General features: G+C 39.5%; 55 protein-coding genes (1 of these 55 running past the window's edge). 17 read left to right on the forward strand and 38 right to left on the reverse strand.

Features of this window, described 5'->3' with window-relative positions; all coding sequences use genetic code 11:
* Positions 1-25: 25 nt before the first annotated feature.
* The 17 genes from EP1_RS08830 to EP1_RS08910 form a co-directional block, all read right to left on the reverse strand.
* Positions 26-667 carry an L-fuculose-phosphate aldolase gene (locus EP1_RS08830; protein WP_067626561.1) on the reverse strand — a complete coding sequence of 214 codons (642 nt, stop codon included), beginning with the start codon at positions 665-667 and terminating at the stop codon, positions 26-28.
* A 66-nt stretch (positions 668-733) separates the two neighbouring features.
* Positions 734-1,789 (reverse strand): s-methyl-5-thioribose-1-phosphate isomerase, encoded by a 1,056-nt coding sequence (locus tag EP1_RS08835; RefSeq protein ID WP_067626563.1) that lies wholly within the window; start codon positions 1,787-1,789, stop codon positions 734-736.
* A gap of 65 nt (positions 1,790-1,854) precedes the next feature.
* Positions 1,855-3,075: an S-methyl-5-thioribose kinase gene (mtnK, locus tag EP1_RS08840; protein ID WP_067626565.1), complete on the reverse strand. Its 1,221-nt coding sequence runs from the start codon at positions 3,073-3,075 to the stop codon at positions 1,855-1,857.
* Between the two features lie 101 nt (positions 3,076-3,176).
* On the reverse strand, positions 3,177-3,530 hold the full coding sequence (locus EP1_RS08845; RefSeq protein WP_067626567.1) for a PTS glucitol/sorbitol transporter subunit IIA: 354 nt from the start codon (positions 3,528-3,530) through the stop codon (positions 3,177-3,179).
* 21 nt (positions 3,531-3,551) lie between these two features.
* A complete protein-coding gene (gene srlE / locus EP1_RS08850; protein ID WP_067626568.1) occupies positions 3,552-4,544 on the reverse strand; it encodes a PTS glucitol/sorbitol transporter subunit IIB in 993 nt (330 codons plus the stop codon).
* Between the two features lie 51 nt (positions 4,545-4,595).
* Positions 4,596-5,147, reverse strand: a complete 552-nt coding sequence (gene srlA / locus EP1_RS08855; RefSeq protein ID WP_067626570.1) for a PTS glucitol/sorbitol transporter subunit IIC — start codon at positions 5,145-5,147, stop codon at positions 4,596-4,598.
* A 2-nt stretch (positions 5,148-5,149) separates the two neighbouring features.
* Positions 5,150-5,629, reverse strand: coding sequence for a transcriptional regulator GutM (locus EP1_RS08860; RefSeq protein ID WP_067626572.1), 480 nt, complete (start codon positions 5,627-5,629; stop codon positions 5,150-5,152).
* The gene (locus EP1_RS08865) at positions 5,626-7,476 is read right to left on the reverse strand and encodes a BglG family transcription antiterminator (protein WP_067626573.1); all 1,851 of its coding nucleotides are present in this window, start codon (positions 7,474-7,476) and stop codon (positions 5,626-5,628) included. The genes EP1_RS08860 and EP1_RS08865 overlap by 4 nt, the downstream gene beginning before the upstream one ends.
* Positions 7,477-7,497: 21 nt before the next feature.
* The gene (locus EP1_RS08870; RefSeq protein ID WP_067626575.1) at positions 7,498-8,298 is read right to left on the reverse strand and encodes an SDR family oxidoreductase; all 801 of its coding nucleotides are present in this window, start codon (positions 8,296-8,298) and stop codon (positions 7,498-7,500) included.
* Positions 8,299-8,612: 314 nt separating this feature from the next.
* Complete coding sequence (locus EP1_RS08875; RefSeq protein WP_067626577.1) at positions 8,613-9,671, reverse strand: zinc-binding dehydrogenase; 1,059 nt, start codon at positions 9,669-9,671, stop codon at positions 8,613-8,615.
* 74 nt (positions 9,672-9,745) lie between these two features.
* The gene (locus EP1_RS08880) at positions 9,746-11,014 is read right to left on the reverse strand and encodes a PTS galactitol transporter subunit IIC (protein ID WP_067626578.1); all 1,269 of its coding nucleotides are present in this window, start codon (positions 11,012-11,014) and stop codon (positions 9,746-9,748) included.
* Positions 11,015-11,148: 134 nt separating this feature from the next.
* Positions 11,149-11,439 carry a PTS sugar transporter subunit IIB gene (locus tag EP1_RS08885; protein ID WP_067626580.1) on the reverse strand — a complete coding sequence of 97 codons (291 nt, stop codon included), beginning with the start codon at positions 11,437-11,439 and terminating at the stop codon, positions 11,149-11,151.
* Between the two features lie 16 nt (positions 11,440-11,455).
* On the reverse strand, positions 11,456-11,929 hold the full coding sequence (locus tag EP1_RS08890) for a PTS sugar transporter subunit IIA (protein WP_067626581.1): 474 nt from the start codon (positions 11,927-11,929) through the stop codon (positions 11,456-11,458).
* Positions 11,929-14,004 carry a BglG family transcription antiterminator gene (locus EP1_RS08895; RefSeq protein WP_083507529.1) on the reverse strand — a complete coding sequence of 692 codons (2,076 nt, stop codon included), beginning with the start codon at positions 14,002-14,004 and terminating at the stop codon, positions 11,929-11,931. The genes EP1_RS08890 and EP1_RS08895 overlap by 1 nt, the downstream gene beginning before the upstream one ends.
* A 376-nt stretch (positions 14,005-14,380) precedes the next feature.
* Positions 14,381-14,788, reverse strand: coding sequence for a DUF4809 family protein (locus tag EP1_RS08900; RefSeq protein ID WP_067626584.1), 408 nt, complete (start codon positions 14,786-14,788; stop codon positions 14,381-14,383).
* Positions 14,781-15,458 (reverse strand): HAD family hydrolase, encoded by a 678-nt coding sequence (locus EP1_RS08905; protein ID WP_067626586.1) that lies wholly within the window; start codon positions 15,456-15,458, stop codon positions 14,781-14,783. Before EP1_RS08905 ends, EP1_RS08900 begins: the two co-directional genes overlap by 8 nt.
* A 113-nt stretch (positions 15,459-15,571) precedes the next feature.
* Entirely contained in the window at positions 15,572-16,144 is a 573-nt protein-coding gene (locus tag EP1_RS08910; protein WP_067626588.1) for a TMEM175 family protein, read from the reverse strand.
* 164 nt (positions 16,145-16,308) lie between these two features.
* Here EP1_RS08910 and EP1_RS08915 point away from each other — a divergent pair, with 164 nt between their 5' ends.
* Entirely contained in the window at positions 16,309-16,500 is a 192-nt protein-coding gene (locus EP1_RS08915; protein ID WP_067626590.1) for a hypothetical protein, read from the forward strand.
* A 131-nt stretch (positions 16,501-16,631) separates the two neighbouring features.
* Here EP1_RS08915 and EP1_RS08920 read toward each other — a convergent pair whose 3' ends face one another.
* A complete protein-coding gene (locus EP1_RS08920) occupies positions 16,632-17,450 on the reverse strand; it encodes a ZIP family metal transporter (RefSeq protein ID WP_067626592.1) in 819 nt (272 codons plus the stop codon).
* Positions 17,451-17,669: 219 nt separating this feature from the next.
* On the opposite strand from EP1_RS08920, the gene spxB reads away from it, so the two are divergent.
* Positions 17,670-19,400 (forward strand): pyruvate oxidase, encoded by a 1,731-nt coding sequence (spxB, locus tag EP1_RS08925; RefSeq protein ID WP_067626594.1) that lies wholly within the window; start codon positions 17,670-17,672, stop codon positions 19,398-19,400.
* 77 nt (positions 19,401-19,477) lie between these two features.
* Here the strand turns inward: spxB and EP1_RS08930 are convergent, their stop codons facing one another.
* Positions 19,478-19,855, reverse strand: coding sequence for a PTS sugar transporter subunit IIA (locus EP1_RS08930; protein ID WP_245630601.1), 378 nt, complete (start codon positions 19,853-19,855; stop codon positions 19,478-19,480).
* 139 nt (positions 19,856-19,994) lie between these two features.
* On the opposite strand from EP1_RS08930, the gene EP1_RS08935 reads away from it, so the two are divergent.
* The gene (locus tag EP1_RS08935; protein ID WP_067626597.1) at positions 19,995-21,614 is read left to right on the forward strand and encodes an ABC-F family ATP-binding cassette domain-containing protein; all 1,620 of its coding nucleotides are present in this window, start codon (positions 19,995-19,997) and stop codon (positions 21,612-21,614) included.
* A 107-nt stretch (positions 21,615-21,721) separates the two neighbouring features.
* On the opposite strand, the gene EP1_RS08940 is transcribed toward EP1_RS08935, so the two are convergent.
* From EP1_RS08940 to dnaA, 14 genes are all read right to left on the reverse strand, one after another.
* On the reverse strand, positions 21,722-22,588 hold the full coding sequence (locus tag EP1_RS08940) for a DegV family protein (RefSeq protein ID WP_067626599.1): 867 nt from the start codon (positions 22,586-22,588) through the stop codon (positions 21,722-21,724).
* Positions 22,589-22,662: 74 nt separating this feature from the next.
* Positions 22,663-23,955 carry an adenylosuccinate synthase gene (locus EP1_RS08945; protein WP_067626601.1) on the reverse strand — a complete coding sequence of 431 codons (1,293 nt, stop codon included), beginning with the start codon at positions 23,953-23,955 and terminating at the stop codon, positions 22,663-22,665.
* Positions 23,956-24,190: 235 nt separating this feature from the next.
* Positions 24,191-25,552 carry a replicative DNA helicase gene (gene dnaB / locus EP1_RS08950; RefSeq protein WP_067626604.1) on the reverse strand — a complete coding sequence of 454 codons (1,362 nt, stop codon included), beginning with the start codon at positions 25,550-25,552 and terminating at the stop codon, positions 24,191-24,193.
* A gap of 128 nt (positions 25,553-25,680) precedes the next feature.
* The gene (gene rplI, locus EP1_RS08955) at positions 25,681-26,133 is read right to left on the reverse strand and encodes a 50S ribosomal protein L9 (RefSeq protein ID WP_067626606.1); all 453 of its coding nucleotides are present in this window, start codon (positions 26,131-26,133) and stop codon (positions 25,681-25,683) included.
* Entirely contained in the window at positions 26,130-28,094 is a 1,965-nt protein-coding gene (locus EP1_RS08960; RefSeq protein WP_067626608.1) for a DHH family phosphoesterase, read from the reverse strand. Before EP1_RS08960 ends, rplI begins: the two co-directional genes overlap by 4 nt.
* 219 nt (positions 28,095-28,313) lie before the next feature.
* Positions 28,314-28,547, reverse strand: a complete 234-nt coding sequence (gene rpsR, locus EP1_RS08965; protein WP_010742563.1) for a 30S ribosomal protein S18 — start codon at positions 28,545-28,547, stop codon at positions 28,314-28,316.
* 23 nt (positions 28,548-28,570) lie between these two features.
* Positions 28,571-29,089 (reverse strand): single-stranded DNA-binding protein, encoded by a 519-nt coding sequence (ssb, locus tag EP1_RS08970; RefSeq protein ID WP_067626610.1) that lies wholly within the window; start codon positions 29,087-29,089, stop codon positions 28,571-28,573.
* A 44-nt stretch (positions 29,090-29,133) separates the two neighbouring features.
* Positions 29,134-29,436: a 30S ribosomal protein S6 gene (rpsF, locus tag EP1_RS08975; protein WP_067626613.1), complete on the reverse strand. Its 303-nt coding sequence runs from the start codon at positions 29,434-29,436 to the stop codon at positions 29,134-29,136.
* A gap of 180 nt (positions 29,437-29,616) precedes the next feature.
* Positions 29,617-32,127 (reverse strand): DNA gyrase subunit A, encoded by a 2,511-nt coding sequence (gene gyrA / locus EP1_RS08980; RefSeq protein ID WP_083507530.1) that lies wholly within the window; start codon positions 32,125-32,127, stop codon positions 29,617-29,619.
* 14 nt (positions 32,128-32,141) lie between these two features.
* Entirely contained in the window at positions 32,142-34,091 is a 1,950-nt protein-coding gene (gyrB, locus tag EP1_RS08985) for a DNA topoisomerase (ATP-hydrolyzing) subunit B (RefSeq protein ID WP_067626615.1), read from the reverse strand.
* Entirely contained in the window at positions 34,092-35,210 is a 1,119-nt protein-coding gene (gene recF, locus EP1_RS08990; RefSeq protein ID WP_067626617.1) for a DNA replication/repair protein RecF, read from the reverse strand. It abuts the gene before it with no gap.
* Positions 35,197-35,439, reverse strand: coding sequence for a S4 domain-containing protein YaaA (gene yaaA / locus EP1_RS08995; RefSeq protein ID WP_067626619.1), 243 nt, complete (start codon positions 35,437-35,439; stop codon positions 35,197-35,199). Before yaaA ends, recF begins: the two co-directional genes overlap by 14 nt.
* Positions 35,440-35,674: 235 nt before the next feature.
* Positions 35,675-36,805, reverse strand: a complete 1,131-nt coding sequence (dnaN, locus tag EP1_RS09000) for a DNA polymerase III subunit beta (RefSeq protein ID WP_067626621.1) — start codon at positions 36,803-36,805, stop codon at positions 35,675-35,677.
* A gap of 233 nt (positions 36,806-37,038) precedes the next feature.
* Positions 37,039-38,364, reverse strand: coding sequence for a chromosomal replication initiator protein DnaA (gene dnaA / locus EP1_RS09005; protein WP_067626623.1), 1,326 nt, complete (start codon positions 38,362-38,364; stop codon positions 37,039-37,041).
* Positions 38,365-38,983: 619 nt separating this feature from the next.
* Here dnaA and rpmH point away from each other — a divergent pair.
* From rpmH to mnmG, 6 genes are all read left to right on the forward strand, one after another.
* Entirely contained in the window at positions 38,984-39,118 is a 135-nt protein-coding gene (rpmH, locus tag EP1_RS09010; protein ID WP_006703104.1) for a 50S ribosomal protein L34, read from the forward strand.
* Positions 39,119-39,255: 137 nt separating this feature from the next.
* Positions 39,256-39,591 (forward strand): ribonuclease P protein component, encoded by a 336-nt coding sequence (gene rnpA / locus EP1_RS09015; protein WP_067626628.1) that lies wholly within the window; start codon positions 39,256-39,258, stop codon positions 39,589-39,591.
* Between the two features lie 17 nt (positions 39,592-39,608).
* On the forward strand, positions 39,609-40,430 hold the full coding sequence (locus EP1_RS09020; protein WP_067626630.1) for a YidC/Oxa1 family membrane protein insertase: 822 nt from the start codon (positions 39,609-39,611) through the stop codon (positions 40,428-40,430).
* 66 nt (positions 40,431-40,496) lie between these two features.
* Positions 40,497-41,267 carry an RNA-binding cell elongation regulator Jag/EloR gene (gene jag, locus EP1_RS09025; RefSeq protein ID WP_067626632.1) on the forward strand — a complete coding sequence of 257 codons (771 nt, stop codon included), beginning with the start codon at positions 40,497-40,499 and terminating at the stop codon, positions 41,265-41,267.
* Between the two features lie 216 nt (positions 41,268-41,483).
* Positions 41,484-42,881 (forward strand): tRNA uridine-5-carboxymethylaminomethyl(34) synthesis GTPase MnmE, encoded by a 1,398-nt coding sequence (gene mnmE / locus EP1_RS09030; RefSeq protein WP_067626634.1) that lies wholly within the window; start codon positions 41,484-41,486, stop codon positions 42,879-42,881.
* A gap of 14 nt (positions 42,882-42,895) precedes the next feature.
* Positions 42,896-44,797, forward strand: coding sequence for a tRNA uridine-5-carboxymethylaminomethyl(34) synthesis enzyme MnmG (mnmG, locus tag EP1_RS09035; protein WP_067626636.1), 1,902 nt, complete (start codon positions 42,896-42,898; stop codon positions 44,795-44,797).
* Positions 44,798-45,013: 216 nt separating this feature from the next.
* Here mnmG and aroD read toward each other — a convergent pair whose 3' ends face one another.
* The 5 genes from aroD to EP1_RS09060 all read right to left on the reverse strand — a co-directional run bounded on the left by aroD (position 45,014) and on the right by EP1_RS09060 (position 51,332).
* Positions 45,014-45,772, reverse strand: coding sequence for a type I 3-dehydroquinate dehydratase (aroD, locus tag EP1_RS09040; RefSeq protein ID WP_067626638.1), 759 nt, complete (start codon positions 45,770-45,772; stop codon positions 45,014-45,016).
* Between the two features lie 27 nt (positions 45,773-45,799).
* The gene (locus tag EP1_RS09045; protein ID WP_067626640.1) at positions 45,800-47,038 is read right to left on the reverse strand and encodes an MFS transporter; all 1,239 of its coding nucleotides are present in this window, start codon (positions 47,036-47,038) and stop codon (positions 45,800-45,802) included.
* A 12-nt stretch (positions 47,039-47,050) separates the two neighbouring features.
* Positions 47,051-47,929, reverse strand: coding sequence for a shikimate dehydrogenase (locus EP1_RS09050; RefSeq protein ID WP_067626642.1), 879 nt, complete (start codon positions 47,927-47,929; stop codon positions 47,051-47,053).
* A 46-nt stretch (positions 47,930-47,975) separates the two neighbouring features.
* The gene (locus tag EP1_RS09055; protein WP_067626644.1) at positions 47,976-50,003 is read right to left on the reverse strand and encodes an oxidoreductase; all 2,028 of its coding nucleotides are present in this window, start codon (positions 50,001-50,003) and stop codon (positions 47,976-47,978) included.
* Positions 50,004-50,117: 114 nt separating this feature from the next.
* Complete coding sequence (locus EP1_RS09060; RefSeq protein ID WP_067626646.1) at positions 50,118-51,332, reverse strand: MFS transporter; 1,215 nt, start codon at positions 51,330-51,332, stop codon at positions 50,118-50,120.
* 132 nt (positions 51,333-51,464) lie between these two features.
* Between EP1_RS09060 and EP1_RS09065 the strand changes: the two genes are divergently transcribed.
* The 8 genes from EP1_RS09065 to guaB all read left to right on the forward strand — a co-directional run.
* Positions 51,465-52,358 (forward strand): LysR family transcriptional regulator, encoded by an 894-nt coding sequence (locus EP1_RS09065; protein WP_067626648.1) that lies wholly within the window; start codon positions 51,465-51,467, stop codon positions 52,356-52,358.
* 119 nt (positions 52,359-52,477) lie between these two features.
* The gene (gene rsmG, locus EP1_RS09070) at positions 52,478-53,191 is read left to right on the forward strand and encodes a 16S rRNA (guanine(527)-N(7))-methyltransferase RsmG (protein ID WP_067626671.1); all 714 of its coding nucleotides are present in this window, start codon (positions 52,478-52,480) and stop codon (positions 53,189-53,191) included.
* Between the two features lie 77 nt (positions 53,192-53,268).
* Positions 53,269-54,036, forward strand: a complete 768-nt coding sequence (locus EP1_RS09075) for a ParA family protein (RefSeq protein WP_067626650.1) — start codon at positions 53,269-53,271, stop codon at positions 54,034-54,036.
* The gene (locus EP1_RS09080; protein ID WP_067626653.1) at positions 54,023-54,910 is read left to right on the forward strand and encodes a ParB/RepB/Spo0J family partition protein; all 888 of its coding nucleotides are present in this window, start codon (positions 54,023-54,025) and stop codon (positions 54,908-54,910) included. Before EP1_RS09075 ends, EP1_RS09080 begins: the two co-directional genes overlap by 14 nt.
* 33 nt (positions 54,911-54,943) lie before the next feature.
* Positions 54,944-55,141: a DUF951 domain-containing protein gene (locus tag EP1_RS09085; RefSeq protein WP_067626655.1), complete on the forward strand. Its 198-nt coding sequence runs from the start codon at positions 54,944-54,946 to the stop codon at positions 55,139-55,141.
* A 30-nt stretch (positions 55,142-55,171) separates the two neighbouring features.
* Positions 55,172-56,272, forward strand: a complete 1,101-nt coding sequence (gene ychF / locus EP1_RS09090; RefSeq protein ID WP_067626657.1) for a redox-regulated ATPase YchF — start codon at positions 55,172-55,174, stop codon at positions 56,270-56,272.
* A 15-nt stretch (positions 56,273-56,287) separates the two neighbouring features.
* On the forward strand, positions 56,288-56,992 hold the full coding sequence (locus EP1_RS09095) for a DUF1129 domain-containing protein (protein ID WP_067626659.1): 705 nt from the start codon (positions 56,288-56,290) through the stop codon (positions 56,990-56,992).
* 345 nt (positions 56,993-57,337) lie between these two features.
* A protein-coding gene (gene guaB, locus EP1_RS09100) for an IMP dehydrogenase (protein WP_067626661.1) crosses the window boundary here: on the forward strand, positions 57,338-57,671 show its start. 1,151 nt of this gene lie beyond the right edge of the window; only the first 334 of its 1,485 coding nucleotides appear in the window; its start codon is at positions 57,338-57,340; its stop codon lies beyond the right edge, outside the window.

Genomic DNA, 57,671 nt, shown 5'->3' on the forward strand with positions numbered 1-57,671 from the left:
TAAAAAACAAAATGAAGGTCTTTTTTTATTGTTGTCCATAAGTCTCAAATTTGGCTAAAACTTCGGTCATTTGTTCTTTATTCAATAAGGCTGGCGTTCCGATACAGCGCGCACGATAATCCAACTTTGCTAAGAACTCAATATCTTTCGCAACGCTAAAAGCACTGGCTAAGTCTGAGCCAATCGTCAACACTCCGTGATTGCCTAATAAAATACCATTATCCTCATGAATAAAACTGAAAGCTTCCTCTGCCAACTCACGGGTCCCAAAAGTTTTATATTTGCAGCAACGAACCTTTTCACCCACGGAACCAATAATATAATGCAACGGTTCAATTTCTTGCTGTAGACAAGCAAAAGTCGTCGCATATTCCGAATGGGTATGAACCACCGCTTTGACATCTGAGCGCTTCGCATAAAAAATACTGTGTAGATCATATTCGCTTGATGGCTTTCGCTCACCTTGCAAAATATTGCCTTTAAGATCCATTAAAACAATATCTTCCGGCTGCGTTTCAAAATATGGGATTCCGCTGGGGCTAATTAACATCGCCTCTTCATCGGGTAGATAAATACTGATATTCCCGCCGGTCCCAGTCGTTAATCTTTCAGTAATCAATTTCTTGCCGTATTCAACAATCAATTCACGTTCTATTTGATGTTTCATCTTCTGCTCCTAATTCATATTAATGATTCTATTTTCTGCTGAAAATAGGTTTGACATATCATCCAATCAATAAAAGTTATTTTCCGGCTGTTCCGTTATATAACGTTTCAGATCATAAGGTGAAAAAATCCCTCGGTCGGTCACAATCGCGCCGATCAATTCCGGTGGGGTAATATCAAAGGAAGGATAAAGCGCTTTGACCCCTTTTAAAGTATGCTTGATACCATTTAGCTCCATGACTTGTTCCGGATCGCGCATTTCAATCTTAATCTTTTCATGACTCGTCTTATCCGTATCCGGAATTCCCGTTACAAAATAAGGAATCCCAAAACGTTGCGCTAAAATGGCGATTTGATAGGTTCCAACTTTATTGGCGATATAGCCATCTTGGGCGATCGTATCAGCAGCTGAAGTAAAGAGATCGATTGTTTCATGCTCCATCAGATAAGCAATCATATTGTCCGAAATAACCGTCGTATCAAACCCCATTTCGGTACAACAGCTGGCAGTCAAACGGGCTCCTTGTAAGTAAGGCCGGGTTTCGGCACAAAAGAACCGTAACTTTTTTTGCTGTTCCAACGCTTCTCGTAGCAGCATACCGATGATCGTTTCCCCAAAGCATTGCGTCAAAACCGTCCCGTTATCCGGAATTTTAGCAATCAAATATTTGGCTACTTGAGCCATCGTGTAATACCGGCGATTCAAGGAATCAATCGTGTTTTGTTTAATAGCTTCAGTGGGATCTTCACCTGTTTCTAAAGCTTTTTGAGCGACATCTACACATTTTTCAGTGATTAATGTCATCCGGTTGGCCGTCGTTGGACGAGCATTCGCAATTGTATAGGAAGCCTGTTTTAAATAAGCTATCTGTTCCGTTGGTGTTAAAGCATGACATTCCTTCGCCGCTAAAGCCATCCCCATGCCTGCTGCGGTATAGGGCCCGGCGCTTTGTGTCACCATGTCCGTGATTGCTTGGGCGACCGCTTGATGAGTCTCACACTCAACAAACTCCACGCGTGTCGGATAAATTCGGCGATCTAGAATACGGACTTTGCCCTTTTCATACCACGCGACATTTTCGTATTGTAATAGCGTAGGCATGGTGTAATCTTGTCTTTCCAACTTATTCACCAGCTCCTTCATTTTAATATTTTTTATGTTCAGCTCAACTAGCGCAAAAAACAATCCTAGACTAATTCATCGATTCCTGCTATTAATTGAGCCCCGCTAGTAATGCTCTGTCGTTTGATAATCAACTGAATTCCCGTTTTCAACAATACTCGTTCCGCTGCAACTTTTTCCTCAGTAGAAATCAATGACAACTCCTTGACCTTCGAATCTCCCACAACTCGGCGAATAATCTCTGTACCCGCATAACCCACCGCATCTGTCATGATATTTTGTAACATTGTCTCTTTAAACGCCTGATGACGATACAGCGGAAAAGTCACCGCCTGATCATAATAGACCTCTAGTCTAGCCTGAACCCGGTCGTAGACGGCAGCAATTGTTTGCTTGATCCAACGATGGAAAGTTTGATCCACCGTGGGGTCAAATAAATTTTTTACTAACGGAAAATACAAATGGGCCAAAACATTGCCGATATCGTAGCCAGCCGGCCCATAAAAAGCAAATTCAGGATCAATCACTTTCAACCCTGTTTGATTAATAAAAATCGACCCCGTATGTAAATCTCCATGAACTAACGATTGGGCATTGTTCATAAAGTTATTCCGTAATAACGCCACTTCCACCTGCAACGGTTCATTTTCGTAGAGGTTTTTCCTAACAAAGTCCTCATTTCCCAGAGTAACGATATTCCGCTGCTTGTAATCATTATAAGGTTCAGTAAATACTAGATCCTCACTGATATCGCACATTTCAGGATTGATAAAGTCTTTGACCCGCTGCTTTTTGACCTCTCGATCCAAAACCAAATCACTAGTCAACAGCAAAGTTCGAGCCAGATATTCTGCCATCTCTTCGCTGAATTTTGGGAAAATATGCCTATTGATCAGTTCATAGCGCATATTTTGATAATCCGAGATATCTTCCATCGCCAAAGCATACATCTTTGAATCATAATAATAAACTTCCGGTACAAACTGCGGTGCCAAATCATTCTGTAACCGTAAAATTTCCGCTTCAATCCGATTGCGATCAATCGCTAAAGGCCGGCCAGAAGAACGTAGCAAGACGTCTGCCTGCTTGATAATCAAGCTTGCTTGCGTTGCTCGATTCACTACCCGAAAAACATAATTAATATTGCCATCACCAATTTCTGAGACTTCTAATGGCGCATCACTAGGAAAAGCTTGTAGCTCATCCACGACGTACTTTTTGATTGCTTCCGTATCCAACAAAAAATGTTCTTGATACCGCGCCAGTTCTTTCGGTGTAAGCTCCATGTGACCCCTCATTTCATTTCTTTCATGTAATCCAACAAAAAAACACTCACCTAGAAGTTTACATTTAAACCAGTTAAATGCAACACCTAGGTGAGTAATCCTTAATTGATAGCGATTTTTGTCCCAACTGTGATTGTCGGCATCGCCTTAGCTTCTACATATAATGTTCCTGGAAGCTCAGCTGTCGCTGACCCATCAAACCGGAGCGTAATATGACCTAAATCATCAAGATTTTTCTTTACGACATCCCCTACCGCCGTAATCTTGTAAGCTTGATCATCGAAAGTAAATGTCATTCCCTTGGTGATTTCACCCGTTGATGCTGCCAACTGAATGTTGTAACAGTAGTCAGCTAATGTCGCTGGGGCATCATTGCCAAAAAAGATCAACATTTTTTCTTCTTGGAACATTTCTGCTTCAGGTCCTATATTGGTTACTTGCGTCTCAAAAATCATCTTTCATCTCTCCAAACGTTTTTAACTATACAATCCAAAACTTGCTAACCAAGCGACTACTACCCGAGGAACACCGTTTAAGAAGCGTGAGTACAAGACGGATGGTACTCCGACTTCAACTGTCTCTGCTTCTGCCTCTTCCAATCCTAAACCAACCGGAATGAAGTCACAAGCATTTTGAGTATTTATCGCAAATAATGCTGGTAAAGCTAATTGTGGCGGAATGTTGCCTTTTCCGATTTCTACGCCAATCAAAGTTCCTAAAATTTGACTAATTACTGCTCCCGGCCCTAATAATGGTGATAAAAACGGTAGCGAACAGATAAAACCGATAATGATTAAACCAAAAATATTCCCAGCTAATGGTTTCATCAAGTTAGCAAAAACAGTCCCAATCCCTGAACCTTGAATAATCCCGATTAGCAAAGATACAAAGGCCATAAAAGGAATGACCGTGTTAATCATGGTCTGTACACCTTCACGTGCGGATTGATTGAATGTTGCGACTACTTTACCGGCCCCCATACCAATTTTTGCGATAAAACTTTGTTGTTCAGCTTTTTGTTCTGTAATTTTTTTGTCGGTTGAATATTTGTATTTTTTCTCTGCTGGCACTTCTGTTGGCTGAACATCAGCATTTTCTTCCGTCCTTGTGATTTGATCTAATCCAACAGCTGATACATAGATTGTCTCATTGATGTATTGCGCCAAAGGACCACTTTTTCCCGTAGGAACAATATTGATTGTCGGAATATTTTTCTTCGGGTAGATTCCACAACGTAAGGTCCCACCACAGTCAATAATCGCTAAAGCGATTTCATCATCAGGAATAGATGTCTTAAAGCCATTTACCGACTCCATACCGGTTAATTCAGCAATTTTATCAACAATCGCGGGTTTCTCACCGCCACCAGTAACGTAGATAAATTTATGTTTTTCTTCAGTTGGGGTGATGACTAATGGTCCACCAAAACCACCATTACCTTTTACTACTTTAATACTATTAAAAGCCATTTTTGCTCCTCCTATGAAATTTTTTCTCGTCTCCCTTTGAACAACAATTGACTAATCGACTAATTTTACTTCTTTACTTAATTCAATTCCTTGTTGTTTACAGACAAAAGCAGTAGTAAAATCGGTTACCCAACCACCAATGAAATTCATTATAATCCCAACAAGCATATAGCGAACGGCTAATTCCATTGAGTTTAGCCCCAGTTTGGTAATCCCTTGAGCAATCCCCATCCAAACAAATAACTCACCCGGATTGATATGGGGAAATACCCCGTTACTAGTATGACAAAATTGTGCTTGAGAAGCATAATAACTTGGTTTGTAATATTCTGGTAAAAAGCGTGCCATCGTGAACGACATAGGATTTCCTAACATAAAAGCTGAAATAAATGGCAAAATCAAGTAGCGTGTCACAGGGTTTTTAGAAGAAGCTTTAGCGACTTTTGTTACCCGCTCTTCTCCTAAAAAGGCAATCAATGTATTCATGGCAACCATCAGCATCAAAACAACTGGTACAATTCCCGTCATCCAACTAATAAAGGTTTCTGCCCCTGTTTGGAAAAGACTCATGAATCCTTCTGCAAACTTTGTAATGTAATCCATTTTTATACACGTCCTTTAGTAAATTTTGTTTGAAGCGAATGTTTCATCAAGGACAACTGTGTTCCAATCCCCATCAGTGGTGAAACTGGTTTGGTTTCTTGGTAGTTGCCTTTTTCAACTGCTAAATAAACCTTCTGAGCGTTTGCCGCTGCTTGCCGTGTCAATTTATTTTCTTTAGCCAACATTGGAGCTTCCAGCAATTGGTGAATATCCAGACCAATAAATTGCGGTCGTGCTTTAAAACGAGCAATCACCGAAATTCCTTGCATCATCTCTGCTTCTTCAATAATCCCATCTGGTGAAACACCTAGTAATAAAATTGTTCCTGAAGCAATTTTTCCTGGCCGACGACCAATCGCGACTTTTCCTTTACGTTTCATTCGAATATAAACAGCATTAAAATTTTTGATCTGCTTCATTCCTAAAATTATTTGAAGAATATAGGCGCCAATCGCGATTCCACCTAGAACAATGACATTCATCTGCTTTCTTCTCCTTCCGTTAACAACTGACAATAAGCTGCTTTCGTACTGATCTGCTTGACTTGTTCCCGCAATTTCGGATTTGCTGAAATAACAAAAATCGTATCATAAAAATTCAACAACTCTTTTTCCATCGCAAGGGTTAAATTTTCTGGAATAGCTACTAAAAAGACTAATTCAATCTCTTCTAAAGAAGTTGTTTTATAACTGCCAACCGTAACTAAAATATCGGTACTTTGAGAATTTATTCCATGAGGAAACGCAATCCCATTATCAATAACTGCAGATTCTTCTTGCGCTTTTTCTAAAACATACTGCTTAAATACTTCGCCAATCATTTCATGAGCCTGTAGTTCATCAAGCATTATTGTCAAGTTTTCCTCGTAAGGTAATTCTTGATCTAATTGTTTGAAAGTCATTTGAATATGATCAAACATAGCTGCCTTTTTAGCTACGATTCGTTTCCACTCACTTAATAACCAATTCTCATTAAACAAATCGGTCAACTTGATTACTGCGGTCGTCGCCTTTATATGTTTCAATGGAATCGTCGTGAAAACCACGAAGTAACGATCCAAATCCTGTGTTTCATATTCCTCTTCAGAATAATGGGAAATTTGAATATTCGGACCTAAGACAGTCTCTAGCTGCCGCTTGATCATTAAGGCAGTCCCTTTTCCCGTATTACAAACAACCGCAATTTCTTTCATCTTTTCTTGCTCATCGGTTTTCAGGGCCAATTCAAAATAGATCGCTAAATAAGAAATTTCCGAAGGCTGCATTGGCTTTTTTAGAAAATGAGCCAATGCTTCAATCCCTAATTCAGCAAGCTCGTGGGAAAAAGCATGCTTTTGCTTGAATTCTTCTCGAAAGACATCATAAGTCTCTATTTGAAAAATTAACCGATTTACCAAAAACATGAAATGAGCTCGCAGATTTAAAAATAATGCTGATTGGTCAATATTAATAATGACTGACTGATGGATCTGTGCCATCATGAATTGAAATAATTCCTGTACTTCAGTATTATTTGCTCGTGTTTCCGGTATCAGATTATTATTGAAAATATTTAGCGGAAAGCAGATAAAATCAAAATCAAATTGACTGACTGTCAAATGATATTCAGTTGCTAAATAAAGAAACAACTCTTCAAGTAACGGATCACCTTCAAAATAATTTATATAATATGGAACTCTTTGAGACAGTGAGCTACCGCTGCGAATTCGTTGAATCGTCACATTAATCGTTTTTTTCAACAAACCTAATGTCCGAAAATCCAATTTTTTAGCTAATGCGATTTGATCGATTTGTTTTAACAATTCTTCGTTTAATTTTGGTTGTTCTAAGTAGTCATAAGCATGATGCAGATATAGCAACCGTAATTGTGCTTCCGTCCCTTCCAACAGCAACCCTTTATTAGGTGTACCAATTAATGAAACTTGATAGTTACGCATAATTTTCTTCAAATTTCGTAAATCTTTGTTAACTGTCGAACGACTGACACCTAAGCGTTCTGACAAATCATCAATTACAATATAATCTACCTGCTTCATAAAACAATCAATCAAAACGGCCATCCGTTTGGTACTTGAATTGAAATCTGTTTGTTGTTTTAAACTACCGTTCATAACTTCTGAAAACTGCTGAGAATCAAGGACCTTCAAAGTATAGATATTAGTTTTTTCTTCAATAATTGCAATATTTTCTAACTGGTCATTCAACAATTGAATCGCCTTTTTGGTGGTTTGAACACTTGTATCAGTTATTTTCTGCAACTCCTCTAAACTCAAGCGATCTTGCGTAATAAAATGCTGCAATAGTTGATACCAACGCTTGATTAAGGCCATCTTATTACCCCACCTTCTTGTTTATCCCCGTGTTTTTCCTCCAGCAACATTCGTTGTAACGCCTGTAATATAACTAGACCGGTTAGAAAGATAATAGCACACTAAATCAGCAACTTCATTCAGTTTCCCACTGCGACCTAATGGAATCGTAGTTGTTTTGCTGTAATTTTTCCGTAATTCCTCTACGCTGATTCCTCGTGTATAAGCCAAAGCTGTCTCATAGTCCACTGTCCGTAGACCTGTTTCTTCCATAATTCCGGGTGCAATGCCAACTACACGAATTCCTTTTTTACCTAGCTCTTTTGCCCATGAACGAGTGTAACTATTCACCGCGGCTTTCGTAGCTGCATATGGACTCTGTCCTTCCGAACCTTCCAATCCACTTTCTGACGACATATTAATGATTACACCCTCGTGACGTTTTAACATATCCCGAACTACCGCTTGTGTCATTAAAAAAACACCCTTTTGATTGATTGCAATGATCTTATCAAAAATCCCATCAGATAATTCAAACTGTCCGTGAGCATTTTCTTCATCAACTAATAAGCGCGGAACATTGATTCCTGCATTGTTAACCAATCCATCAACTTGCCCCAATTCTTCAACAACTTGCGCAACATTAGTTTCAACTTGTTGACGATCAGAGATATCAGTTTGATAAAAATGAAGATTTTTATGAATCTGCTTACCTGCTTGAAGGTCAAAATTTGCCACTACTACGCCTTGTTCTAACAATTCAGCGATAATACTTGCACCGATTCCAGAAGATCCTCCAGTAACAATCACCTTTTTACCTGCAATAGCTAACCAATCTGACATTTATTATTCCCTCCTCAATTAAGTACACCCAGAGTATAAAGCGCTTTCTACAAATGATTAATACGCTCTTTTTTTTGAATCACAATAAAAAAGTGTACTAATTTGTGAAAAGTGAGCAGAACTTACCTGTTTTTCTTCTATCTTATCTTAATTTCATTACCTTTCTACCAACCATCAAATCGATTATCTCCATGTAAAAAAAACAACAAGATTTATATTCATTTTTTTAATAATAAAATTTTATCAATTCAGAACTCATATAACGCAAAAAAAAACTGTACCAAAAATTCTGGTACAGTTTTTTCAACTTATTATTAAAATTCCCCTGGATTGGATTCGATCATTACTTTAATCTCATTGCCTTCCATCACTTTATCAAAAGCTTCCCGCCATTCAGTCAAAGGATATTTTTTCGTGATCATTTGATCGATATTGATTGCACCTTTCGCTAATAAATGAATTGCGATTGGCCAGTCATACGGATTTTGTGACCGACTGCCGATATATTCGATTTCACGCTGAATGATTGATTCAGTATCTAGATCGACCATTTTATTCGCGAACAAACCGACTTGAACAAACTGGCCCTTTTTACGAATCAATGGCAGGCTAGCGTTTACCGCAGGAACAGCGCCCGATGCATCATAAACTTTATCGACACCATAGCCATCCGTCACTTCATTGACAATCGCTGCCAAATCTTCCTTCATTGTATCAACAATGATATCCGCGCCTAGTTTTTTCGCTAATTCTAACCGGTGACCATCTTTGGTAATTCCAGTCATAATAACGAAGGCTCCAATTTCTTTAGCAATCTGTAACAAGAACAACCCGATCGGTCCAGGTCCCATGATAATGATCGTATCTTTTAATTCTAAACGACTCTTTTGATACATCGCATGGACACAACAAGCTAGTGGTTCACTCATCGCTGCCCCTTCGTAACTTAAGTGATCGGGTAAGATATGAATACTTTCTTCCCGGGCTAATACGTAATTGGCCATTGAGCCATTTTGCTGGGTCCCTATGCCTTTACGATACGGACATAGATTGTATTGTTTTTCTTTACAATAATCACATTCACCGCAAACATAAAACGTTGTCTCACTTGTAACTCGGTCACCAATTTTGACTTTCGTCACTTGATCACCTACCGCTACGACTTGACCAGAAAACTCGTGCCCTAAAACCACCGGTGTCGTGGGATTTTTATATTCTCCCTTGAAGGTATGAATATCTGATCCACAAATTCCAGTATAAGCAACTTTGATTAATACTTTATCGTCTATTGCTTCAGGTACAGGTAAATCAATAAATTCCATTTGGTCATAGCCAGGTGCCTGTTTAGAAACACCTTTCATCATTTTGCTCATTACTTTCGCTCTCCTTTTAGGAAAATAGCACTTATTTTATTCACTATTTTGTTGATATCATCAAATTTGAAAAACTACATTACTGAAGCAACTAATTCTGAGAATTTTAAGAAGATCCATTTCAAGAAGTTCCCACCAGTATCTAAGTTGGTTATTTGAGCTGCTCCGTCTGGGAATTTCACAATTCCTTCCGCCATTTCCGTAATGACTGGTGCAAAGTTTGTTGCCATTAATAATGCCAAGGCCATCACAACGGTTAAAGAAATCACTGAGTGTAAAATATTTCCTTTACGGCTTGGAACAACTAAAGCAGCAAAGAATGGAATTGTTGCTAAGTCACCGAATGGTAATACACGGTTCCCTGGTAAAATCACAGCTAAGAATAAAGTAATCGGTACCATCAATAGACCAGTCGATAGTGCAGCTGGTGAACCAGTGGCTAAGGCTGCATCCATTCCTAGATAGATTTCGCGGTCGCCATAACGGCTTTGCAGTACTTTTTGCGCGCCCTCTTGGATTGGAATTAAACCTTCCATCAAGATTTTTACCATCCGTGGCATTAAGAACATCACAGCACCCATATTCATCCCAATTTGCAAAATGCCAATAATATCGTAACCACCTAACAATCCTAGGAACATCCCGATGATAATTCCCATAATCATTGGTTCTCCGAAAATACCAAAACGTTTTTGGATTGTTTCTGGTTTCACGTCTAATTTATTAATCCCAGGAATTTTATCCACTAACCAGCCAACTGGCAAAGCTAGCACCGCATAACCTTGTGCTGAACCAGTTGTGATACTAATCCCTTCTAAGCCATAATATTCTTGAACTTTCGGTGCCGTCTTGTCGGCGATAATTTGAATAATAATCGTAAACAAAATCCCACATAGGATGCCAAAGAAAAAACTTTTTGTTACAATATAACCAGTTGCTGCTACAGAACTAACATGCCAGTAGTTCCAGATATCGATATTAAGTGTCTTGGTCCGATTCAATGCCAACATGATTAAGTTCACGATTAAAATCACTGGAATCATCACAGCCGCGATTGGTTGCGCCCATGTCCCGGCTGAGACTGCTGGCCAGCCTGCATCAATGATTGTCAGGTTCAAACCGAACCGCTCCACCATTGCTTGTGCTGCCGGACCAACGTTTGTTGTTAAAACGGTAATGACCAAGTTAATCCCGATCATCCCAATACCAACAGTAATTCCAGAAATAATTGCTTTTTTCACTGGTACTCTAAAAATGAGTCCTACAATGAAGATAATAATTGGCAGCATAACACTTGGACCAGCACCTAAAATACTTTGTACTGCATTCATTAAACCATCCATACATTCTTTCCTCCTGATTCGTTATAATTTATTTATTTTCACAAAATAAATCGCTTCTCATCAGATAACGGCTCCGCTAATATCCATAAGGTCAACACCCTACGATTTCAACGGAACACGCTATCTTTTAAAAATTATTGGATCCCTTTAGCAGCCTCAATAATTTCATTTTCAACTTTTTCTGTTCCGATCCCTGTCAAAAAGGCCATCGCTTTAATCGCAGGAATGCTATATTCTGTTGGTAGCATCGTTGTAGAGATCAACATATCGGCGCTATCTTGTTTAGCTGCCGCTTCGGCGATTTTGATTTGAGTAATTTCTACCGGCAAATTGTTTTTAGCGAATAATTCCTCGACTTTTTTCATAACCACCGTTGATGTTGCGATTCCTGCTCCACATGCTACTAATACGCGAATTTTTTTCATTTTAATGACGCTCCTCTTATAATTGATTTTTTTTAATGACGCTGACTAATTCATTTTCGTTTGTTGCTAATAATAATTCTGCTAAAACAGATTCATTCTGTAACAGCCCCATTAGAGACTGCAGCATTTCTAATTGTGCATGGGGCTGGTTCAAGCCTAATACGAAGACGATTTGTGCTTTAACTTGTTGCGTATTGTCTTCCATGCTGTAAAAAACAGTTGGTTCTTGTAAAGTGACGACCGCTACGAATTCTTCCAAGACACATTCTGCATCTGTGTGAGGAATTGCCGCCCCAAGATTCATCAATTGAATCCCTGTTGGAAAAGTTGCTTCTCTTTTCTTAATTCGCTCTAAGAAATCTTCTCTGACCCAGCCAAGATCTAACGCTTTTTGCGCAACCTGTTCAAACAGTTCGTCTTGGCTTTTAAAATTTTCTTGTGCGAAAACCAAAGGTTCTTTTACATAGGAACTTAGTGTCGTTTCTGTCATTAGTTTGCCCTCCAATACTCATCGTTGAATTCAATTAACGCCTCCCGAATTTCTTCCTTCGTTTGCGCTTGTTCTATTTTGGCTAGTTGCTCCGAGCCAGCCAAACTCATCATTTCAAAAATTAAATCTAAATGTTCTTCCTTATCATTCGATCCCAATAAGATAACCGTATGGATCTTCCGACCATCTTCAGTGACGATCCCTTTCTTAACAATCCCTAAACTAATCCCGACGCCAATTGCGCCTGCTTCTGCTACCGTATGGGGTAATGCGAGTTTGTGACGTAAGACAACATAGGCCGGTAGTTCCGGCATTTCTTTTTTCAGTGCTTTTATATAATCCGTTGTAATGATTTGTTGTCGCTCCAACGGTTGAGCCAAAGCAGTTAAAACCTCTGACCAATCAATTGCTTTTTCAAAAATTTGAATCGTTTCCCCTTTTAGCAAATCAATCAAATGTGGTCGTTTCTTTTCTAAGATTTTAGAGTCTTTTGGAGCGAATAACCCTAACAATTCATCATAGAGACCAGCCTCATCAACGACTTCCGCATGTTTTTTCACGACCGCTAAAATTTTCTCCGGTGTAACTGCCTCGGTCTGGATCAACGCCGTTGAACGTAAGACCCGCTCGCGTAATTGTCGTTTTTCTTTTTCGGACAAAAAGTTATCGACCACAAACAGCTTCTTCTCTGTTTTTAGCGGCACTGCAGAAAACACCAGATCGACATCATATTCCGTGCGATAAAACTCTCGGGCGGACATAGTCGCAACAAAATCAATTTCCGGTAGCAAGTTGCGTAATGTATTTTCCAGCAAAGCTGCGATAGAAATTCCGTTAGGGCAAACAATGATTGCCCGCTTCCGATTTTCTGGATGAACGATTTCTGTACTTTCAACAATATGACTGCCAATAAATAAAGAGATGAAAAATAATTCTGCATCTGGCAACGCTTGCTCGAAATAATCCTCTAATGGACCACTGGACTCTTTGACTAGATAAAACAGTGAAAATAAATTGGCATCCTTATTTTCTTGATAAAAACGAGTCTGTAAGTTCAAGTGATACTTAATCCGATAATAGGCCGGACGCATATGGACCAACAGTCGATCAAGTAATTTATCCTTATCCTCTAGTCCAACACCGGCGATCCGTTCAAAGTTAGCGATTACTTTTTCCAAGGCTTCTTTCATTTTATTTAGCTCTTTCACCGAGAGTATGTCGCCTCGTGAAAGATTGGTCGTTAAAAGTAGCAGCGTTAAATAGACTCGTTCATTTTCAGTTAAACCATCCACATCCCAGATCACGCGATCGGCTGCCAAATATTCTTTTGTATCGGACAATTCACGATAATTGATTTTGAAGCTGTAAGAGATCAGCTTGCCTTTTTGCGCTCGTCGAATCATTAAAATAATTAGTAATGGTAATGTTCTAAGACGTTCATCGGTAAATTGAACTTCTAATTCCTCTTCCACTAGTTCTACCCGTTTACGAAAGACTTCAATTTCTTTAGAATCAATATTGGCATACTGACTGATCAATTGAATTCCGTTATACATCCCAGCTAGCTGATTCAGTAAATCCGATAGCAAATTACGTTTGTTCCACTCATCACCATGAATAAAGTAGCCTTTTTGCCGCGTGTACTTTAGACTTAATTCGTTGTGTTGCAGCTCTTGGTCGACCTCTTTCAGGTCACGCAATACGGTATTCCGACTAACTTTTAATTCATCAATGAAATGATTCAATGAAAGATAATCTTCTTTACTTAACAACATCAGTTCAATTACGGCTGATCGTTCTTTACCAGAAAAAACATAACTTTCGTTAGTTTCTCCTAGCGGCTCATCACCACCCTTAAAGTTTGAAAGAATCTCATTTGCAATGAGAAAGTGACCATTTTTTGTTCGTTTGATCTCACTCAGTTTTTCATCTAATAAAGAATCATTGATTTTCTTCAAAGCGTAATTCAATTGACCACGCGTTAAATCAAATTTCTCACACAAAGCTTTACTAGTAATTTGGGGGTTGTTGACTAACTCAACAAAAATTTGGTTTGTTCTTTCTTCTAAATTCATTGTCATCCCTCTTTACACCCTTAATTTAACTTAAAACCGCTTACATTTCTATCTCATTTGCTTCCCAATAATTCAGTGTTTTTTATGCAACTTGGGGCTTATAAACTATTCTTTTGCTAAAAAAAATTAGTTAACTCTTAAAAAAGGCTAACTAACAATCGAAAAACATCGTTCTATTCTTTTTTTTGACTACAAATTATGCAACTTGGGACTCTTTATTTCACCTTATTTTACCAAGAGTCTCATTCTTTGTCTGTTCTTTATGCAAACTAGACTTTACAATTTTTGAATCAAAGAGGATGCGACAAAAGTCTTGTCATATCCTCTTTCTTATTTTCCAACTAAAAAAGTACCTCTCATTTGCAGTTACGATTCGTCAATCAATCGCAAGCTTGATTTCATAGGGTTCGATTTTAAACAGCTGAACTAAGACTTCATTTACTTGCTTAAACAACTCTTCGTTTATTTCAAAAGTTTTATTGACTTGTAACCGTTGGTCATCTGTTTGATACACAATTTGATCACCTAGATAGATTGGCTTGACCTGTGCTGTCTCATTTTTCAAAATAATTTCCTCATCGCCAATACCGACGGGAATCACTGCTTCACGCCAGCCATTTTTTTGTGCGATCGTTTGGACCAGCGAAGGCAGATCAAATGCCTCTAATACTTCTGAGCGCTGATCTTCGAAATGAATCGTGAAGGTCTCCGTATTTTTGAGACCACAGGCATTACAACCGCCCTCAACTAAAAAAGCTTGGCTACTGATTGCTGCTCTAGGCATGTTGTTCCCTCTTTTCTTGATAGATTTTTGTTAACGAAGTGGCATCTAAATCAGCAAAAGAGGAAACTACCACATCTGCAAATGACAGATCTTGCTTCGGAAAAGCTGGATTAGCAAAACCAACACAGACCATCCCAGCATTTCGAACAGCTCCGGTGCCATTTTTGGTATCCTCGATCCCAAGACAGTTTTTCGGATCAACACCGATCCGTTCAGCAGCTGCTAGATAGACATCTGGTGCTGGTTTTGAATGCTTCACTTCTTCCGTACTAACAACCTCTGAGAAATAGTCTGATAGACCAAGGGCTAATAAATTTTCTTTGATTTCAGCTAATGAGGAGGAGGAGGCCACGGCTAATTTCAAGCCCGCTCCATGCAAACGCTTAACAAAGGCTTGGACATGGGGGATTACTTTGATTCCATCACGCCGGATCATTTCTTGCCGTAATGCTGTCATTTTTGCCACATATTCTGGAACAGTCAGCGGTAATGCGAATTCTTGCTTCATCTGCTGCCACATATATTCACTGGTAGTTCCCATAAATTGAAAGTGATAGCTCTCCTCCACAATGTGTCCAGCCTCTCTTAAAATTTGAGATTTACTTTGAAAATAAGTATATTCTGAATCAACTAATACACCGTCCATATCAAAAATAATTGCTTCTAACATTCTGATCCTCCCTAATAACATTTGTTTAAACTTTACCACAGATAATTTGTTGAATATAGTCCCGCTTGATTATGTCTAAATTTCGACAAAAACGTACAGCACAAGCTGTACGTTTAAAGGTTTTTTTCTACGACTTTTTCTGGGATGAACCACATCAATAAAATCAAGACATTTACGATCAATACAGCAATCGGAGTGATTAATTTCCCTAAAAGTAGTGCAACAGCTGCACCACCAACTGAAATGTATAATTTAGGATAGTGTCCAAACAATTGACCAATCTTAGAATCTTTTCCATTGGCCCGCACCAAAGCTTGGACTAATAGGTAATAAGCAAAATTAGTCCCTAAGATTACTGCGCCATACAAGGCTTGCGGTGGCCAATCAAACGGATAATCACCGACCCATGCAGTCACATAGGGAAATAGAGTCATCATCAAAATTAAAAAATTATTTACCCATAAGACCCAGCCGTCAACCTTTCGCACCAACTGAAAAAGATGGTGATGATTATTCCAATAGATTGCTAGACTTACAAAACTAATCAAATAAATGATAAATTTATGTTCCATATTTATAAATGCCGACCAGTTAGGCGATGTTGGCTCATGTAATTCTAATACTAGCAAGGTCATGATGATCGCGATAACTGCGTCGGTAAAGGCTTCAATTCGTGATTTTGGCATTGTTTACTCCAATCGTTACTTACTAAAAATCAGGGTTATCTGACTACCATTAAACCAAAAAAAGATAAAATTTACCAACAAATACGTCTTAAGTTGGACGTAAGCAAACAAAGAGTTTGATAAACTAGGGTTAAGTTAAAACAAACGGAAAGAAGGAATTTAAAATGATGAAAGATTATCCAATGGTTGTTCGAATTTTAGCTGTCGTCGGCTTTTTCTTAGTAGCTAGTTTGCTTTTAAGTATTATCATACCGGTTGTTTCCAGTCTGATCGGCTTATTCTTTAGAATCGCGATTCCACTGGCGATTGCTTACTTCTTAGTTAACTGGTTGACGAAACGGCGCCGGTCGTATTAACTCTTAATAAAAAGAAAGCGGGATGACACACTTGTTGTCATCCCGCTTTTATTTAACTCTTCCAACTCTCGATCATCTTACTGTGGTTTTAATCATATTTGACCAGGAAAAATTGGAATGCCTTAGTCTCTTTACCCCAGAGAAATATCTAAAATCATCATGATCATAAAGCCCGCCATTGCACCAAAAACACCATAATGATGCTTGCTATCAGTTGTTGCTTGCGCTTCAGGGATTAATTCCTCAACTACAACATAAATCATTGCACCTGCGGCAAAAGACAGTGCATAAGGCAATAGAGGCTGGACACTAGTCACCAGAATAGCTCCTATCACTGCGGCGATCGGTTCTACCAGACCTGAAGCTTGTCCGTAAAGGAATGACTTCGTCCGGCTCAGACCTTCCTGACGCAAAGGAATCGATACTGCGGCACCTTCTGGGAAGTTTTGGATACCGATCCCTAATGAGACGGAGATCGCCGCTAGAACGGCAGCGGTTGGATTTGCTGCTTCATTTGCGGCACCAAAAGCGACACCGACGGCTAGTCCTTCTGGAATATTGTGCAATGTAATTGAAAAAACTAACAAAATCGTCCGTTTTAAATGACTGGGAAAACCTTCTCTTTCTTTATTCGGCCCGAAGTGCATATGGGGAATCGTTTTATCTGCGATATACAGAAATAACCCCCCGAGACCAAAGCCAATACTTACCACCAACCAAGGGATTGAACCGTTCTCCTCTGCAGCAGCGATTGCTGGATCTAACAAAGACCAAAAGCTGGCTGCAATCATTACACCTGAAGCAAAACCTAACATTAAATTTAAGACATTCCGATTGATCTTTTTAAAGAAAAAAACCAAGGCAGCACCTAACGCTGTCATTCCCCAAGTAAATAAAGTTCCCATCAATGCCTGCTGCCAAGCTGCTAAGCTTAATAACCATGTAGCCATAAAAACCTCCCCTTACCAAATAATCTGCTGAAACAAGCTTGAGCCAGCTAAATATTATCTGTAATTTTCTTTGGTATCCTGAAACCGTTTGTTTGTAATAATACTATCATATTTTAGGTATACCTGTATACTTCTTTGAAGACACTTTCTTTGCTGGTTTTTTTGGAACGCGCTATACTTTTTAAGTAGGAACTTACAAAAAGAAAGTGAGTGAATTATATGTCAAAAATTAATGCAGGCGTTGCGATGGTCAATGTTTTAGAAGCATGGGGCATCGATCATATCTATGGAATCCCCGGCGGTTCATTCAATTCAACGATGGATGCCTTATATCATGAGCGGGAATCCATCAAATATATCCAAGTTCGCCATGAAGAGGCTGGGGCTTTAGCTGCGGCGGCTGATGCAAAATTAACAGGTAAAATCGGGGCTGTCTTTGGTTCTGCTGGTCCGGGTGCTAGTCATTTAATTAATGGTTTATATGATGCTCAAATGGATCACGTGCCTGTTTTAGCTTTGTTAGGCCAAGTCGCTTCTACTGCCATGAACTATCATTCGTTCCAGGAATTAAACGAAAATCCGATGTTTGCAGATGTTAGTGTCTACAATCGGACAGTCATGACACCAGAAAGTTTGCCGCATGTAATCGATGAAGCGATCAAAGCAGCCTATCAACAAAATGGTGTCGCAGTCGTTACGATTCCAGTTGATTTTGGTTTTGAAGAAATCGAAGAAATAGAAATTGCAACAGCCAAAAATCATAAAACCGGGGTGCTTCTACCTGACGAAACTGACCTTAAAGCAGCTCTTCCCTTAATCGAAGCAGCGAAAAAACCAGTGCTTTACGTGGGACAAGGTGTTAGGGGCCATTTTGATGCCGTTAAAGCCTTTGCTGAATATTTCTCGATGCCGATTGCAGCTGCAGTACTGGCTAAAGGAATCATTCCTGATCTATACGAAAACTTTTTAGGTTTTGCAGCCCGTGTGGCAACGAAACCTGCAAATGAGGCTTTAGCTGATACTGATTTGATTGTTTTTGTCGGCAGTGATTTTCCATTCGGTCGTCATTTCTTTAATCCAGAAGCTAAATTCATTCAAGTCGATATTGATGCAACTAAATTTGGGCGTCGCCACAATGTTGACGTTTCAGTTTTGGGAGATGGTGCGACTGCGCTACGTCGTTGGATAGAACTAGGAAAAGCACGTCCTGCTGATGATTGGTTAAAAGCCAACCAAGAAAATATCAAAAATTGGCATGCTTGGCGTAAAAGTTTTTATGACGATGCTTCTACACCCTTGCGACCAGAACCGATTTTTAAAGAAGTGAATCGAATCGCTGAACAAGATGCTGTCTATGTTAGTGATGTTGGAAATGTTACCGTAAATTCGATCCGTCATTTAGAAATGAACGGTGAACAACAATTTACGACTTCTGGCTGGTTTGCAACCATGGGCAATGGTGTTCCAGGCGGAATTGCCGCTCAACTATCTTACCCTGACAAACAAGTATTTACCTTCAGCGGTGATGGTGGTTTTGCAATGCAAATGCAAGATATTATTACACAGGTAAAATATAATTTACCAATCATCAATGTCGTCTTCTCAAACAATGCGTTTGGTTTTATCGAGGCTGAACAAGAAGATACTGAGCAACAAAAATTTGGCGTTTTCTTAGAGGGTGCTGATTTTGGTAAAATCGGGGAAGCACTTGGAGCAGACGGCTTTACAATTACCGAATACAGCCAATTGGAACCCGCCTTCACTGCTGCCAAAAACAGTAAACGTCCAGTTGTAATTGATGTCAAAATCAAAGATGAACGTCCATTACCCGTTGAGGCTTTAGAGCTAGATCCAGAAAAATTCTCAGCTGAACAAATCAAGGCGTTCAAAGAAAAATACCAAGTTCATGATATGCCCACTCTACGGGAATTACTAAATAAAAAGAGCTAGTAATAGAATCTTTACCACTCTGAACTATAAAGTGAGGAGCAAAAAGGTGATGCCAAATAATTTTGGCATCACCTTTTTCACATTCTTCTGATGGTCTGCTTGGCTTCCACTGTCAATTGTTCGGTCAATTCGCTCGCCGACAATTCTCGATTCACTAGCGCTTGTAGAACCATCGGTAAATTGACACCGGTCACTAAAGATTGCCGCGAATCATTGATAACACAATAGCTAGCATAACGAAATGGTGTTCCACCAAACATATCGACTAACCAGACCACTTCGTCAACCTTCGTTAGTAAATCGTTAGCAAAATGCTCGATCTCCTCTTGGCGTCCAATCGTCCCAGGCTCAATATTTAATGTTTCTACGCAGCTTTGTTCACCCAAAATGGCTTCCGCCGTTTTTAACAGACTATCCGCTAAATGGTCATGGGTCGTGATAATTATCCCGATCATACTGACACACCCCTTCACTGTCAAGTCTATCCTATTTTAATTCCCAAGTAAATTCTTAAAGGTTGACTTGAAACTTCAGATGTTCCCCGATATAATGCAAAGAGGCCTTGCGCCAATACTGATAAAGCGAGGAAAATCATTGATTACAGTAAGTGACGTTAGTTTACAGTTTCCTGATCGTAAACTTTTTGATGACGTAAATATTAAATTCACTCCCGGCAATTGTTACGGGTTGATTGGTGCCAATGGTGCTGGTAAATCAACCTTTCTTAAAATTTTAGCAGGCGATATCCAACCGTCGACTGGTTCCGTTACTTTAGGACCTAACGAACGGATGGCTGTATTAAAACAAAATCATTTTGACTTTGAAGAATACACAGTTCTTGAAACAGTCATTATGGGCCACGAACGCTTATACCAAGTCATGCAAGAAAAAGACGCCATTTATATGAAGGAAGATTTTTCCGATGAAGATGGTATTCGTGCAGCAGAACTTGAAGGCGAATTCGCTGAACTTGACGGTTGGGAAGCAGAACCCGAAGCAGCGGTCTTATTACAAGGTCTGAATATTCCTGAAGACTTGCATCAAGTTAAAATGAGCGAACTGACAGCGGGGCAAAAAGTCAAAGTTTTACTAGCTCAATCACTTTTTGGCAAGCCTGATGTCCTTTTACTAGATGAACCAACCAATGGTTTAGACATCCAATCGATCAACTGGTTAGAAGAATTTTTGATCAATTTTGATAATACTGTGATCGTTGTATCCCATGACCGCCACTTCTTAAACAAAGTGTGTACCCACATGGCTGACCTAGACTTCGGTAAAATCAAATTATATGTCGGAAACTACGATTTCTGGTTGGAATCAAGCCAATTAGCAACAAAACTACAATCGCAGCAAAATGCGAAAAAAGAGGAACAAATCAAAGAATTGCAAGACTTTATCGCTCGTTTCAGCGCTAACGCGTCAAAATCAAAACAAGCGACTTCGCGAAAGAAAATGTTGGATAAAATCACCTTGGATGACATCCAACCGTCTTCACGCCGTTATCCATTCGTTCAATTTAAACCCGAACGAGAAATCGGCAATGACCTGTTACAAGTCGACAATGTCAGCGTAACAATCGACGGTAAGAAAATCTTAGATAATATTTCCTTCACCTTAAATCGTGATGACAAAGTCGCCTTCATCGCTGAAAATGACTTAGTGACGACGACGTTATTCAAAGTCATCATGGGTGATTTAAAACCTGATACCGGTACGATTCGCTGGGGTGTGACAACTAGTCAAGCCTATTTACCAAAAGATACTACAAAAGAATTTGATAGCTCAATGCCGATTCTTGATTGGCTCCGTCAATATGCCAGCAAAGAAGAAGACGATAATACTTTCTTGCGCAGCTTCTTAGGTCGCATGTTATTCTCAGGCGATGAAGTGATGAAGCCGGTCAATGTCTTATCTGGGGGAGAAAAAGTCCGTTGTATGCTCTCTAAATTGATGTTGTCAAAATCAAATGTTTTAGTCTTAGATGATCCAACCAATCACTTAGACTTAGAGTCAATCTCCGCTTTGAATGAGGGATTAATCGCTTATAAAGGTTCGCTTTTATTCGCCTCACATGACCACCAATTCATTCAAACGATTGCCAACCGGATTATCGCCATTTCTGAAAACGGTGTGGTCGATCGTGCCGAAACAACTTATGATGAATTTTTGGAAAATCCAGAAGTTCAAAAGCAATTGAGTCATTTGTATTAAAAAAAAAGCAGCTGCGAAAAAAATCGCAACTGCTTTTTCCTTTGTTTAACTTTGCTCACTAAAAAAAACGAGGAAATCTAAGATGATTCCCTCGTTTTTATTCCTAGTTAATTGCGCTTTTCCCCACGAGTAAAGACCGCAATACAGCCCAATCCAGTATGACTAGCAATAGTCGTCCCTAATGGAAAAATTCGAACTTCTTTCGGTTGGATGCTTTCTTCTAGATGGCGTTTGACTTCTTCTGCACCTGCTTGATCGGCGCTAGTCGTGATAAAAATTGTTTGGTTGGCAGGATCTGTCGTTGCTTTACCAATTTTGTCAGCAACTAGTTGCAAGGCTTTTTTACGCCCCCGAACTTTCTCAACATTTTGCAGCTTGCCATCAATATCGACCGTAATGATTGGTTTGATATTCATTAGGCCACCAATTGCTGCACTCGTCTTAGAGATTCTTCCCCCACGCTGCAAATGATTCAAATCATCAACAGTCACCCAATGATGATAGGTTAGTTTATTTTCTTCTAACCATTGATGTAACTCAGTCAAAGACATTCCTGCCTGTTGTTTTTGCGCTGCTTCATAGACCATCAGCCCTTCACCACCGCTGGCAGCTAAAGAATCTACCACATAAACTTCAGCAGTCGGGATATCCTCTTTAAGCAATTCCACTGCTTGCATCGCGCTTTGATAAGAACCGCTCATGCCAGATGAAAAGCAAATATACAAAATCGGGATATTTTTCTCTGCATAACTTCGGAAAAATTCAACGTAACGACCGACATTGACTTGTGAAGTCGTAGGCATCGCTCCATTTTTGATTTCTTGATAAAAATCATCAATTTTAAAGCTGCGCCCTAAATCGTCAGCGAATTCTGTTCCATTTATTGAGACATACATTGAAATAAAATCAACGTTGTTTTCAGCTAATAATTCATACGGCACATCGCAACATGAATCTGTCAGAATCTGATACATTTTAAAATCCTCCAAACACCCACTTAATAGTAAATTCATTTTACTAGATAATTGGTTGCTTGTCTCATATTATGTTAAATTTGGGCCCAAACACTTTCCATAATATTGGTTTGGGTCCGATCTGGACCAACTGAGAAGGTTGAGATCCGAACACCGACTAATTCAGAAACGCGACGAACATAATTACGGGCATTTTCCGGTAGGTCTGCTAAATTACGACAACCTGTAATATCTTCACTCCACCCAGGTAATTCTTCATAAACTGGTTTGCAACGATTCAATTCCTTCAAGCTTGCTGGATAATGGTAGATCAATTCCCCATCTAGCTCATAAGCTGTACAAATTTTAACTGTTTCTAAACCACTCAAGACATCAATCGAATTCAAAGAAAGATTGGTGATTCCTGAAACACGTTTTGAATGCCGCATAACAACTGAATCAAACCAGCCGACACGACGTGGACGACCTGTCGTTGTGCCGTATTCACGACCAACTTCACGAATCTGATCGCCAACTTCATCAAATAATTCAGTTGGGAAAGGACCATCACCAACGCGAGAAGTATATGCTTTACATACCCCTACAACTTTATTGATCTTCGCAGGTCCGACACCACTACCGATCGTAACACCACCAGCAACTGGGTTAGATGACGTAACAAACGGATACGTTCCTTGATCGATATCCAACATGACCCCTTGAGCACCCTCAAAAAGAACACGCTTGCCTTCGTCCAGTGCATCATTCAAGATCACTGATGTATCAGTCACGTATTGTTTGATTTGTTGACCATAAGCATAATATTCTTCAAAGATATCAGCAAAATCCATCGCTTCATCATCAAACATTTTGACAAATTGACGATTTTTTTCTTCTAAGTTGATCTTCAAACGTTCTTCAAAAATTTCTTTATCCAATAAATCAGCAATACGGATACCCACACGTGCGGCTTTATCCATATAAGCTGGTCCGATCCCTTTGATGGTTGTGCCGATTTTGTTCACACCTTTGGCATCTTCTTGTAATTGATCCAACTTAATATGATACGGTAAAATCACGTGCGCACGATCAGAAATACGCAAATTATCCGTCGTAATTCCTCGCTCATGCAAATAGGCCAATTCCGTGACTAATGATTTAGGATTGACTACGACACCATTTCCGATAACACTGATTTTTTCTTTGTAGAAAATCCCAGAAGGAATCAAGTGTAATTTATATGTTTCATTGTCAAATTTGATTGTATGACCTGCATTATCTCCACCTTGGTAACGAGCAATGACTTCTGCATTTTCACTTAAAAAATCCGTGATCTTCCCTTTACCTTCATCGCCCCACTGCGTCCCTACAACTACTACAGATGACATCTGAACACCTCATTTTATTTTATTTAATCCTGAACCATTGTACCAAGAATAGCCTTATACTTCAATGAAAATTCGAATATTAAAATATAAAGGTAATAAAAAGAAGCCAAATTACGAACATTATTTATTTAGAACATAAAAATAGATGAAAACCAAGGTCTTCATCTATTTCAACTAGTCAGCTTTTACACTTTCAGAACACTTTTTTAGGTCAAAGTTAATTTCGCTTCGATCACTAAAATTCCGCTCTCGGTGATAAAGAAGAGAACTTATTATACTCCTTGATAAAAAGTAACTCTACCGTTCCCCGAGCCCCGCTCCGGTTTTTTTCAATAATAACTTCGATCACGTTCCGATTCGCTGCAGACTCTTCCTCTTCATCGCCTTCACGTTCATAATAATCATCCCGATACAAAAAGGCTACGATATCGGCATCTTGTTCGATCGAACCTGATTCACGAATATCACTCAATACCGGTCGTTTATCCTGACGTTGCTCAACACCACGAGAAAGCTGTGATAAGGCAATGACAGGGACTTTTAATTCTTTAGCTAACTTTTTCAATTGACGTGAGATCTCAGAAACTTCTTGTTGACGATTCTCACGTCCCGTCCCTTCAATCAATTGCAGATAGTCAATCAAAATTAAGCCAAGATTGCCTTTTTCTTTAGCTAATTTATGGCATTTTGCTCGAATTTCAGAAACTTTAATTCCGGGAGTATCGTCAATAAAGATATTGGCCCGAGATAGACTACCCATTGCAACAATCAAATTCTGCCATTCTTCTTCAGACAGCTGCCCTGTCCGTAAATGACTGGCTTCGATGGAACCTTCTGCACACAGCATCCGGTTAACCAACGATTCTGCCCCCATTTCCAAACTGAAAATAGCGACTGATTTATCTGTCTTGGTCCCGACGTTTTGCGCAATGTTTAAAGCAAAAGCAGTCTTACCAACCGCCGGACGTGCAGCTAAGATAATTAACTCCTCAGCCTGAAAACCGGCCGTCATTTTGTCTAAGGCAGCATAACCTGTTGGCAAACCTGTAATTTCTTCATTGTTCCGTGCCAGCTGATCAATATTTTCAATCGCGGTATTCAACACCTCACTGATGGTCAAAAAACCGCTCTTATTACGTCGTTCCGATACTTCCATGATATTCCGTTCGGCAGCATCTAAAATCGTCTGAACGTCGTCTCCTTGCTCAAAACCTTCCGTCACAATATTCGTAGCTGTTTGGATCAGGTTTCGTAGCAAAGACTTCTCTTCGACAATTTTAGCATAATACCCTACATTAGCAGCCGTTGGAACGCTCAGCGCAAGTTCGGATAAATAACTTAATCCACCAGCATCTTCCAGCTGATTTTGTTGTTCCAGCAATTCTTTAACTGTCACTACATCAATCGCTTCATTACGATTGTTTAATTGAATCATTGAACGGAAAATCAATTGATGGCCGCGACGATAAAAATCTTCTGGAACTATGTACTCCATGGCCGTGATTAAAGCATCGGTTTCCAAAAAAATAGAACCTAAAGTCGCTTGCTCGGCTTCGATGCTTTGGGGTGGCACACGATCTTGTAACATTTCGCTCATGTTTGTTTACGCTCCTCTTCGTCCATCTATTTTACAAAATCTGCCTGTTAAATACAACAAAGAGTATGAGCGATTCTCCTAATCTCAAGAATTCTCATACTCTTCAATAAACATTCGACCAATTTAGATTATTCTTCGATTACGTGAACCTTAATAATCCCTTCAACATCCGTGTGAAGTTTTACTGGAACTTTTGTATAGCCCAAGGTACGAATCGGATTTTCTAGCTCGATTTTACGCTTGTCGATTTTCAAATCATATTGTTTCTTCAATCCTTCGGCAATTTGTTTTGAAGGGATCGAACCAAATAAACGACCATCTTCGCCACCTTTGGCTTTGATTTCTACAACTGTGTCTTCCTTAGCTAAGAATTCTGCTAATTTCTTAGCTTCTGCTAAAACTTCAGCAGCCTTTTTATCTTGAGCTTTCTTTTGTCCGCTCAATTCTGAAATACTGCTTTTGGTTGCTTCCTTAGCCAAATTATTTTTAAGTAGATAGTTTTGTGCGTATCCTGTTGGGACTTCTTTAATATCGCCCTTTTTACCTTTGCCTTTAACATCTTGTAAGAAAATTACTTTCATTCTTCTGTCCCCTCCATTAGCTGTTTATTAATAGCCTCTAATAGCTGTTCTTTCGCTTCAGCGATCGTTGTGTTAGTCAATTGGGTAGCCGCATTGGTAAAATGTCCGCCGCCGCCTAATGCCTCCATCACCATTTGGACATTAATCGTCCCAGAGCTACGTGCACTAATTGCAATTACTCCGTCTGTCCGTTTGATAATTACAAAGGCCGCATTGATATCTACCATTGAAAGCAACGTATCTGCCGTTTTCGCTGCAGTGACACTGTCATACTCTTGGTCATCGGTTCCAGTAGCAACAACGATATCTTCTCTGACATAATGGCTTTCGCCTACTAATTTACTGATTTCCAAATAAGATTGGATATCTGTACTCAATAAATATTGTACTAAAGAAGCATCAGCTCCACAAGTCTTTAAATAACTAGCGACATCAAAAGTTCGCGCCGTTGTTCGAACCGCAAAGTTTTTAGTATCGACCGTGATCCCGGCAAGCAATAATGTTGCCTCCATCTTACTCATGCGTTGTCGCTCATTACTTTCAAATTGAATCAGTTCAGTCACTAATTCTGAAGCAGAAGAAGCGGAGGACTCAATATAAGTCAATAATGACTTTTCAGGAAATTCTTCACCTCTGCGATGATGGTCGATAATAACAATATTTTCAAACTGTTCGTATAACTCCTGATCGATCGATAAAGATGGCCGATGGTAATCTACCATAACTAATAGATCGCCAGCCTTTCGCTGTTTCTTCGCATTTTCAGGCGAAAGTAATAAATTATCTAGTTCACCATTTTGATGGATTTCCTCTAAGCAACGCTCCACATCAGGAATCGTTTCGTTTTCATTAATAATCACATGCACTCTTTTATCGTGATAACGAGCTAAACATGCGACTCCAAAAGCTGAACCAATGGCATCCATATCTGGAAACCGGTGGCCCATCACAAAAACATTACCTGTTTGATTAAAAACATTTTTTAAAGCTGTCGACATTGCTCGCGAACGCACCCTTGTTCGTTTGGCAGCACTAGCAGAGTTACCACCATAAAATACTGGCTTTTGTCCTTCTGCCGCGTTTTTCACTACGACCTGATCACCGCCACGAACAAGGGCAATATCTAAATTATTCTGTGCCTCATCACCAATCACTTCTAAAGATTCCGTACCATAACTAATTCCCATACTTACAGTGATCAACATGTCTTGTTTTTCAGCTGAGGTCCGAATATGCTCCAGCAAATCAAAATTATTCTCAATCATTTTCTCTAAGTCGTCATAACGAGCAAATAAGAAAAAACGTTCGGCATTTACTCGTTTATAAAATATCCGATAAGAATCCATCCAGTCAGAAATAATCGTTGTGATAAATGAATTCAAGTTAGAAATTTCTTTATCGTCCCGGCGATCGATCACATCATCATAATTATCAACTGAAAGAATACCGACAACTGCCTGTTGCTGCTGCTCTCTATTTTCCAATACGTATTCTTTGGTGATATCAATTAAATAGACGACGCGTTTTTCTTGATTTAAATCAAAGTGATACAGTACATCATTTATCTTATAAATACTCTTGCCTTTTTCTGAACGCTGCAGTAATTCATTGACCATATCTTGTTGATCAGCTTTTGTTAACTGTTGAATGCTTTCCGTTATTGCTGGATTAGCCCACGTGAAGGTATTCTTCTCATCCCAGGTAATAATTCCTACTGGCATATCATCAGATACATAATCTAAAGCTTCTTGGGCACGCCGCGAAGCATAGTTTATTTTTTGCTGATTCGTAATCTCAACCCGATTACGTAAAACTATTGTATATATCCATAAAAGAACATCGATTAATATAACAATAACTGCTTTCAAAAGATCAAACGGCAACAAAAAAATTGCGGTTAATTGAATCAGTAGTAAACAGAGTAAGAAAAAGGACCATTTCAAGCTCGGATACTTTTTCATCTATAACCTCCTAATTCGTTCTGCTTAGCTATCAGAGATATTGGATTACTAGATAACTTTCTGAACAGCTTAACAGTCTAATTCTATCATACTCTCCTTTAGCAAGCGACTTTCTTTAATGTTTCACGTGAAACATGAGAAACAAATAGAATTCTTCTAGCAGACTAAATAGATTAAAAAAAGAGACTTCAACTACGAAGTCTCTTTTGATCATGCATTTTATTCTTCAGAAACAAATGCTAACAAGCCCATAATACGAGCGCGTTTGATAGCGATCGTTAATTTACGTTGGTTTTTAGCGCTTGTTCCAGTTACACGACGAGGTAAAATTTTACCACGTTCGCTGATGAAACGTTTCAATAATTCGATATCTTTATAATCGATGTATTCAATATGATTAGCAGCAATATAGTCTACTTTACGACGTTTGCGACCTCTTCTTTGTTGTGCCATTCCGTTTCCCTCCTATTCAATTGTTAGAATGGTAAATCATCATCTGAAATGTCGATTGAGGATCCACTAAATGGATCGGAATCTCGATCGAAGTCAGGCATAGTATTCTTAGCTGACTGAGAGGATTGATTATAATTGTTGTTAAAATTATTTGTCCCGCCACCTTGGAAACTATCATTATCATTAGTAGCACTTGGGCTCTGTTGACGTTGTTCACTTGCGGAACGTGATTCCAATAACTGGAAGTTTTCAGCAACAACTTCTGTCACATAGACACGTTGTCCTTGCTGATTCTCATAATTTCTTGTTTGGATGCGGCCAGTTACACCTAAAAGGGTCCCTTTGCGCGCATAATTAGCTAAAGTTTCAGCTGATTTCCGCCAAATCACACAATTGATAAAGTCTGCTTCACGATTCCCGCTTTGATTCGTAAAATTACGATTCACCGCTAAGGTAAACGTTGCAACACCAGTACCATTTGCTGTATAGCGTAAATCAGGATCCTTTGTTAAACGACCAACTAGTACAACATTATTAATCAAAGTAAAGCCAGCTCCCTTCTCGTCAATTGTTTCACGTGAAACAATTATTCTTCAATCTTAACGATCATGTGACGAATAATATCGTCATTGATTTTTGCAAGACGATCGAATTCGTTAACTGCAGCAGCTGTTGTTGGTGCAGTTGCATTGACGATATGGTAGATGCCTTCACGGAATCCGTTCATTTCGTAAGCGAAACGGCGTTTTTCCCAATCTTTTGAATCGATAATTTCTGCTCCATTATCTTTCAAAATTGTATCGAAACGTTCTACTAAAGCAGTTTTTGCTTCTTCATCAATGTTCGGACGAATGATGTATGTGATTTCATACTTCGTGTTTTGACTCATTGACTTTCACCTCCCTATGGACTATAAGGCTCTTAACTTTCTTAAGAGCAAGGAGAGCGATCTAAAAAAAATAGACTACTCACAAATATTCATTATACATAATCGTCCTACAAAAATCAACTGTTTCTTTACTTTAAGCTACGAAAAACAGCTGGAATTACTTCCAGCTGTTAAAATTTTTTATTCTTTTGTATCGGTATCAATCGCTGTTTCTTCGGCTACTTCCATTGCTTCAGTGGATTCAACTACTTCAGTTTCTTCCTCTTCTTTTTCAACAATCGCCATCGTAACCACTTTTGTATTTTCTTCCATCTTCATTAACCGAACCCCTAAAGTTGCTCGTCCAGTTTGTGAGACACCACCAACGTTGAAACGGATGATGACTCCTTTATCGGTAATCAATAGAATGTCTTCATCCCCATTAACGGTCGTTAAACCAGCTAATGGACCATTTTTCTCTCTAACATTGGCAGTCTTGATCCCTTTACCACCACGGCCTTTGATTGGATATTCAGTCGCTTTGGTCCGTTTGCCGTAGCCTTTTTCAGTAATGACTAAGACTTCTTGATCAGCTTTTAAGACATCTGAGCCAATTACGTAATCTTCTTCACGCAAACGAATTCCACGCACGCCACTGGCCGTTCGACCCATATCGCGGACAGCTTCTTCTTTAAAGGTAACAGAATAGCCATTGTGGGTACCGATAATGATCGTTTCATCACCTTCTGTCGACATGACATTAACTAATTCATCGCCTTCACGTAAGCCAATTGCGATCAGCCCGTTGGCACGAATGTTTGAAAAAGCAGTAACAGTCGTCCGTTTGACGGTTCCTTTCTTTGTAACAAAGAATAAGAAATGTCCTTCTTCTGCTTTACCATTCACCGAAATCACAGCTTGAATAGTTTCGTTTGAATCAATTCCCAGCAAGTTGATAATCGGGATTCCTTTCGCGGTCCGACCGTATTCAGGTACTTCATAACCTTTTGCTCGGTAAACTCGTCCATTATTCGTGAAGAACAGCAACGTATCATGAGTCGAGCAAGAGATCAAGGTCTTCACGAAATCGTCATTGTGGATTCCCATCCCCTGAACACCGCGTCCACCTCGACGTTGCGCCCGGAATTCATTTGATGCTACTCGCTTGATATAACCGTTATTCGTTAAAGTAATAACGACATCCTCTTCTTCAATCAAATCTTCGTCTTCAAGGCTTAAGACTTCACCAACTAATAGTTCTGTTCGCCGATTGTCGCCGAATTTAGCCGCCACTTCTGCTAATTCGGTACGAATGATTTCTAACACACGCTCAGGACGCGCTAAAATGTCGTCTAAGTCGTGAATCGTCTTTAGTAGCTCTTGATATTCATTCTCGATTTTCTCGCGTTCTAAGCCTGTTAAACGGCGTAGACGCATATCTAAAATCGCTTGTGCCTGCCGATCAGATAATTCAAAGCGTTCAATCAACGTTGCTTTGGCGATATCATCTGAGGCAGAACTACGGATCGTCGCAATAATCTCATCGATGTGATCCAGAGCAATCCGCAAGCCTTCTAAAATATGGGCCCGAGCTTCAGCTTTTTTCTTATCAAACACTGTCCGACGAGTAATAACGATCTTTTGGTGTTCGATATAATTTTCCAAAATTTGTTTTAAATTCAAAATCCGAGGAACGCCCTTTTCAATCGCCAACATATTAAAGCTGAAAGAAGTTTGTAATGACGTCATTTTGTACAGATTATTCAGAATGACCGAAGCACTGACATCCCGGCGAACTTCAATCACGATCCGCATCCCTTCACGAGAGGATTCATCTCGTAAATCTGTGATGCCCTCGATCCGTTTATCTCGATGTAATTCGGAGATTCGTTCAATTAACTTAGCTTTATTAACCATATATGGCAGTTCAGTCACGATGATCCGTTCCTTGCCATTCTTTTGTTCTTCGATCTCGGTTTTGGCACGAACAGTGATTGAACCTTTACCTGTCTCATACGCCCGGCGAATTCCCGATTTACCCATCACTAAACCGCCCGTTGGGAAATCAGGACCTGGGATGCACTCCATCAATTCTTGAGTCGTTGCCTCAGGATTTTCCATCAATAGTTCGATTCCGGCTGTAACCTCTCGCAAATTATGCGGCGGTATATTCGTCGCCATCCCAACTGCGATCCCCGTTGCACCATTGACTAATAAGTTTGGAAAACGAGCTGGCAATACCACCGGTTCTTGTTCACTATCATCGTAGTTTCCTTGGAAATCAACGGTATCTTTATTAATATCCCGTAGCATTTCCATCGCGATTTTACTTAGACGTGCTTCAGTATAACGCATCGCCGCAGCTCCATCACCATCGACAGAACCAAAGTTTCCGTGACCATCGACTAACATGTTGCGGTAGCTGAAACTTTGAGCCATCCGCACCATTGATTCGTAGATTGCGCTATCTCCGTGGGGATGGTACTTACCCATGACATCCCCAACGATACGAGCTGATTTTTTATGAGGTTTATCTGGTGTAACCCCTAATTCATTCATGCCATATAAAATTCGACGATGAACAGGTTTCAATCCATCCCGTACATCTGGTAAAGCCCGAGCTACAATAACACTCATTGCATAATCAATGAAGGAGTCTTTCATTTCACTGGTTAGATTGACGGCTTGTATATTTTCTCTGCGATCTTCCAAATCGATCCTCCTCACTAAATATCCAAGTTCTTAACGTAATGCGCATTTTCTTCGATAAATGCGCGACGTGGTTCTACTCGATCGCCCATCAGCATTTCAAAAACTTGATCGGCTTCGATCGCGTCATCAACACTCACCTGCAGCATTAATCGATTTTCTGGATCCATCGTTGTTTCCCATAATTGGTGATCATCCATTTCACCTAACCCTTTGTAACGTTGGACGTTGGGCTTCGGTGTTGCAGGCAATTCTGACATTTTCTGTGCCAATTCTTCTTCAGCATTCTTACCTGGCTGGATGTACGTAATATTTTTACCTTGCTTGATTCCATACAATGGCGGCTGAGCGATATAAACATAGCCTGCTTCCACGATTGGACGCATATAGCGATAAAATAAAGTCAATAAAAGTGTCCGAATATGAGCACCATCGACATCGGCATCGGTCATGATAACTAATTTATGATAACGTGCTTTCGATACATCAAAATCCGCTCCAAAACCAGTCCCCATCGCAGTAAACAATGAACGGATTTCTTCATTGGCTAAAATTTTATCCATTGAAGCTTTCTCCACGTTCAAGATCTTGCCACGAATTGGTAAAATCGCTTGGAATTCACGATTTCGTCCTTGTTTTGCTGAACCACCGGCAGAATCTCCTTCGACGATGAATAATTCGCATTTTTTAGGGTCATTGCTTGAGCAGTCCGCCAATTTACCTGGGAGGTTGCTAATTTCTAACGCACCTTTTCGACGAGTTACTTCACGTGCTCGTTTGGCTGCTAGACGAGCTTTTGCTGCCAACATTCCTTTTTCAACAATTCGACGACCAACAGAAGGATTTTCCATTAAGAACTTCAGGAAGTTTTCAGAGAACAAACGATCAGTAACTGTTCGAACTTCTGAATTTCCTAATTTCGTCTTCGTTTGGCCTTCAAACTGTGGTTCTGGATGCTTGATGGAAATGACCGCTGTTAGACCTTCCCGGACATCTTCGCCGGAAAGATTTTCATCATTGTCTTTCATGATCTTTTGTTTCCGAGCATAATCATTGATCACCCGAGTCAAAGCCGTTTTGAACCCAAATTCGTGGGTTCCACCCTCATACGTATGAATGTTATTGGCAAAACTCAAAATATTGGTATGGTACCCGTCCGTATATTGCATCGCAACTTCAACGGTAATATCTTGTTGCTCGCCTTCCACATAAACGGGTTCTTCAAAGATCACTGCTTTATTATGATTTAAATGTTCGACGTAGCTCTTAATCCCGCCTTCATAATGAAATTCCCGCAGAATCGGATTTTCTTCTCGTTTATCTTCAATCGAAATTTTCAATCCACGATTTAAGAAGGCCAATTCCCGGACACGTGTAGCCAATTTATCGAAGTTAAAAACGGTTGATTCCGTAAAAATCTCAGGATCGGGGATAAAATGAACGGTCGTTCCATGTTTTTCTGTCTCACCAATCACTTTTAGGTCATCAACAACGGCTCCACGACGATATTCTTGGAAATAGATTTTACCATTTTTGAAAACTCGGACATCTAAGCTGGATGACAACGCATTTACGACTGAAGCCCCCACACCGTGGAGTCCACCAGATACTTTATAGCCGCCACCGCCAAATTTTCCGCCGGCATGTAAGATTGTGTACACGGTTTCGACCGCTGGACGCCCCGTTTTAGCCTGGATATCCACCGGAATTCCTCGGCCATCATCGCTGACGGTAATACTGTTATCTGCCTCGATCACCACGTGGATATGGCCAGCAAAGCCTGCTAACGCTTCATCGATCGAATTATCCACGATTTCCCATACAAGGTGGTGTAAGCCTTCTGTGCTCGTCGAACCAATATACATCCCAGGACGTTTCCGAACAGCTTCCAGCCCTTCTAAGACCTGGATTTGACTGGCATCGTACTCTTGCGCACGTTCTAGTAAACTCTTTTCCTCTTCTGTCATCTACGTTTCTTTCCTTTCTATCTGTCCTTGATGGACGTAAAAAATATCCGGATGAACGGTCATTTTGCCTTTAACATGATTCAATGTCGTTGTTGTTAGAAAAGTCTGAACTTTGTTCTCGATTGTTTCTAACAAATGGATCTGACGATTGTCATCAAGCTCGCTCATGACGTCATCTAAAAGTAAAATCGGATATTCGCCTGTTTCTTCTTTCATCAAATCGATTTCAGCCAATTTGACACTTAACGCAGTGGTCCGCTGCTGTCCTTGCGACCCGTAAGTCTGGACGTTTTGCTCGTTTACCTTAAAAATCAAGTCATCTCGATGAGGACCTAAAAAGGTATTTCCTTTAAATATCTCGCGTTTACGATTTTTCTGGAGCTCCGTTAGAAAAGTGAGCCGAATTTCTTCGACCTTTTCACTTTCTAACGGAAGACTCGCAGCATATTCGATCGCCAGCTGTTCCTTTTGATTGGTAATCTTGCCATGAAGATCATTGGACCAATGTTCCAGCTTTTTAACAAACTGCAACCGATTCGCTAAGACTTTGCTACCAAAATCAACCAGCTGCTCCGTTAAGATATCGAGATAAAGCTCATCGGTTTGTTTCTTTTCAGAGAGTTGTTTTAAATAAAGATTGCGCTGTTTTAATATTTGTTGGTATTGAGCTAAGTCATACAGATAGACTGGGTTGATTTGTCCCAATTCCATATCAATGAACCGGCGTCTTGTTTGCGGGCTACCTTTCACTAAGGAAAGATCCTCTGGTGCAAACAAAATGACATTCAGTTGACCAATATAGCTGCTCAATTTTTTTTGTTCGATATGGTTAACCTTGGATTTGCGTCCTTTTTTAGTTAGCAATAATTCCAGCTCTAATTCGCTCGTTCCTCGTTTGATCCGCCCTTTAATCTGAGCAAAATCATCTTGCCAGCCAATCAACTCTTGCTCACTGCTGGTTCGATGACTGCGGGTCAAAGCTAAAACATAGATACTTTCCAAAAGATTGGTTTTTCCTTGCGCATTCTCACCTAAAAAAATATTCAGCCGATTGGGAAATTCCAAGACAAGTTCTTGATAATTTCTATAATTTCTCAGTTCAAGCTTATTCAGCCGCATCTGATTCTTCCTTATTTTTGACCATAAAAAAAGTTCCTACCTCAGGAATCTCGATCATCATTCCCGGATAGAGCTTTCGGCCGCGGCGATTTTCCAACTCGCCATCTACAAAGACTGTTTCTTCTGCTAAAAACCACTTGGCTTGTCCACCGCTAGAGATCAAATTAATCTCTTTCAATAACTGACCAAGCGTCATGAACTCTGTTTCTAAAAAAATTTTTTGTTTCACATTCATCCCTCATTTTCATGCTAGAAACACCTTTTTATTATACCCTTTTTTAACGGATAAAACAAATTAACTCGTTGTATTTTTCGATTTAAGAAGTTTTAAGCCATTTTAAATAATTTACTCAAAAAAAAGTAAAAGGTCTTAAAATCGATTTTAAGACCTTTTACTGAAACTTTGTTTTTTACACATTTTTTTCAACTTTTTCAAAAAATTTTTGAAACTCGTTGGATCAACCCTAGTTCGTCCGCACCGGAGTGATCAATTGAATAAAGGAAACATCGCCTTCACTTGGTTCTAAAGTAAACGGACGAATTGCCGAAATAAATTGGATTTTAATACTCATATCGCCAAAAGCTCTTAAGGCATCTTTCATATAATCCGGGTTAAAGGAAATCTCCAAAGGATCGCCGCTAACTGATTCATAGACCAATTCTTCTTCTACTTTACCAATTTCTGGTGAATTTCCGTAAAGAACCACTGAATTATCCGCAATTGCTAAACGAACGATATTATTGCGTCCTTCATGAGAGAGCAAGGATGCCCGTTCAATCGCTGCTAACAACGTTGGGACTGAAAAAGTAATTTCTGTATTGAAGCTAGTAGGAATCAAACGATTGGTATCTGGGTAATTTCCTTCTAACAACCGTGAGTAGAAATACATTGTTGGGGTTTTGAATAAAACTTGATTTTCCATGATGCTGATTTCAACTTCAGCTTCCTCATCTGATAAAGAGCGTGAAAGTTCAACTAAACTTTTACCAGGAATGACAATATCAAAATCCTTATTAGCATTTTCCACCGGTACGATTCGTTGACTCAAACGATGAGAGTCTGTTGCTACTGCCAATAACTGACCATTTGACATCGTAAAATGAACCCCAGTTAAGATTGGCCGACTTTCATGTTGCGAGACTGAGAAAACTGTTTCGCCAATCAATTTTGTCAATAAATGAACCGGTAATTTTAATTGATTTTGCTCTTCAACAACCGGCAGATGAGGATAATTATCTGCATCCAACCCATTAACGGTAAAATGCGCCGCGCCAGAAGTAATCAATACTTGATAATTCTCCTGAACTTCTAATGTAAAGGTTGCTTCCGGCAACCGGCGAATGATTTCACTAAAGAAACGAGCTTGTAGAACAATCGTCCCTGATTCAATAATTTGAAGTTCTGCTTTCTCATCATCTGCAGCTAGAAACGTTTCGATTGAAATATCTGCGTTGCTACCAGTTAAGTTCAATCCTTCATTGTTTAATTCGATCTTTACACCAGTTAAGATTGGAATAGTTGTTTTTGTTGAAATAGCACGTTGAACCGTTTGTAATTCTTGAATGAAACGTGCGCGATTAATCGTAAATTTCATAATAGAACTCCTTTTTGATTGTAATAGATTTTAAATATTGCGAGCGCTTAGCGCTAAAAAGTCCTGTGACAGTCGAGGCTATTTCTTTTTATTTATTTAAGTAATTTAAATAATAAAAGTAGTAGGCCCTGTTAATCATGTGGAAAAAACAAGTAGAAGCTTGAAATAATAAGTTTTCCACTTGTGGATAAGGTGTGGATAAACGCAGACTTTATTTTTGTGTTTTCCACAAGTTAGCCTAGCAGTAAATTTTTGATCTCTGCGATTTCCTGCTGGATGCTGCTATCGGTTTTCATTAATTGACTAATTTTCTCGTGGGCATGAATCACCGTTGTATGATCTTTACCGCCAAATTCTGCACCAATTTTTGGCAGAGAATTTTCGGTCATTTCACGAGCGAGGTACATAGCAATTTGGCGTGGTACCACGATTGCTTTAACCCGTTTCTTCCCTTTTAAATCTTTTACTTGAATATGATAAAATTTTGCAACCTCTTCTTGGATCATATTAATAGAAAGCTGCGCATTACTAGTGCCCTTCAAACTTTTCAAGGCATCCGCAGCAATACTAGTTGTGATATCTGCGCTATTCATCGTTGCAAAAGCTTGAACTCGGACTAAAGCCCCTTCTAGTTCACGGATATTTGAATCGATTTGTCCGGCAATATAACTTAGCGTATCATCGGGAATTTCAAGATTTTCAGCTTGGGCCTTTTTTCGTAAAATGGCTGTCCGCGTCTCTAAATCTGGTGGAGTGATGTCAACGGATAAGCCCCAAGCAAAGCGGGAAACCAATCTTTCTTGCAGTTTAGGAATCTCATTTGGTAAGCGATCACTGGTTAGTACGATTTGTTTATTATCATTATATAAATTCTCGAATGTATGGAAAAATTCCTCTTGTGTCGCTTCTTTATCGGCAAAAAATTGAATATCGTCGACTAATAATAAATCAACCTTACGATATTCTTGCCGGAACTCTTCGGATGTTTTGTTTTTGATTGAATTAATGAAATCATTTGCGAAAGTCTCGCTAGAAACGTATTTCACTTTTGCTTGAGGATTAATAGTTAACATTTGATGGCCAATAGCGTGCATCAAATGGGTTTTCCCTAAACCAACTCCGCCATAGAAAAAAAGCGGGTTATAGATGGAGCCAGGTTCTTCAGCGACAACTAAAGCTGCGGCGTGAGCCATTTGGTTGCCTTTCCCGATCACAAAAGTATCGAAAGTATATTTCGGGTTGAGCATGGCTCGTTTGGTTGTTTCTATTTTGGTTGGAGCTTCTTTTTCCACAATACTGACGGGTGGAGCTTCATCTGGTGTGACAAATAGTGGCATGATTTCCTCGCCAGTCACTTTAAAACCAATCTCAACAATTTTTGCTGCTAGATGCTTCTCCCAATAACGCTTATGTAAATCACTTGTGACTTCGATCGTTAATTGATCATTTGTTAAGGATAATGGTTTTGCTGTCCCTACCCAAGCATCATAACTGGCAGGATTGAGGTCATTTTTGTAACTGTCCTTCAATTCCTGCCAGAAATTGTCCAATGAGGTCAAATAAGTCGCCTCCTAATTAATAAAATTCAGATAGACCTACTTTAGCATTTTTTTTAAAAGTTTTCCACAACCAGAAAGATAAATAAAAGAACTTTTTCTTTTTCCACAGAATGTATAAAAATACAAAAAGAGTTTCCCCAACAGGCAAAAAAGATATCCACAAGGAGTTAAAAAAATGTGGAGAACGTTGTTTTTCCACGAATCAATTCACAAACTAGGAAAAAAGGAGGATAGTCAAGGCAAAGGGTTCAGCAGTTATGCACAAAACTTATCCACCTTGTGGACAAATTGTTAATAGCTTCATTTTTTGGGGAAAAAGCCTTTGAAAATTCTATGCAAGTTTTTTTGTGGATAACTGTTATGCACAACCAAGTGCTTTTTATCCCCAGATTTTGTGGATAAATTTTTATAATAAAGAACTTTGAAAAGTCTATTTATTGCAACAATGTGGATCAAAATAGTAGAATTATTTGAAAGAATTGGGTTAATTAAAGAAATTATTAGAGTAAAACAGCAGATTTTATGCGACCTTTTACATTTCATGATTGACAAACTAGGGGACGAGTCGTTATAATATTTGGGTATGTCTATGTAATGTTAGCAATGGAGGTGTATTTAAATGAAAAGAACTTATCAACCAAATAAACGTAAACGTCAAAAAGTTCATGGATTCCGCAAACGTATGAGCACTAAAAACGGCCGTCGTGTCTTAGCAAGCCGTCGTCGTAAAGGAAGAAAAGTACTTGCTGCTTAAGCCACTGCCGGTCAGTGGTTTTTTTTGTGTCCAAAAATGAGTTACTTAAGTAATTTTATAGCAATTAGGGATGCTTCCTTAATTTGAAGTATGGTATTATTGTCAGGTATAGATTTAAAAGAAACGAAGGAAACTAGATGAAAAAAAAATATCGGGTCAAAAAAGAACGTGAATTTCAAAAAGTGTTCCAAGAAGGGGCTTCTTTTGCGAATCGAAAATTCGTAGTTTATCGTCTAGAACCTTCTGGTCAAAAACACTTTCGCGTGGGCCTATCGGTCGGTAAAAAAATTGGGAATGCGGTCGCACGAAATCAAGTGAAACGACAGATTCGTGCAGTCTTGCAGGAATTAAAGCCTGAATTGCCGCCAATCGATTTTATTGTGATCGCGCGTCCAGCCACGAAAGATCTGCCTCATGATGAAATGCGTTCGAATCTTATACATGTTTTAAAATTAGCAAAAATATTAAGTTAGGAAGGAAACAAAATTAGGTGAAGAACTATAAAAAAATATTATTAATGACAGGATTATTAAGTCTGGTAGTCTTGTTATCTGCCTGTGGAACTAGTGATGTCAGCATCCACAGTAGCGGCGTGTGGGATCGTTATGTCGTCTATTACTTTGGACAAGCTATCAAAGGACTGTCTTTTGGTAATGTTGGGATCGGGATTATTTTATTTACAATCATTATCCGGATTATTTTGATGCCATTGATGCATTTCCAAACGAAAAGTATGCGTAAGACGCAAGAGTTACAACCAAAACTCAAAGAATTACAGCAAAAGTACAGTTCGCGTGACCAAGAAACACAGCAAAAACTCCAAGCGGAGACTAAAAAACTCTATGCGGAAAATAATGTGAGCCCTTACGCTGGTTGTTTACCATTGTTAGTACAAATGCCGGTTATGATGGCTTTATATCAAGCGATCTTACGGGTTCCGGAGTTACGCTCTGGGCATTTCTTATGGTTAAACTTGAGTCAATCAGATCCTTATTTCATTTTGCCGATTCTTGCGGCAGTCTTTACTTTTGCTAGTACCTATCTATCTAGCATGAGTCAGATCGAATCAAATGCTTCAATGAAAATTATGAATTTCGCAATGCCGGTCATGATCTTTGTTATGGCTTTGAACTTAGCCAGTGGGTTATCCTTGTACTGGGTGATTTCAAACGCGTTCCAAGTAGTTCAAACGTTATTGATCAATAATCCGTTCAAGATCCGCCGCGAAAGAGAAGCTGTAGCGCGTCAGATTCGTGAAAGAGAACGAGCACTTGAAAAAGCGAAGGCTCCAAAGAAGAAACGCAAAAAATAAAGCTGAACCTAGTGATTACATTGAAACAGCTTATTTTTATTAATTACGAGTAAGGAGGTTTAGAAAATGCCTGTTTATGAAGGTCCGACAATTGATGAAGCGATCTCGAAGGGCTTGCATACTTTGGGATTGAAAAAAGAAGCAGTTGATATCGAGATTTTAATGGATGCCAAAAAAGGTTTCCTAGGTATGGGAAAAAAAGCTGCCCGTGTTTCGATTGAACCAATCATCGCTGAAGAAATATCTGCACCTGTGAAAGAGCTAAAAGAAGAACTGTCTGAAGAACTTTCGATTGAAGTAAAAGCGGATCAACCTATAATTGAATCTGAAAAGTCGGTGACAACTGAGCCAACGAATCAATTAGTTGAATTAGCTGAAGAAGAAGCAATCAAAGAATTGGCACTTTACTTAACGAATATCACAAATGAGATGGGCGTACCGGCAATGGTAAAAATTCAACATGAGGCGCACTTGATTGTGATGAATTTGGAAACGAGCAAGCAAGGAATGCTGATCGGAAAACATGGAAAAATCTTGAATGCTCTACAATATTTGGCCCAAGTCTTTTTACATCGTGTGGCTAAAGAGAAATTGTCGGTGGTGGTAAATGTCGGCAACTATCGTCAAAAACGAGAAGAAGTTTTGACCCGCTTAGCTCAACGGACGGCAGAAAAGGTTAAAGACACTGGACGCCCAGTTTTCTTAGAACCAATGCCAGCCTTTGAACGGAAAATGATTCATTCAGCTTTAAGCAAGGATGAATACATTAAGACCCATTCTGAAGGTGAAGATCCATATCGCTATTTAGTCGTTGAACCAGCAAAAAAATATTTCTAAAGCAATGAGCTGTGCCAAAGCGTTGGTACAGCTTTTTTCTTTACTAAAAATTTGAGAAAATCAAGGGATTCCACCAGGGAAGCTTGAATTGTTAAAAAAAATATGCTAATCTTACACCAGAATTTTGTAGAAAAGCAGTCAAAGTGCTCAATCTACTCCTTTTAAGGGGTGGAGTCGGCACTTTTTTTATGTTCTGAATTAATAGGAGGAAGAAAAGTGGCAGAAATTACCTTAGAATTTGATACCATTGCAGCAATTTCAACACCGCCTGGCGAAGGAGCCATCAGCATCGTCCGTTTGAGCGGTGATCAAGCAGTGGCGATCGCAGACAGCGTCTATCAAAGTGGTAAAAAATCTTTGTTAGATGTGCCTTCCCATACGATCCATTATGGTCATATCGTCGATCCAGCGGATCATCAAGTAGTTGATGAAGTAATGGTGAGTGTAATGCGGGCACCAAAAACTTTTACGCGAGAAGATATTGTTGAAATCAATTGTCATGGCGGAATTGTAGTGGTTAATCAACTTTTACAGCTGATTTTACGCTCAGGAGCACGTTTAGCTGAACCGGGGGAATTTACCAAACGCGCCTTTTTAAACGGCCGAGTGGATTTATCACAGGCAGAAGCGGTGATGGATTTGATTCGGGCCAAAACTGATCGAGCGATGAATGTGGCGATCAATCAATTAGATGGTAATTTGTCTCATTTGATTCGTCAATTGCGCCAAGAAATATTAGAAACACTAGCACAAGTTGAAGTAAATATTGATTATCCAGAATACGATGATGTAGAAGAACTAACGACGCAATTATTACTGGAAAAAGCTCAGCAAGTTGGCCAGCAGATCGAGGCCTTACTGTTAAATGCTAAACAAGGAAAAATCCTGCGGGAAGGACTAAGCACCGCAATCATCGGTCGTCCCAATGTTGGTAAATCGAGTCTTTTAAACTACCTTTTGCATGAAGAAAAGGCAATCGTAACAGAGATTGCAGGAACAACCCGAGATGTGATTGAAGAATATGTCAATGTTCGTGGAGTGCCTTTGAAATTGATCGATACGGCAGGAATCCGTGAAACAGATGATGTGGTGGAACGCATCGGGGTGGAACGTAGCCGTAAGGCCTTAGGCGAAGCGGATTTAATTTTATTGGTGCTAAATCAAAGCGAGGCTTTGACCACTGAAGATAAAGCCTTATTGGAAGCAACTCAAGGATTAAAACGAATCGTCTTACTGAATAAAACAGATCTGCCGATGAAACTGTCACAAGCGGAGTTAAGGGAGTATTTGAGCGAAGAGGAAGTTTTCGCGGTCTCCGTGTTGGAAAAAGCCGGTTTAGATCAATTGGAAGAGGCAATTGCCAAACTATTTTTCGGGGGACAAACGGGAGAAAAGGATGCCACTTATGTATCAAATACCCGTCACATCGCGCTACTTGAAAAAGCTGGTCAGTCGTTAACTGAAGTCCAAAATGGAATCATGGCAGGGATGCCTGTTGACTTAGTTCAAATCGATATGACTCGTTGTTGGGATTATTTAGGTGAAATCGTTGGTGATAGTGTACAGGACGAATTAATCACACAACTATTCAGTCAATTTTGTTTAGGAAAATAAAAAGGAGCCAGGATATGGAATACAAAGCAGAAAATTATGATGTCATCGTTGTTGGCGCAGGACATGCTGGTTCTGAAGCTGCTTTAGCGGCTGCACGAATGGGGCAAAAAACATTATTAATTACGATTAATTTGGATATGGTAGCATTTATGCCCTGTAATCCGTCAATCGGCGGTCCAGCTAAAGGTGTCGTTGTACGAGAAATCGACGCATTAGGTGGTGAGATGGGTCGCAACATTGATAAAACTTATATCCAAATGCGAATGTTAAATACCGGTAAAGGTCCCGCTGTAAGAGCATTACGAGCGCAAGCAGATAAGCACGCCTATGCTGAAGAAATGAAGCACACGATTGAAAAGGAAGATAATTTAACTTTAAAACAAGGTGTGGTTGATCGTTTAGTGGTGGAAGAAGGTATCTGTAAAGGGGTTATTACTTCAACGGGAGCGGTTTATTCAGCAAAAGCTGTCATTATTACCGCAGGAACGGCTTTGCGAGGGGAGATCATCATTGGTGAATTGAAATATTCTTCTGGTCCGAATAATTCACAACCTTCAATCAAATTAGCCGATCACTTACAAGAATTAGGGCTAGAGATCCATCGATTTAAAACGGGAACCCCACCGCGGGTAAAATCCGGTTCCATCGATTACAGCAAGACCGAAATTCAGCCGGGGGATGAAAAGCCTAATCATTTTAGCTATCAAACACCGGATAGCCAGTATTTGAAAGAACAAATTCCATGTTGGTTGACGTATACCAACCTAAAAAGTCATGAGATCATCCAAAATAATCTGCATCGGGCACCGATGTTTACGGGGATCGTTGATGGCGTAGGAGCGCGTTACTGCCCGTCAATTGAAGATAAGATCGTCCGTTTTGCTGATAAGCCTCGTCATCAACTGTTCTTAGAACCGGAAGGTCGCAACACTGAAGAAGTCTATGTTCAAGGTTTGTCGACTTCATTGCCGGAAGACGTGCAAAATGAAGTTTTACATTCGATTGAAGGTTTGGAAAAGGCCGAGATGATGCGGACAGGCTATGCAATCGAATATGATATGGTGGCACCTCACCAATTACGTCCAACGTTAGAAACGAAAGTGATTGAAAACCTGTATACTGCTGGTCAAACCAATGGGACTAGCGGTTACGAAGAAGCGGCGGGGCAAGGTTTGATGGCCGGAATTAACGCGGCCTTAAAGATTCAAGGGAAAGCTCCCTTCATCATGAAGCGCAGTGATGGGTATATCGGCGTGATGATCGATGACTTGGTGACTAAAGGGACAAATGAGCCATATCGCTTGTTAACCTCTCGTGCAGAATATCGTTTGATTTTACGTCACGATAATGCTGATTTACGCTTAACTGAAATCGGACACGCGATTGGTTTAGTAGATGAAGAGAACTATCAGACATATTTAGTTAAAAAGGCTCATATTGAAGCGGAGATGGCTCGTTTACACTCTATCCGGATAAAACCTAATGAAGAGGTTCAAAGCTTCCTACGGGCCAAAAACAGCGCAGAATTAAAAGACGGTGTTTTAGCCAGTGATTTCTTAAAACGACCAGAGATTTCTTACCAAGAATTGCTGCAGCTTATTCCGGCTAATGATGAACTGACAGAAAAAGAAGTCGAACAGGTTGAGATCCAAATCAAGTACGAAGGTTATATCAAAAAAGCGATGGAAAAAGTCGATAAATTAAAACGAATGGAAGCTAAACGGATTCCGGAGCGAATTGATTATGAAGCAATTAATGGTTTAGCTACCGAAGCTAAACAAAAATTACAAAAAATCCAACCGGAAACGATTGCTCAAGCTAGCCGTATCAGCGGAGTAAATCCGGCGGATATCAGTATTTTGATGGTCTATGTGGAACAAGGGAAGATTGCGAAAGTGGATAGTGAAACAATTTAATGCTTTGTCAAAGTGATCAGAGTCTAAATTTGGATTCTGATCGTTTTTGTACCAAAGCCTTTTTTGAGGAGTTTTGCCTTTTTAAAGCAATGAAAAAAGCTTAAAAACAGTCAAGGAAATGCTGTTTTTAAGCTAGAAAGTTAGTGTTTCATGTGAAACATTCTAGTAGAAATACATGAAAAAACAGATGCTGACTACCAGCATCTGTTTTTTGGGTTATTTAGTTAAGGTGAGTGTATGCAACATCTTTCGCAAGTCCATAACAGATATTTGTCCAGGAGCAGAAGCCGTACCAGCTGAACCGAAGGTAGCGGCCGAACCGAAGGCTTGTCCGGCTAAGCGGCTGATCATTCCTAAAGATCCCATCGACATAGTAATCAGTGGTCGATCAGCATAGTTTTCATACATTTCCCGTGTAGCATCTAATAAAGTCAATACGTCTGCAGCGGTTTGAGGCATGACCGCAATTTTACAAATATCTGCGTCCTTTTTCTGCATTTGTTGAAGCCGAGAAATGATCTCCTCTTTTGCCGGTGTTTTAGCAAAGTCATGATTACACATCACAATTTTGATTCCTTTTTGGTGTGCGGCTGTTACTGTTTGAGCCACCGGTTCTTCTGGCATGAATAATTCGAGATCAAGTAAATCCAATCGACCTTCAGCAATTAGAGTATGGTAGATTTTAAAATAGTGTTCATCACTTAAGGGCAATACGCCCCCTTCTTTGTGTGTTCGGAAGGTAATCAGTAATGGTTTGTTTAATACGTTTTTAAGCTCATGAGAAAACTCAGCTACAGACTGAGGATTTTTGACATCTTCAAAAAAATCGATACGCCATTCCACAATATCACAATCTAATTGACTGATCTTCTGAGCGGCCGCTAATAATTCTTTTTTTGACGAATCAACCAGCGGTACAATAATTTTGGGTTCCCCTTCGCCGATCACAAGCTGATCGATGGTTACTTTTTTCATATTATCCCTCCTAATTCAGCTTAGTTCTTAGCTTTCAGCTTGCTTTTTAGCAAATTTCAAAACATTATGTGGATCTTTTTCAGCAGATAAATCGACTGTTTTACGGTAACGAATAAAGATGATGACAGCTAACAAGAATCCGATTCCAGCGATGATTGTATCAAAGAACATAATACCACGAACATTTGTCTTAGCAATTGCTGCTGCAACAATCGGAATTAAGAACGAGGCGATACTACCAAACGTGTAGAAGATCCCGGTGATCGTTCCTTTTCCGGCTGGGAACATCTCGCCCATAACGGTCAAACCAAGCTGCATAACACCACCAGCTGCGAAGAAACCTACTAGCCCGGCACCCACCATCATAATTGTTGGTGAGGGAAACAGCCACATGATAGCAATCGTCACAAAGGAAACAAAGGTATAGAGTGTTACCAAATATATTGGACGGACTTTTGTTGCTAGGGCAGCTGTTACAGCTACACAGATCAAGGAGCCGGTTGAATAATAAGATATCAATAAATTTGCGTTATCGGTAGTCATATGAGCGACTTGTTCGCCATAAACACCAATAAATTGAGAAATCAAATAGAAAGTTGCTTGCGAGATAAAACCATAAATAATGAAGCAAACCCCTTCAATTGCAATTTTTGGCTGACTTTTAAATTTAACTGCTTGAATTTCAGACTGTGGACTTTCTTTGACATCTTGATCGGGGAAGGGACGTTTCAATAAAAATAGTCCATTCAAAATAAAGACGACCACCGGAATCACGAAGGACCAGCCAAACCATAGATTATTCGTATTGATTATCTTCAGCATGATAGGTAAGGTGAATTGTCCGATTTGGACAAAAGCCTTAATCAAAACATTCGCGGTACCGGCTTTTTTAGGAAAAGATTCCATTAGCGCAGGATATGTCCCAGAATCTAAGAATGAGTTTGAAATACCTGCGATGACAGCAAAGACCATGGCCATTGTGACGCTTTGACTATACAAGATACCGAAGAAATACAAGGAATAGGTAACAATCCCTAAATAGATAAATGGTTTCCGACCGAATTTGTCAGATAAGCGTCCAGAAATCAGAATTGCGATTAAACGACCAATTCCTAACATGGAGATTACTTTTGCGATCCCCATTAAATCCGTATTCCACTGTCCCATTAGTGCTTTTTGGTTTTGTGAAATGATGATGACACCCATCCCGTGAATAATATAATTAATGTATAGACCGATCGCTGTCGGTAAATATTTATTTTTCATTTTCTCCCCCACCTATTCGTCAAATAGTAATTCTTTGATGTAAGTAACAGGCATCTCTTCATCAGTAAAGAATTTAAAGGCTGCCGCCCCTTGATAAAGCATCATGCCTAAGCCGTTGATTGCTTTTTTTGCACCATGTTCTTTAGCAAAGCGCAATAATTTTGTTTCTCGCGGTGCATAAACCACATCAAAAACAACTAAGTCCGAGCGAATCATTTCAGAATCATTGATTAAGCTGACATCTTCTAATGGTTTCATACCAACCCCAGTCGCATCAATATAAATGCTACTTTCGTTAATCGAGGTCTTGAAAGCAGATTGATCGGCCAAATCGGTTAAGGTCGCTTTACAATTCGTATTTGTATTAATTTTTTTGACTGTTTCGGCAGCATTTTCAAAAACATCGTCTTTTATGTTGAAAATGCGTAGTTCCTTCGCTCCGTCAAAAGCAGCTTGAATAGCAATGGCAGTGCCAGCACCGCCCGCTCCTGTTAACGTAATGATTTGGTCTTTGACTGAGACACCTTCGTCATTTAGTGCGGCCATTGCACCGATGCCATCAGTATTATAGCCGACTAAATACCCTTTACCATCCTGATTGGTTACGGTATTAACTGCACCGATTAATTCTGCTTCGGGAGAGACTTCGTCAAGATAGGGAATGATTGCTTGTTTATTGGGCATCGAAACATTTGATCCGCGAATCCCTAAGGCCCGAATTCCTTCGACAGCGGCCTTTAAAGTGGAGTTATCCACTTCAAAAGCAAGATAAGCATAATCTAAGCCTAGTTTAGCAAAAGCTTCATTGTGCATTGTGGGTGACATACTGTGGCGAATTGGTGTAGCCATTAAACCAATTAATAAGGTGTGTCCAGTTAGTCTTTCTGTCATTGTTCATTTCCTCACTTATTTTTTATTTTATTTTGTGAATTTAAAATCAAACAGAAGATGCGTAGGGAGAAACCCGTTGAGAATCTAAATTTTTAATAACTTTGACGACGTCACGGGCTTCTCGAGTTCCTTCCATAATCCGACGAGCCACTTTACTATCACCGATGTTAAGTAAGGTAACATCGTTTTGTTGGGCGTAGGTTGTAAGCTCTGGCATCAAAGGTGCATTTGCTCGCATACCAAGGCAAATGAAACCTAAATCAAATGGTAACTCTATGATCTTTCCGGTGGGACTCTCTACGAGGAACCGGTCTTTTTGAACTTCCATTAATTTTGTTGAAGTATGAACGTCAACGTGATAATCAGTGACAAGCTCCATCATTCCCAGCTTAGTAATAATGTCTAGGTCTTTTCCTAGTTGATCAACCATTTCGACAATAGCCACTTTTTCGGCACCATTTTCAGCATAATATTCAACGACATCTAAGCCAACAGCACCTCCACCAATCACAACGACTTTTTTTCCTGAGAAATCTTGAAATTTTTCCATATTTCCTAGTAAATCAAAAATAGAGAAGACTTGACGGCCAACTTTTGCTAGTTCTTCATGTAACCCTTTAATTGGTGGTAAAAGAGGTAATGCGCCCGTCGTATTGACAATCAAATCAGGTTTTTGCTTTAGATTGGCTAGTGAAAAACGTTGATTTAAATGAATCGTCAAATTAGGCAGTTGTTCTGCTCGGTTGGTGAGATAAGTAACGAAATCATTGATGCGACGTTTATCTGGAAAACGAGCAATTTCGTGAGCCAAACCGCCTAGATAACCTTTTTCTTCATAAAGAGTGACCGAGGCACCAACTTCAGCGGCACTTGCAGCAGCTTCGAGGCCAGCAGTTCCCCCACCGATAACAACTACATTAAGCGGCGTAGTAAGCGGATTTTTTTTGTAAGCATCTTCATAATAGAGATCCGGATTCACGGTACAACGGATCGGACGTGATTTAGCAATCCGATGATCGGCACACCCAATGTTGCAAGAGATGCACTTGCGTAGTAAAGCTTCTTGTCCGTTAGCGACTTTATTGACCCAGTTTGGCTCAGCGATTAATCCACGTCCCATAGCTAGCAAGTCAGCATCGCCATTTTGCAAGATTTCTTCTGCTCGTTGCGGACGCCGGATATTTCCTGAGGTAACAATCACTTTCTCTGGGAAACGTGTTTTGATTGCTTTAGCCATATAGCTACGCCAGCCATCTTTTAAATTCATCTTGTCGATTTGATATTGCAGATTATCATTTAGGGCGGAAGAAACATTCAGAATATCAATATCTTCAACGATATAAGTAAGAAGCTCCAAGGAATCCTCCAACGTATTTCCTTCAGGTAAAAGTTCATCGGCACTGATGCGCAAAGAGATTGGGAAAAATGGTCCCACGGCTTTTCGAACTGCATGGATGATTAAGCGTGCGAAGCGTGCACGGTTTTCTGGAGAACCACCGAATTCATCCGTTCGTTTATTGTAGATGGGGGATAAAAATTGACTGATTAAGTAAGAATGTCCAGCATGGACTTCCACACAATCAAAACCAGCTTGCTGTGCTCGAGTGGCTGCTTCAGCATACTTTTTGATAATTGTTTCGATCTCATTTTTTTTAAGCGGCCGCGGTTTGGGATTACCGATTTTGCTTGGAACATCCGAAGCAGAAACGGATTGCTGTCCATTAAGGCGGAGTTGATAAGCAGAGGCCCCGGCATGATTGATTTGGATAGAAGTAGCTGCTCCATAAGCGTGCATCCGCTCATTAAATTGCCATAGGCCAGGGATAAACTGATCGTTATCGATTCTTAACTGTGTAGTTCCGTTCGTTCCTAGGGGATAATCGACACAAACATTTTCTAAGGTGATCAGACCTGTTCCACCTTTTGCCCGTTGTTCGTAATAGGAATAGTGTTGTTCGTTAAAAGTTCCATCTTGATTGGCGAAGTTAGTACCCATAGGCGGCATAATTACGCGATTTTTTAAAGTAAGCCTTTTAATTGTAAGGGGAGTAAAAAGGGTTTGATACTTTTCCATAGGAATCATCCTTTCGTAGACAAATGAAAATATTCACAATATCTTTTCTTTTATTCTACGAGAGGATAACTATAAAATCTAATGCTTTATTTATATGATAATTATAAATATAATTTATTGTTCTGTTGTTTCTGAAGGGAAAACTTTTTTATAGCGTTGTTGGATGACCAACGAAGCGATAAAACCTAAAAGGATCAGTAGGACATTAAACCAAAAAACGTATTCCATGCCATATTCACTGAGAATGCCTGTGATATATGGAGTGATCATGACTGAAGTAGATGTTGCAATAGAATAGTAACTAGTATATTTCCCTTTTTTACTAGGAAATAGTTCTAGCATTAATGCCAAGCCCAGCTGCCAAATACCGCCAGCTGCGAAGATACCAATGGCTAGAGAAGCTACGACAGTGGAGAGGAAACTTGGTGCTAACAGCATCCAGAGGAGCGTTAAACCTGAAATACCTACACAAAAACTAATCAATTTTGGAATATTGATCCCCTTTTTTACTATTCCAGAAGTAAAGAAGACCGATGCGAAAGAACCGATGCTATAAAGGCTAACAAAGATTAAACTATTTTCGTGAGAAACAATTTGCATGGATTCTGCATACTGAGGAATCCATAGAATAAAGATATTGAAAATAGAAACAGAAACAAAAGAGAAGACTAGTAGCGCAGCACCATCAATTTTAAAAATCCCTTTATTGATTCTTTTTTCACAAACTTCCGCATTACTTTGTTTTTTTGTAGACAAAGAACTCAATGGAGGGAATTTGGCGAATAATAAATAGCCCAAATTAGCTAATAAACAAACGGCACAAAGAATAAAAGGCCACCCAAAGAAAAGTCCTTTTTGAAGAAGATGGCGAGTAATGAAAGGTAAAATGAATTGTCCAAGAGAAATGAAGGCTTTATTTAAGACACTTAAGGAGCTGTTGGTTTTTTCATCAGGATAGGCTTCGACTAATGTAGGATACGTACTTGTATCGAGAAAAGCATTGCTGATGCCACCAAAAAGTGCAAAGAAAAAAGCGAATTGATAATTGGGGCTAAACAGAACACCAAAAAAGAAAAGTACATAAGAAAGAATCGCAACAATTACTGTTTTTTTGCGTCCAAAAGTGTCAGAAAAATAACCAGAGTAATAGAGACTGACGATTCGTCCCAAACCAATGGCACTCATGACCAAAGTTACTTGGGTTGTTGAAGCATGCCATTGGTTTTTTAGATTATCCATATTTTGGGACAAAATAATCGCGGCCATCCCCTGAAAAATATAGTTGAAGTAAAGACTGCCAATTAATAGTCGGTATTTTGTAGTTTTCATAGAATATCCCTCTTTATATCATGTGATTTTATTCACTTGATTATACTTCAATCCTAGCGCATTTGTATTATTAAAACTAATGCTTTATTTTAATAAAATTGATAAAATTGGTTTATTAAATGGGGTGAGAAAATGAATCTAAGACAGTTAGAATATTTTGTTCTGCTAGCTAAAAGTGAACATATGACAAAAGCAGCCAAATTAGCAAATACGTCACAGCCGAATGTGAGTCATGCTATGAATGTATTGGAACAAGAGCTCGGTGTAGCACTATTTGAAAAAAAAGGTCGAAATATTTCTTTGACTCGTTACGGTCGTATTTTTTATGAGTATGTTCAGCCAGCATTGTTAGAATTGGAAAAAGGACAGCGAAGACTACAGGAGCTGATTAACCCTACTTCTGGCGAAATTGAATTTGGTTTCATTTATACAATGGGCTCTACGTTAGCGCCGCAACTGATTCAAGCCTTTCAACAAGAAGAGGAGACGAGTGCTATTCGTTTTGTTTTTCATCAAGGAAACTCGAATCAAATTATTCGCATGCTGCTTGAGGATACGATTGATATCGGCATTTGTTCCCTAATCAGTGATGATAGTAATTTGGCTTTTCAAGTGTTGGCTCAGGAGGAATTAGTATTGGTTGTGCCAGAGCAGCATCCGTTAGCACAGCATGATGAAATTCAGCTTCGTGAGACCTTAATGTATCCGTACGTATATTATGGGAAGCAAAGTGGCTTACGGCCTTATCTAGATCGGCAGCTGGATAATTTAGGAATCGAATTAACCGTTCAGTGCGAATTAGAAGAGGATCATAGTGTCCTGGGTTTTGTTGGTGAAAATTACGGGATTGCTTTGATGCCGAATATTCCTTCAATTGCTTCATATCCAGTTAAGAAAATCAAAATTAAAGATGGATTGGAAGACCGGAATATTTATTTAGCTGTAAAAAAAAATAATTTAGAAATTCCTGTATTGAAAAAATTCTATGATTTTTGCTTAAAAAAGATCAGCCAAAATGGAGCTTAAAGCTTTCTAAATCTCAGTGTGAAACATACGCAAACCATTGCATGTAAAGCAATAATGCGTTAAAGTAGAGGATAGTCTGTGAAACAATTTGCTGTTTCACGAAAATGAAAGGATTTCTTATGACACCAGAAGAATTTCAAGCAGAATTAGGTAAACAAGGGATCGAATTATCGAGTCACCAGATGGAGCAGTTTGCTACCTATTTTGACTTATTGGTTGAATGGAATCAAAAGATGAACCTCACTGCAATCACTGAACACGAAGAAGTCTATCTGAAGCATTTTTATGACTCTATTACATTAGCTTTTTCTGACACCTTTGAATCAAAAGGGAAATTGTGTGATGTTGGGTCGGGCGCAGGTTTTCCTAGTCTGCCCTTAAAGATTGTTTTTCCAGAATTAGAGGTAACTATCGTTGATTCTTTAAACAAACGCATTACTTTTTTAACAACACTTGTAGAAACATTAGGATTAAAGGGTGTCCACCTTTATCACGATCGGGCAGAGACTTTTGGACAAAACGCAGCATTTCGTGAAGCTTATGATTTTGTAACGGCTCGAGCAGTCGCGCGTTTAAATGTTCTGACAGAGCTTTGTTTGCCGTTAGTGAAAAAAGATGGTTATTTCTTTGCCCTAAAAGCGGCGAAAAGTGAGGAAGAATTAACTGAAGCAAGACCCGCTATTGCCTTGCTTGGTGGGAAATTAATCCAAGCTGAAGACGTTTCACTGCCAAATGGTGATACGCGTCACATCATTACAGTACAAAAGAAGAAAGAAACCCCAAAGAAATATCCACGTAAACCAGGTCTGCCGAATAAGCAGCCCTTGAAATAAAATAAAATTAGTTACGTGAAATAGTAGGCTTTCGATAGAAAAAATGAAGAGCTTATGGTGAATTAGGAGGAAATTAGATGGCACGGATCATATCTGTTGCAAACCAAAAAGGCGGCGTTGGTAAAACGACGACGACTGTTAATTTGGGGGCGTGCTTAGCTTATGATGGTAAAAAAGTCTTGCTGATCGACAGTGATGCACAGGGCAACGCCACCAGTGGCTTAGGGGTACGTAAACCGGACGTGAAACAAGATATTTATGATGTTTTAGTCAATGAAGTTCCGATTAAGGAGACAATTGTTCAAACTTCACGGGAGAACTTATCAATCGTTCCTGCGACTTTGCAGTTAGCTGGTGCAGAGATTGAATTGACTTCGATGATGGCCCGGGAATCTCGCCTAAAGAGTGCTTTAGCTGAGGTTAGTGATGACTATGATTTCATATTAATCGATTGCCCACCATCATTAGGACATTTAACGATTAATGCTTTTACAGCTAGCGATGCGATTTTGATCCCGGTTCAATGTGAGTATTACGCTTTAGAAGGGCTAAGTCAGCTTTTGAACACTGTACGATTAGTTCAAAAACATTTCAATCCTGGTTTAGAGATTGAGGGCGTATTATTGACGATGTATGATGCACGGACCAATCTTGGGGCAGAAGTGGTAGAAGAGGTTCGGCGTTATTTCCAAGAAAAAGTGTATGACACAATTATTCCGCGCAATGTTCGCTTATCCGAAGCACCTAGTCATGGCAAACCGATCATTGATTATGATCCACGCTCAAAAGGTGCGGAAGTGTATCAAGCTCTAGCAAAGGAAGTGTTAGTTCGTGAGCAAAAGTAAAGGTTTAGGCCGTGGAATCGATGCTTTATTCCAAGATCTTTCCGAGATTGAGGAAGTCGATATGAAAAAGGATCAAGTGGTTGAGATTCCTTTAAGTGATTTACGTCCCAACCCGTATCAACCGCGAAAATCATTTGATGAAACAACTTTGCAAGAATTAGCCAACTCGATTGAACAATCCGGCGTTTTCCAACCAATTATTGTAAGAAAATCTGCTGTTAAAGGTTATGAACTAATTGCTGGGGAACGACGTTTTAGAGCTTCAAAATTAGCTGGTAAAGAAACTATTCCGGCAATTGTTCGCGAATTTGATGAGGAAGCAATGATGCAAATTGCGGTTTTGGAAAACTTACAGCGGGAAGATTTAAACCCGCTAGAAGAAGCCGAGGCCTACGAGATGTTGATGAAAAATCTAAAATTGACCCAGGCTGATGTAGCCAATCGTTTAGGCAAAAGTCGACCGTATATCGCTAATTACCTGCGCTTGTTGACGTTACCTAAATTAGTTAAAGAAATGGTACAAGATGAACGCTTATCGATGGGACAAGCGCGAACATTGCTGGGCCTAAAGAAAAAAGATCAAATCTTAAAACTAGCGAATCGGGCAGTGAAAGAAAATTTGACGGTCCGTCAGTTAGAACAAATCGTGAATGAATATAATGAAGGCAAAGCGAAAGACAAGAAAAAAGGTCCCCGCTTGGCCAAAGAAAAACCGTATTATTTACGAGAAAGTGAAGATCGTCTGATGGATAAATTCGGAACCGGTGTTGAGATCGTTGAAAAAGACGGCAAAGGCAAGATTTCGATTGAATATCTTTCCCCTTCCGATCTGACCCGGATCTTGGACATTTTAAACATTCACTTTGATGAATAAAAATTTTTAGTACGAATGAGGAGGGTTTGTTAGATGTATGACTTAGGTGATGTCGTTGAGATGAAGAAACCGCATGCCTGCCAGACAAATCGCTGGGAGATTATTCGTATGGGTGCGGATATCAAGATCAAATGTGTCAACTGTGGACATATCGTGATGATGACGCGTCGTGATTTTGAAAAGAAAATGAAAAAAATCCTTGAGAAGAAAAATGATTCTTCCCAAGCATAATTCCTTAATAGAGAAAGAGTGAAGTAGACTATGGCCTTAACAGCCGGAATCGTAGGTTTACCAAACGTTGGTAAATCTACCTTATTTAATGCAATTACGAAAGCAGGTGCAGAAGCTGCTAACTATCCTTTTGCGACAATTGATCCAAATGTGGGCATGGTAGAAGTACCTGATTGGCGGTTGGAACGTCTGACTGAATTAGTTCATCCGAAAAAAACAGTTCCAACGACTTTTGAATTTACTGATATTGCTGGGATCGTAAAGGGCGCTAGTAAAGGGGAAGGCTTAGGGAATCAATTCTTGAGTCATATCCGTCAAGTAGATGCAATTTGCCATGTTGTACGCTGTTTTGATAATGAAAACATTACACACGTCGAAGGTCGAGTGGATCCGTTAGAAGATATCGAAACAATCAACTTAGAGTTAGTTTTGGCCGATTTGGATTCAGTTAACAAACGTTACACGCGGGTAGCAAAGGTAGCGAAAACGAAAGAAAAAAATGCAGTAGCAGAATTAGCAGTTTTGGATAAATTAAAACCTGTTCTAGAAGAAGGACAATCTGCTCGAACTATTGAATTTAGCGAAGAGGAACAAAAAATCGTTAAAGGGTTATTTTTATTGACGAGCAAACCGGTTCTTTATGTAGCCAATGTTGATGAAGACACAGTTGCTAATCCAGATGACAATGCGTATGTTCAAACGGTCCGTAATTTTGCGGCGAGCGAACATTCAGAAGTGATCGTTGTCTGTGCCGAAGCGGAAGAAGAAATTGCTGAGTTGGAAGAAGAAGATAAGGCTGAATTCCTGGAAGCGATGGGCATTGAGGAATCTGGCTTAGACCAATTGATTCGGACCGCTTACTCCTTATTAGGCCTAGCTACGTATTTTACTGCCGGAGAACAAGAAGTTCGTGCGTGGACTTTCCGTAAAGGAATGAAAGCTCCTCAAGCGGCTGGGATTATCCATACTGATTTCGAACGTGGTTTTATTCGTGCTGAAACAGTCTCTTTTGAAGATTTAAATAAATATGGCAGTATGCACGCAGCAAAAGAAGCTGGCCGTGTTAGATTAGAAGGAAAAGATTATGTCGTGCAAGACGGCGATGTAATGTTGTTCCGTTTCAACGTTTAAGGAGGAAAGAACACCATGGAACCAGAAAAATTACGCGCATTAAACGCGGAAAATAGTGAACTTGAAGCTAAGTTGACTAAGCGGAATGAGCAGTACATTTTTGATTTGAAAAAAGCTCTAAAAGCGGCGAATTTAACGGAAGAACAAACAATCGTAGCCTTAAATGAGATGTTGCCGACAATGGTTGAAGAACAGAAAACGGGAAAAACGGCCCGTCAATTATTCGGGACCGTTTCGGAACGGTTGGATACCATCGTTAACAAACCTGCTGAACAGAAAAAATCTACTACTGCATCATTGATGTGGTTAGATAATTTCTTAATGATTTTTGGAATGTTGGGACTACTTACGGGAATTATGGGTCTGTTTGTTTCACGTGGAACACAAACAGTAACGTATGGTTTAACTGCATTAATTGTAGCTTCAGCAGTCGGTGGATTGATTTTCTACATGATGTATCTGTTTGTTTATCAATATGAACAACCAGGGGCAGACAAATCAAAGAAACCGAAAACTTGGAAGACCGTTCTGATGTTAGGGTCAGTTACCCTTGTTTGGTTCTTAGTTTTTAATGGTACCGCACTATTACCACCATCCTTGAATCCGATTCTTGATCCAATGGTTATGGTCGTTTTAGCAGCTATAGCATTGGCAGTCCGCTATTACTTGAAAAAACGTTTTGGAATCATCAGCAGTTTAGCAAGTGCACCACGTAAATAGTAGATCAATAAGAGTGCGCATATTCGATATGTGTACTCTTTTTTTATCTATAAATTAGTGCAGTGTTATTGGATTTCAAGAATCAAAAGGTAAAGCTGTTATGAAGAGCGACAGTAAGTCAGAATGGAAAGTTAATTCATTGCCAATGTAAGGAAGCTATACGATTTTTGACAACCAAAAAGAATAAAACGGTTAACCAAATAGGTGAGTTGAAAATTAGGAGGGTTCCTGTTCGAGAACAAAAAAATAAGGGTTAAATGAGTATTTCGGTGCAAGTTATTGACTTCACTCGTTGATTCTGTTAGTTTCTTTATTAAAAATAATTCTGGGGAGTGGTAACGAACAATGTCTAATTGGGAAACGAAATTTGCAAAAAAAGGTCTGACATTTGATGATGTTTTGTTGATTCCAGCTGAAAGTCATGTATTGCCAAATGAAGTGGATATGAGTGTGCAATTGGCAAAAAATATCAAATTAAACATTCCGTTGATGAGTGCAAGTATGGATACTGTAACAGATAGTAAAATGGCGATCGCGATGGCCCGTCAAGGCGGGCTAGGAGTTATCCATAAGAACATGAGTATTGCTGCCCAAGCAGATGAGGTTCGTAAAGTAAAACGTTCGGAAAGTGGTGTGATCATTGATCCATTTTTCTTAACACCTGAACATAAAGTTCGAG

The organism is Enterococcus pseudoavium NBRC 100491, assembly GCF_001544295.1.
GTDB classification, from domain to species: Bacteria; Bacillota; Bacilli; order Lactobacillales; family Enterococcaceae; genus Enterococcus_A; species Enterococcus_A pseudoavium.

What these genes read in the sequence shown, in the direction of transcription:
- EP1_RS08830 (WP_067626561.1), bottom strand. Translation starts at nt 667, where the DNA reads ATGAAACATCAAATAGAACGTGAATTGATTGTTGAATACGGCAAGAAA.
- mtnK (WP_067626565.1), bottom strand. Translation starts at nt 3,075, where the DNA reads ATGGAGCTTACACCGAAAGAACTGGCGCGGTATCAAGAACATTTTTTG.
- EP1_RS08845 (WP_067626567.1), bottom strand. Translation starts at nt 3,530, where the DNA reads ATGATTTTTGAGACGCAAGTAACCAATATAGGACCTGAAGCAGAAATG.
- srlE (WP_067626568.1), bottom strand. Translation starts at nt 4,544, where the DNA reads ATGGCTTTTAATAGTATTAAAGTAGTAAAAGGTAATGGTGGTTTTGGT.
- srlA (WP_067626570.1), bottom strand. Translation starts at nt 5,147, where the DNA reads ATGGATTACATTACAAAGTTTGCAGAAGGATTCATGAGTCTTTTCCAA.
- EP1_RS08860 (WP_067626572.1), bottom strand. Translation starts at nt 5,629, where the DNA reads ATGAATGTCATTGTTCTAGGTGGAATCGCGATTGGCGCCTATATTCTT.
- EP1_RS08865 (WP_067626573.1), bottom strand. Translation starts at nt 7,476, where the DNA reads ATGGCCTTAATCAAGCGTTGGTATCAACTATTGCAGCATTTTATTACG.
- EP1_RS08870 (WP_067626575.1), bottom strand. Translation starts at nt 8,298, where the DNA reads ATGTCAGATTGGTTAGCTATTGCAGGTAAAAAGGTGATTGTTACTGGA.
- EP1_RS08875 (WP_067626577.1), bottom strand. Translation starts at nt 9,671, where the DNA reads ATGAGCAAAATGATGAAAGGTGTTTCTAAACAGGCACCTGGCTATGAC.
- EP1_RS08880 (WP_067626578.1), bottom strand. Translation starts at nt 11,014, where the DNA reads ATGGATGGTTTAATGAATGCAGTACAAAGTATTTTAGGTGCTGGTCCA.
- EP1_RS08885 (WP_067626580.1), bottom strand. Translation starts at nt 11,439, where the DNA reads ATGAAAAAAATTCGCGTATTAGTAGCATGTGGAGCAGGAATCGCAACA.
- EP1_RS08890 (WP_067626581.1), bottom strand. Translation starts at nt 11,929, where the DNA reads ATGACAGAAACGACACTAAGTTCCTATGTAAAAGAACCTTTGGTTTTC.
- EP1_RS08895 (WP_083507529.1), bottom strand. Translation starts at nt 14,004, where the DNA reads ATGAATTTAGAAGAAAGAACAAACCAAATTTTTGTTGAGTTAGTCAAC.
- EP1_RS08900 (WP_067626584.1), bottom strand. Translation starts at nt 14,788, where the DNA reads ATGCCTAGAGCAGCAATCAGTAGCCAAGCTTTTTTAGTTGAGGGCGGT.
- EP1_RS08905 (WP_067626586.1), bottom strand. Translation starts at nt 15,458, where the DNA reads ATGTTAGAAGCAATTATTTTTGATATGGACGGTGTATTAGTTGATTCA.
- EP1_RS08910 (WP_067626588.1), bottom strand. Translation starts at nt 16,144, where the DNA reads ATGCCAAAATCACGAATTGAAGCCTTTACCGACGCAGTTATCGCGATC.
- EP1_RS08915 (WP_067626590.1), top strand. Translation starts at nt 16,309, where the DNA reads ATGATGAAAGATTATCCAATGGTTGTTCGAATTTTAGCTGTCGTCGGC.
- EP1_RS08920 (WP_067626592.1), bottom strand. Translation starts at nt 17,450, where the DNA reads ATGGCTACATGGTTATTAAGCTTAGCAGCTTGGCAGCAGGCATTGATG.
- spxB (WP_067626594.1), top strand. Translation starts at nt 17,670, where the DNA reads ATGTCAAAAATTAATGCAGGCGTTGCGATGGTCAATGTTTTAGAAGCA.
- EP1_RS08930 (WP_245630601.1), bottom strand. Translation starts at nt 19,855, where the DNA reads ATGATCGGGATAATTATCACGACCCATGACCATTTAGCGGATAGTCTG.
- EP1_RS08940 (WP_067626599.1), bottom strand. Translation starts at nt 22,588, where the DNA reads ATGTATCAGATTCTGACAGATTCATGTTGCGATGTGCCGTATGAATTA.
- EP1_RS08945 (WP_067626601.1), bottom strand. Translation starts at nt 23,955, where the DNA reads ATGTCATCTGTAGTAGTTGTAGGGACGCAGTGGGGCGATGAAGGTAAA.
- dnaB (WP_067626604.1), bottom strand. Translation starts at nt 25,552, where the DNA reads ATGAGCGAAATGTTACAAGATCGTGTGCCACCCCAAAGCATCGAAGCC.
- rplI (WP_067626606.1), bottom strand. Translation starts at nt 26,133, where the DNA reads ATGAAAGTAATTTTCTTACAAGATGTTAAAGGCAAAGGTAAAAAGGGC.
- EP1_RS08960 (WP_067626608.1), bottom strand. Translation starts at nt 28,094, where the DNA reads ATGAAAAAGTATCCGAGCTTGAAATGGTCCTTTTTCTTACTCTGTTTA.
- rpsR (WP_010742563.1), bottom strand. Translation starts at nt 28,547, where the DNA reads ATGGCACAACAAAGAAGAGGTCGCAAACGTCGTAAAGTAGACTATATT.
- rpsF (WP_067626613.1), bottom strand. Translation starts at nt 29,436, where the DNA reads ATGAGTCAAAACACGAAGTATGAAATCACATACATCATTCGTCCGAAC.
- gyrB (WP_067626615.1), bottom strand. Translation starts at nt 34,091, where the DNA reads ATGACAGAAGAGGAAAAGAGTTTACTAGAACGTGCGCAAGAGTACGAT.
- recF (WP_067626617.1), bottom strand. Translation starts at nt 35,210, where the DNA reads ATGCGGCTGAATAAGCTTGAACTGAGAAATTATAGAAATTATCAAGAA.
- dnaN (WP_067626621.1), bottom strand. Translation starts at nt 36,805, where the DNA reads ATGAAATTTACGATTAATCGCGCACGTTTCATTCAAGAATTACAAACG.
- rpmH (WP_006703104.1), top strand. Translation starts at nt 38,984, where the DNA reads ATGAAAAGAACTTATCAACCAAATAAACGTAAACGTCAAAAAGTTCAT.
- rnpA (WP_067626628.1), top strand. Translation starts at nt 39,256, where the DNA reads ATGAAAAAAAAATATCGGGTCAAAAAAGAACGTGAATTTCAAAAAGTG.
- jag (WP_067626632.1), top strand. Translation starts at nt 40,497, where the DNA reads ATGCCTGTTTATGAAGGTCCGACAATTGATGAAGCGATCTCGAAGGGC.
- mnmG (WP_067626636.1), top strand. Translation starts at nt 42,896, where the DNA reads ATGGAATACAAAGCAGAAAATTATGATGTCATCGTTGTTGGCGCAGGA.
- aroD (WP_067626638.1), bottom strand. Translation starts at nt 45,772, where the DNA reads ATGAAAAAAGTAACCATCGATCAGCTTGTGATCGGCGAAGGGGAACCC.
- EP1_RS09045 (WP_067626640.1), bottom strand. Translation starts at nt 47,038, where the DNA reads ATGAAAAATAAATATTTACCGACAGCGATCGGTCTATACATTAATTAT.
- EP1_RS09050 (WP_067626642.1), bottom strand. Translation starts at nt 47,929, where the DNA reads ATGACAGAAAGACTAACTGGACACACCTTATTAATTGGTTTAATGGCT.
- EP1_RS09055 (WP_067626644.1), bottom strand. Translation starts at nt 50,003, where the DNA reads ATGGAAAAGTATCAAACCCTTTTTACTCCCCTTACAATTAAAAGGCTT.
- EP1_RS09060 (WP_067626646.1), bottom strand. Translation starts at nt 51,332, where the DNA reads ATGAAAACTACAAAATACCGACTATTAATTGGCAGTCTTTACTTCAAC.
- EP1_RS09065 (WP_067626648.1), top strand. Translation starts at nt 51,465, where the DNA reads ATGAATCTAAGACAGTTAGAATATTTTGTTCTGCTAGCTAAAAGTGAA.
- rsmG (WP_067626671.1), top strand. Translation starts at nt 52,478, where the DNA reads ATGACACCAGAAGAATTTCAAGCAGAATTAGGTAAACAAGGGATCGAA.
- EP1_RS09075 (WP_067626650.1), top strand. Translation starts at nt 53,269, where the DNA reads ATGGCACGGATCATATCTGTTGCAAACCAAAAAGGCGGCGTTGGTAAA.
- EP1_RS09085 (WP_067626655.1), top strand. Translation starts at nt 54,944, where the DNA reads ATGTATGACTTAGGTGATGTCGTTGAGATGAAGAAACCGCATGCCTGC.
- ychF (WP_067626657.1), top strand. Translation starts at nt 55,172, where the DNA reads ATGGCCTTAACAGCCGGAATCGTAGGTTTACCAAACGTTGGTAAATCT.
- EP1_RS09095 (WP_067626659.1), top strand. Translation starts at nt 56,288, where the DNA reads ATGGAACCAGAAAAATTACGCGCATTAAACGCGGAAAATAGTGAACTT.